Source organism: Halosimplex rubrum (assembly GCF_013415885.1).
Classification (GTDB): Archaea; Halobacteriota; Halobacteria; order Halobacteriales; family Haloarculaceae; genus Halosimplex; species Halosimplex rubrum.
In genome coordinates, this window is record NZ_CP058910.1 from 3,346,377 (window position 1) to 3,400,564 (window position 54,188).

Annotated in this window: 59 protein-coding genes (2 of these 59 cut by a window edge); 13 read left to right on the forward strand and 46 right to left on the reverse strand. The window is 70.6% G+C overall.

The genetic code is table 11. The annotated features are described in order from the left end of the window. Positions 1-942, reverse strand: partial view of a MutS-related protein gene (locus HZS55_RS16740; protein WP_179908714.1) — the 5' portion only. Its footprint begins 810 nt before the window's first position; the window shows 942 of its 1,752 coding nt (coding positions 1-942); its start codon is at positions 940-942; the stop codon falls past the left edge of the window. A 134-nt stretch (positions 943-1,076) separates the two neighbouring features. Here HZS55_RS16740 and HZS55_RS16745 point away from each other — a divergent pair, with 134 nt between their 5' ends. Further along, positions 1,077-1,781: a zinc ribbon domain-containing protein gene (locus HZS55_RS16745; RefSeq protein WP_179908715.1), complete on the forward strand. Its 705-nt coding sequence runs from the start codon at positions 1,077-1,079 to the stop codon at positions 1,779-1,781. 1 nt (position 1,782) lies between these two features. Here the strand turns inward: HZS55_RS16745 and HZS55_RS16750 are convergent, their stop codons facing one another. After that, positions 1,783-2,688, reverse strand: a complete 906-nt coding sequence (locus HZS55_RS16750; protein WP_179908716.1) for a PLP-dependent cysteine synthase family protein — start codon at positions 2,686-2,688, stop codon at positions 1,783-1,785. A gap of 216 nt (positions 2,689-2,904) precedes the next feature. Then, positions 2,905-3,999 carry a hypothetical protein gene (locus HZS55_RS16755; protein WP_179908717.1) on the reverse strand — a complete coding sequence of 365 codons (1,095 nt, stop codon included), beginning with the start codon at positions 3,997-3,999 and terminating at the stop codon, positions 2,905-2,907. A gap of 84 nt (positions 4,000-4,083) precedes the next feature. Here HZS55_RS16755 and HZS55_RS16760 point away from each other — a divergent pair, with 84 nt between their 5' ends. Then, positions 4,084-4,524 (forward strand): DUF488 family protein, N3 subclade, encoded by a 441-nt coding sequence (locus tag HZS55_RS16760; protein ID WP_179908718.1) that lies wholly within the window; start codon positions 4,084-4,086, stop codon positions 4,522-4,524. Positions 4,525-4,608: 84 nt separating this feature from the next. Beyond that, positions 4,609-4,995, forward strand: coding sequence for a TlpA family protein disulfide reductase (locus HZS55_RS16765; protein WP_179908719.1), 387 nt, complete (start codon positions 4,609-4,611; stop codon positions 4,993-4,995). Between the two features lie 33 nt (positions 4,996-5,028). Here HZS55_RS16765 and HZS55_RS16770 read toward each other — a convergent pair whose 3' ends face one another. Beyond that, entirely contained in the window at positions 5,029-7,314 is a 2,286-nt protein-coding gene (locus tag HZS55_RS16770) for a thioredoxin domain-containing protein (protein ID WP_179908720.1), read from the reverse strand. 95 nt (positions 7,315-7,409) lie between these two features. Continuing rightward, positions 7,410-8,771, reverse strand: a complete 1,362-nt coding sequence (locus HZS55_RS16775; RefSeq protein ID WP_179908721.1) for an NAD-dependent succinate-semialdehyde dehydrogenase — start codon at positions 8,769-8,771, stop codon at positions 7,410-7,412. Between the two features lie 127 nt (positions 8,772-8,898). Between HZS55_RS16775 and purD the strand changes: the two genes are divergently transcribed. Continuing rightward, the gene (purD, locus tag HZS55_RS16780; RefSeq protein ID WP_179908722.1) at positions 8,899-10,212 is read left to right on the forward strand and encodes a phosphoribosylamine--glycine ligase; all 1,314 of its coding nucleotides are present in this window, start codon (positions 8,899-8,901) and stop codon (positions 10,210-10,212) included. Positions 10,213-10,242: 30 nt separating this feature from the next. On the opposite strand, the gene HZS55_RS16785 is transcribed toward purD, so the two are convergent. The 3 genes from HZS55_RS16785 to HZS55_RS16795 form a co-directional block, all read right to left on the reverse strand. Then, positions 10,243-10,701 carry a plastocyanin/azurin family copper-binding protein gene (locus tag HZS55_RS16785; protein ID WP_179908723.1) on the reverse strand — a complete coding sequence of 153 codons (459 nt, stop codon included), beginning with the start codon at positions 10,699-10,701 and terminating at the stop codon, positions 10,243-10,245. Positions 10,702-10,887: 186 nt separating this feature from the next. Beyond that, positions 10,888-13,599 carry a heavy metal translocating P-type ATPase gene (locus tag HZS55_RS16790; protein ID WP_179908724.1) on the reverse strand — a complete coding sequence of 904 codons (2,712 nt, stop codon included), beginning with the start codon at positions 13,597-13,599 and terminating at the stop codon, positions 10,888-10,890. Positions 13,600-13,714: 115 nt separating this feature from the next. Beyond that, positions 13,715-14,179: a GNAT family N-acetyltransferase gene (locus HZS55_RS16795; RefSeq protein WP_179908725.1), complete on the reverse strand. Its 465-nt coding sequence runs from the start codon at positions 14,177-14,179 to the stop codon at positions 13,715-13,717. Between the two features lie 543 nt (positions 14,180-14,722). Between HZS55_RS16795 and HZS55_RS16800 the strand changes: the two genes are divergently transcribed. Next, entirely contained in the window at positions 14,723-15,871 is a 1,149-nt protein-coding gene (locus HZS55_RS16800; protein WP_179908726.1) for a methyltransferase, read from the forward strand. 24 nt (positions 15,872-15,895) lie between these two features. Here the strand turns inward: HZS55_RS16800 and HZS55_RS16805 are convergent, their stop codons facing one another. From HZS55_RS16805 to HZS55_RS16815, 3 genes are all read right to left on the reverse strand, one after another. Further along, the gene (locus HZS55_RS16805) at positions 15,896-16,492 is read right to left on the reverse strand and encodes an AsnC family transcriptional regulator (protein ID WP_179908727.1); all 597 of its coding nucleotides are present in this window, start codon (positions 16,490-16,492) and stop codon (positions 15,896-15,898) included. 75 nt (positions 16,493-16,567) lie between these two features. Then, entirely contained in the window at positions 16,568-17,263 is a 696-nt protein-coding gene (locus HZS55_RS16810; protein WP_179908728.1) for a metal-dependent transcriptional regulator, read from the reverse strand. 107 nt (positions 17,264-17,370) lie between these two features. Further along, positions 17,371-17,937, reverse strand: a complete 567-nt coding sequence (locus HZS55_RS16815; protein ID WP_218927240.1) for a peroxidase-related enzyme — start codon at positions 17,935-17,937, stop codon at positions 17,371-17,373. 95 nt (positions 17,938-18,032) lie between these two features. Between HZS55_RS16815 and HZS55_RS16820 the strand changes: the two genes are divergently transcribed. After that, positions 18,033-18,536: a metal-dependent hydrolase gene (locus tag HZS55_RS16820; protein ID WP_179908729.1), complete on the forward strand. Its 504-nt coding sequence runs from the start codon at positions 18,033-18,035 to the stop codon at positions 18,534-18,536. 20 nt (positions 18,537-18,556) lie between these two features. Here HZS55_RS16820 and HZS55_RS16825 read toward each other — a convergent pair whose 3' ends face one another. Then, entirely contained in the window at positions 18,557-18,808 is a 252-nt protein-coding gene (locus HZS55_RS16825; protein WP_179908730.1) for an MTH865 family protein, read from the reverse strand. A gap of 128 nt (positions 18,809-18,936) precedes the next feature. Here HZS55_RS16825 and HZS55_RS16830 point away from each other — a divergent pair, with 128 nt between their 5' ends. Then, positions 18,937-20,436, forward strand: a complete 1,500-nt coding sequence (locus HZS55_RS16830) for a PQQ-dependent sugar dehydrogenase (RefSeq protein WP_179908731.1) — start codon at positions 18,937-18,939, stop codon at positions 20,434-20,436. A 20-nt stretch (positions 20,437-20,456) separates the two neighbouring features. On the opposite strand, the gene HZS55_RS16835 is transcribed toward HZS55_RS16830, so the two are convergent. From HZS55_RS16835 to HZS55_RS16890, 12 genes are all read right to left on the reverse strand, one after another. Continuing rightward, a complete protein-coding gene (locus HZS55_RS16835; RefSeq protein ID WP_179908732.1) occupies positions 20,457-21,047 on the reverse strand; it encodes a DJ-1/PfpI family protein in 591 nt (196 codons plus the stop codon). A 122-nt stretch (positions 21,048-21,169) separates the two neighbouring features. Beyond that, complete coding sequence (locus HZS55_RS16840) at positions 21,170-21,982, reverse strand: HAD-IIA family hydrolase (protein WP_179908733.1); 813 nt, start codon at positions 21,980-21,982, stop codon at positions 21,170-21,172. 98 nt (positions 21,983-22,080) lie between these two features. Beyond that, positions 22,081-23,520, reverse strand: coding sequence for a hypothetical protein (locus tag HZS55_RS16845; RefSeq protein ID WP_246308286.1), 1,440 nt, complete (start codon positions 23,518-23,520; stop codon positions 22,081-22,083). Next, entirely contained in the window at positions 23,517-24,305 is a 789-nt protein-coding gene (locus tag HZS55_RS16850; protein WP_246308287.1) for an ABC transporter ATP-binding protein, read from the reverse strand. Before HZS55_RS16850 ends, HZS55_RS16845 begins: the two co-directional genes overlap by 4 nt. A 106-nt stretch (positions 24,306-24,411) precedes the next feature. Further along, complete coding sequence (locus HZS55_RS16855; protein ID WP_179908734.1) at positions 24,412-24,828, reverse strand: hypothetical protein; 417 nt, start codon at positions 24,826-24,828, stop codon at positions 24,412-24,414. A gap of 110 nt (positions 24,829-24,938) precedes the next feature. After that, positions 24,939-26,735 carry a PH domain-containing protein gene (locus HZS55_RS16860; RefSeq protein WP_179908735.1) on the reverse strand — a complete coding sequence of 599 codons (1,797 nt, stop codon included), beginning with the start codon at positions 26,733-26,735 and terminating at the stop codon, positions 24,939-24,941. Further along, positions 26,732-27,460, reverse strand: a complete 729-nt coding sequence (locus HZS55_RS22940; RefSeq protein ID WP_179908736.1) for a PH domain-containing protein — start codon at positions 27,458-27,460, stop codon at positions 26,732-26,734. The genes HZS55_RS16860 and HZS55_RS22940 overlap by 4 nt, the downstream gene beginning before the upstream one ends. Positions 27,461-27,518: 58 nt before the next feature. Next, positions 27,519-28,493: an aldo/keto reductase gene (locus tag HZS55_RS16870; protein ID WP_179908737.1), complete on the reverse strand. Its 975-nt coding sequence runs from the start codon at positions 28,491-28,493 to the stop codon at positions 27,519-27,521. Between the two features lie 92 nt (positions 28,494-28,585). Beyond that, positions 28,586-29,671, reverse strand: coding sequence for an ABC transporter permease (locus HZS55_RS16875; RefSeq protein WP_246308288.1), 1,086 nt, complete (start codon positions 29,669-29,671; stop codon positions 28,586-28,588). Positions 29,672-29,777: 106 nt separating this feature from the next. After that, positions 29,778-31,817 (reverse strand): ABC transporter permease, encoded by a 2,040-nt coding sequence (locus HZS55_RS16880; RefSeq protein ID WP_179908739.1) that lies wholly within the window; start codon positions 31,815-31,817, stop codon positions 29,778-29,780. Further along, entirely contained in the window at positions 31,814-32,713 is a 900-nt protein-coding gene (locus HZS55_RS16885; RefSeq protein ID WP_179908740.1) for an ABC transporter ATP-binding protein, read from the reverse strand. Before HZS55_RS16885 ends, HZS55_RS16880 begins: the two co-directional genes overlap by 4 nt. A gap of 458 nt (positions 32,714-33,171) precedes the next feature. After that, the gene (locus HZS55_RS16890; protein WP_179908741.1) at positions 33,172-33,594 is read right to left on the reverse strand and encodes a helix-turn-helix domain-containing protein; all 423 of its coding nucleotides are present in this window, start codon (positions 33,592-33,594) and stop codon (positions 33,172-33,174) included. Positions 33,595-33,729: 135 nt separating this feature from the next. On the opposite strand from HZS55_RS16890, the gene HZS55_RS16895 reads away from it, so the two are divergent. After that, positions 33,730-34,389 (forward strand): aminopeptidase, encoded by a 660-nt coding sequence (locus HZS55_RS16895; protein ID WP_179908742.1) that lies wholly within the window; start codon positions 33,730-33,732, stop codon positions 34,387-34,389. A gap of 79 nt (positions 34,390-34,468) precedes the next feature. Next, the gene (locus tag HZS55_RS16900) at positions 34,469-34,897 is read left to right on the forward strand and encodes an SRPBCC family protein (protein ID WP_179908743.1); all 429 of its coding nucleotides are present in this window, start codon (positions 34,469-34,471) and stop codon (positions 34,895-34,897) included. A gap of 33 nt (positions 34,898-34,930) precedes the next feature. On the opposite strand, the gene HZS55_RS16905 is transcribed toward HZS55_RS16900, so the two are convergent. The 9 genes from HZS55_RS16905 to HZS55_RS16945 all read right to left on the reverse strand — a co-directional run bounded on the left by HZS55_RS16905 (position 34,931) and on the right by HZS55_RS16945 (position 40,395). Then, the gene (locus tag HZS55_RS16905) at positions 34,931-35,170 is read right to left on the reverse strand and encodes an HVO_2901 family zinc finger protein (protein WP_179908744.1); all 240 of its coding nucleotides are present in this window, start codon (positions 35,168-35,170) and stop codon (positions 34,931-34,933) included. 234 nt (positions 35,171-35,404) lie between these two features. After that, on the reverse strand, positions 35,405-36,130 hold the full coding sequence (locus HZS55_RS16910) for a ribosome assembly factor SBDS (RefSeq protein ID WP_179908745.1): 726 nt from the start codon (positions 36,128-36,130) through the stop codon (positions 35,405-35,407). Between the two features lie 117 nt (positions 36,131-36,247). Continuing rightward, positions 36,248-37,015 carry an archaeal proteasome endopeptidase complex subunit alpha gene (gene psmA, locus HZS55_RS16915; protein WP_179908746.1) on the reverse strand — a complete coding sequence of 256 codons (768 nt, stop codon included), beginning with the start codon at positions 37,013-37,015 and terminating at the stop codon, positions 36,248-36,250. A 2-nt stretch (positions 37,016-37,017) separates the two neighbouring features. Then, on the reverse strand, positions 37,018-37,494 hold the full coding sequence (locus HZS55_RS16920) for an Rpp14/Pop5 family protein (protein ID WP_179908747.1): 477 nt from the start codon (positions 37,492-37,494) through the stop codon (positions 37,018-37,020). Then, complete coding sequence (locus tag HZS55_RS16925) at positions 37,491-38,165, reverse strand: methyltransferase domain-containing protein (protein WP_179908748.1); 675 nt, start codon at positions 38,163-38,165, stop codon at positions 37,491-37,493. The genes HZS55_RS16920 and HZS55_RS16925 overlap by 4 nt, the downstream gene beginning before the upstream one ends. Before the next feature lie 72 nt (positions 38,166-38,237). Then, positions 38,238-38,960: an RNase P subunit p30 family protein gene (locus tag HZS55_RS16930; protein WP_179908749.1), complete on the reverse strand. Its 723-nt coding sequence runs from the start codon at positions 38,958-38,960 to the stop codon at positions 38,238-38,240. A 16-nt stretch (positions 38,961-38,976) separates the two neighbouring features. After that, positions 38,977-39,402 carry an RNA-binding protein gene (locus HZS55_RS16935; RefSeq protein WP_179908750.1) on the reverse strand — a complete coding sequence of 142 codons (426 nt, stop codon included), beginning with the start codon at positions 39,400-39,402 and terminating at the stop codon, positions 38,977-38,979. Between the two features lie 10 nt (positions 39,403-39,412). Next, entirely contained in the window at positions 39,413-39,595 is a 183-nt protein-coding gene (locus HZS55_RS16940) for a DUF1918 domain-containing protein (RefSeq protein ID WP_179908751.1), read from the reverse strand. Positions 39,596-39,639: 44 nt separating this feature from the next. Next, on the reverse strand, positions 39,640-40,395 hold the full coding sequence (locus tag HZS55_RS16945) for a DUF7504 family protein (protein WP_179908752.1): 756 nt from the start codon (positions 40,393-40,395) through the stop codon (positions 39,640-39,642). Between the two features lie 244 nt (positions 40,396-40,639). Here HZS55_RS16945 and HZS55_RS16950 point away from each other — a divergent pair, with 244 nt between their 5' ends. Next, the gene (locus HZS55_RS16950) at positions 40,640-41,203 is read left to right on the forward strand and encodes an NUDIX hydrolase (RefSeq protein WP_179911911.1); all 564 of its coding nucleotides are present in this window, start codon (positions 40,640-40,642) and stop codon (positions 41,201-41,203) included. Positions 41,204-41,233: 30 nt separating this feature from the next. On the opposite strand, the gene HZS55_RS16955 is transcribed toward HZS55_RS16950, so the two are convergent. From HZS55_RS16955 to pyrB, 4 genes are all read right to left on the reverse strand, one after another. Continuing rightward, the gene (locus tag HZS55_RS16955; protein WP_179908753.1) at positions 41,234-42,061 is read right to left on the reverse strand and encodes a hypothetical protein; all 828 of its coding nucleotides are present in this window, start codon (positions 42,059-42,061) and stop codon (positions 41,234-41,236) included. Positions 42,062-42,360: 299 nt separating this feature from the next. Further along, the gene (locus HZS55_RS16960; protein ID WP_179908754.1) at positions 42,361-43,203 is read right to left on the reverse strand and encodes a manganese catalase family protein; all 843 of its coding nucleotides are present in this window, start codon (positions 43,201-43,203) and stop codon (positions 42,361-42,363) included. A gap of 104 nt (positions 43,204-43,307) precedes the next feature. Continuing rightward, on the reverse strand, positions 43,308-43,769 hold the full coding sequence (gene pyrI, locus HZS55_RS16965) for an aspartate carbamoyltransferase regulatory subunit (protein WP_179908755.1): 462 nt from the start codon (positions 43,767-43,769) through the stop codon (positions 43,308-43,310). Further along, entirely contained in the window at positions 43,766-44,680 is a 915-nt protein-coding gene (pyrB, locus tag HZS55_RS16970; protein WP_179908756.1) for an aspartate carbamoyltransferase, read from the reverse strand. The genes pyrI and pyrB overlap by 4 nt, the downstream gene beginning before the upstream one ends. Before the next feature lie 93 nt (positions 44,681-44,773). On the opposite strand from pyrB, the gene HZS55_RS16975 reads away from it, so the two are divergent. Then, positions 44,774-45,421: a MinD/ParA family ATP-binding protein gene (locus HZS55_RS16975; protein WP_179908757.1), complete on the forward strand. Its 648-nt coding sequence runs from the start codon at positions 44,774-44,776 to the stop codon at positions 45,419-45,421. Positions 45,422-45,449: 28 nt separating this feature from the next. Further along, a complete protein-coding gene (locus tag HZS55_RS16980) occupies positions 45,450-46,079 on the forward strand; it encodes an RAD55 family ATPase (RefSeq protein WP_179908758.1) in 630 nt (209 codons plus the stop codon). Positions 46,080-46,125: 46 nt separating this feature from the next. Here the strand turns inward: HZS55_RS16980 and HZS55_RS16985 are convergent, their stop codons facing one another. From HZS55_RS16985 to HZS55_RS17000, 4 genes are read right to left on the reverse strand one after another with little or no spacing between them, the layout of a single operon-like run. After that, complete coding sequence (locus tag HZS55_RS16985) at positions 46,126-46,860, reverse strand: DUF7519 family protein (protein ID WP_179908759.1); 735 nt, start codon at positions 46,858-46,860, stop codon at positions 46,126-46,128. A gap of 1 nt (position 46,861) precedes the next feature. Beyond that, a complete protein-coding gene (locus HZS55_RS16990; RefSeq protein ID WP_179908760.1) occupies positions 46,862-48,310 on the reverse strand; it encodes a DUF58 domain-containing protein in 1,449 nt (482 codons plus the stop codon). Further along, positions 48,307-48,906 carry a DUF7269 family protein gene (locus HZS55_RS16995; RefSeq protein WP_179908761.1) on the reverse strand — a complete coding sequence of 200 codons (600 nt, stop codon included), beginning with the start codon at positions 48,904-48,906 and terminating at the stop codon, positions 48,307-48,309. Before HZS55_RS16995 ends, HZS55_RS16990 begins: the two co-directional genes overlap by 4 nt. Beyond that, on the reverse strand, positions 48,903-49,613 hold the full coding sequence (locus HZS55_RS17000) for a DUF4129 domain-containing protein (RefSeq protein WP_179908762.1): 711 nt from the start codon (positions 49,611-49,613) through the stop codon (positions 48,903-48,905). The genes HZS55_RS16995 and HZS55_RS17000 overlap by 4 nt, the downstream gene beginning before the upstream one ends. Positions 49,614-49,773: 160 nt before the next feature. Between HZS55_RS17000 and HZS55_RS17005 the strand changes: the two genes are divergently transcribed. Further along, positions 49,774-50,169: a hypothetical protein gene (locus HZS55_RS17005; RefSeq protein ID WP_179908763.1), complete on the forward strand. Its 396-nt coding sequence runs from the start codon at positions 49,774-49,776 to the stop codon at positions 50,167-50,169. Positions 50,170-50,198: 29 nt separating this feature from the next. On the opposite strand, the gene HZS55_RS17010 is transcribed toward HZS55_RS17005, so the two are convergent. The 5 genes from HZS55_RS17010 to HZS55_RS17030 all read right to left on the reverse strand — a co-directional run. Further along, entirely contained in the window at positions 50,199-51,161 is a 963-nt protein-coding gene (locus tag HZS55_RS17010; RefSeq protein ID WP_179908764.1) for an FKBP-type peptidyl-prolyl cis-trans isomerase, read from the reverse strand. 94 nt (positions 51,162-51,255) lie between these two features. Beyond that, entirely contained in the window at positions 51,256-51,828 is a 573-nt protein-coding gene (locus HZS55_RS17015; protein WP_179908765.1) for a flavodoxin domain-containing protein, read from the reverse strand. A 121-nt stretch (positions 51,829-51,949) separates the two neighbouring features. Further along, positions 51,950-52,864: an SMP-30/gluconolactonase/LRE family protein gene (locus HZS55_RS17020; protein WP_179908766.1), complete on the reverse strand. Its 915-nt coding sequence runs from the start codon at positions 52,862-52,864 to the stop codon at positions 51,950-51,952. 1 nt (position 52,865) lies between these two features. Continuing rightward, the gene (locus HZS55_RS17025; protein ID WP_179908767.1) at positions 52,866-53,831 is read right to left on the reverse strand and encodes a mannonate dehydratase; all 966 of its coding nucleotides are present in this window, start codon (positions 53,829-53,831) and stop codon (positions 52,866-52,868) included. A 66-nt stretch (positions 53,832-53,897) separates the two neighbouring features. After that, a protein-coding gene (locus HZS55_RS17030; RefSeq protein ID WP_179908768.1) for a CAP domain-containing protein crosses the window boundary here: on the reverse strand, positions 53,898-54,188 show its final stretch. Its footprint extends 615 nt past the window's final position; the window shows 291 of its 906 coding nt (coding positions 616-906); its start codon lies off the right edge, out of view — the gene reads right to left on this strand; it ends in the stop codon at positions 53,898-53,900.

Below are 54,188 nucleotides of genomic sequence, written 5' to 3' on the forward strand. Positions count from 1 at the left end.
CGCCACGTCGTCGACGGCCGCGACCGCCGCGTCGACCTCCCCGCGGGCCGATTCGAGCGTGTCTTCGAGCCGGTCGGCCACCTCGGCCTCGCGCTCTTCGACGGCGGTCCGCAGGTCCCCCGCGAGCGCCCGCAACGTCTCGGCCACGAAGTCGCCCGCGTCGGTCGCCTCGCCCGGCATCGCCTCGCGGACGCGCGCCACGTCCACGTCCGTCTCGCTCGTCACGTGGCGCACGAGCGTCTCCCGGAAGTCGTCGGCACCGCGCGCGCCGGACTGGACTTCCTCGGCGACGCTCTCGGGCGTGGCGGCCATGTCCTCGACGCTCGCGAGCGTCGCCCGCAGCGAGTCGAGTCGGTCGTCGGCCCCCCCGCCGATGCGGCCGTCGTCGCCGCTGAGGCCCGCGAGTGCAGCCGCGGCGTCGTCCAGCACCGCGTCGTCCAGTTCGGCGACCGGTTCGAAGACGCCCTCGGAGACGCCCGCCTCGGCGAGCGCGAGCGCGGTCCTGACCGCCGCGAGTTCGCCGCCCGCGGCGCCCTCTTCGAAGGCCGCCTCGACAGTCGCCCGGGTCTCGTCGTCGAGGGCGGTCCAGGCCTCGCGGGCTTCGAGGATCCGGTCGATGCGCTCGGCCATCTCATCGCGGGAGCCCAGCGGTGTGAGGATACGGATCCGACTGGCGGCGTCCTCGGTCAGCGCGTACTCGCCGGCCAGGTCGAGGATCTCCTTGTACACCTCGCGGGTGTCCCGCGTGGCGAGGACGTCCATCGCCTCGCCGCCCTGGGCCCGCCGGAGGATGCGCGTCGCCCGTCCCTGCGAGAGCCCGGCCGCGACCAGCGCGCGAGTGTCGGCGGTCTCGATGGCCTCGACCGCCCGCTCGACGCCCAGTTCGTCGGCCAGGAGATCCCGGGTCTTCGGCCCGATCCCCCAGTAGTCCTCCAGTCGCATGCCCGGTGGGTGGCTCCCCGCCGGTAAAGTCGTTTCTCGTCCGCTCGCCCCGATCGCAGCCCGTCCGCCGACCCGTGACGGTCGACCGGCGACCGTGACCGGGATTCTTGACGGGCGAGCGCGTAGCCCGTGCCATGGTAGATCCGGGGGACCGCGACGGCGCCCGCGACGACGGTGAGTCGAACGGCGGCGGCGCGGACGCCGCGGAACCCGGTGTCGAGGCCGACGGCGAGGCGTTCCCCTGCCCCGACTGCGGCGACCCGCTGCCGGCGGACGCGCGCTTTTGCCCCCGCTGTGCGACGCCCATCGGCGAGGACGGCGAGGTCGTCGACCTCTCGGAACTCGACGGCCGCTTCGAGGAGGACCCGACGGAACTGCTGTCCGTCGAGGCCGGCGAGCGGCGGGCGTCGGGACGGGTCATGGTCGTCGCCGGCCTCGCGGTCGCGCTCCCGCTCGCGCCGCTGGCGCTCTTTCTCGTCAACACGGTTCGGGCGCTGTCGATATGGGGAGCGGTGCTGGTCTTCCTCGGCGGGTGGCTCGCGCCGGCCGCGTACCTCGCTCGGGCCCGCGTCCCCGCGGAGGCGTTCGCGCGGAGCTGCTACCTCGTCGCCGCCGGCACCGCGCTGATCCCGGCCGGCCTGCGCTTCGGCGGGAACGGCATCGCGGCGGGCGACCTCTCGGTGTCGGTCGCGCTCGTCACCGCCGTCGCCCTGCTCGTCGCGGGGCTGGCCGTCCTGCTGGGGACGTTCATGCGCCGCCAGGCGAGCCGGCGAGTCACCGGCGACCTGCGGGCGTTCGAGGAGGCCCGGCCCGACTCGGAGGACACCGGCGAGAACTGACTCAGTCGAACATCCCGGTCGACATGTAGCGCTCGCCGCTGTCCCAGTAGACGGTGACGACGAGCGGGTCCGCCACGCCCTCCTCGACCAGGCGCTCGGCCACGCGCTTCGCGGCGAGGTTCGTCCCGCCGGAGGACTGCCCGACGAAGATCCCTTCCTCGCGGGCGAGGCGCCGACACTCCGCCTCGGCGGCGTCGAGGTCGACCGTCTCCACGCCGTCGAGCAACTCGCGGTCGAGGTTGTCGCTGACGAACCCCGGCCCCATCCCCTGGAAGTCGTCGTCGCCGGCCTCGCCCGTCGAGAGGACGGCGTTGTCGGCGGGTTCGACGGCGACGACATCCATCTCGGGGAACGCCTCGCGCAAGCGACGGCCGATGCCGGAGATCGTGCCGCCGGTGCCGACGCCGGCGACGAACGCGTCGATCTCGCGGTCGCCCACCTGGTCGAGGATCTCGGGACCGGTCGACCGGTAGTGCGCCTCGGGGTTGGCGCGGTTGTCGAACTGGCGGAGCTGGACGTACTCCCCTTCAGATTCGAGTTCGTCGGCGCGGTCCTTGGCCGCGGAGATGTCGCCGTCGACGAGTTCGATCTCGGCGCCGTAGGCCCGCATGATCTGGCGCCGCTCGGGCGACTTCGAGGCGGGCATGACCAGCGTCACGTCGTAGCCCTTCGCGGCGCCCACCATGGCCAGCCCGATGCCGGTGTTGCCGCTCGTGGGCTCGACGATGGTGTCGCCCTCGGCGAGGGTACCGTCGCGCTCGGCGGCTTCGACCATCCCCTTCGCCGGTCGGTCCTTGGCCGACCCGCCCGGGTTGAACGATTCGACTTTCGCCGCGAGCGTCGCCCCCTCCGGGGCGTCGACCTCGACCAGCGGCGACCCGATGGTGTCCAGGATGCTCGAATTCACTATCTCGCCGTAGGACGCCCGCGCTTAAATGGCCCGTGACAGCGGCAGGGAGTGCGGCAGTCGGTGACGGTGCGAAATGGCGGTAGAGACGGGCCTAAATCGGCGTATTCCGGGGTTTCCTATGCAGGCCGAACGGACTTTCGGCTACCGGGTCAACGGCAGAGTGAGCCGTTCGACGGGCGACCGTCGACGGTGACAGCACTGCGGTCTACCAGTTCAACTATGGCTTACAACAACCCCAACGACCGACGACAGCGGAGCCAGCACGACCAGCAGCAGTCCGGCGGCCAGCAAGGTCGCTCGACCGGCGGCCAGCACTCGGCCCGCTCCCAGCAGCGCACCCAACAGGGTCAGTTCACCGGCCAGCAGGGCCAGCAGCAGGGCCACACACAGCAGCACCAGCAGGGTCAGCCCAACCGGCAGAGCCATCGGGGACAGCAGCACCGGCAGCAGGCCCAGCAGCAGAACTACCAGCAGCAGGGCCGACAGCAGCGACAGGGCCAACAGCACCAGCAACAGGGCCAGCACCAGCAGCGACGGCAAGGCCAGCAGCACCAGCAGCACCCGCAGCAAGGCCAACAGCAGAACTACCGGCAGCAGGGTCAACAGCGGCAAGGCGGCCAGCAGTTCGGCGGCCAGCAGAGCCGGTCGATGGGTGGCCAGCACTCGGCCCACTCCCAGCAGCGCGACGCCCAGAGCCAGTTCACCGGCCACGGCGGTCAGCAGACTCAGCACCAGCAGGGCGGACGACAGCAACAGCGCGGGCAGCAGCAGGGCGGGCAACAGCAGTTCGGTGGCCACCAGGGCCGGTCCATCGGCGGCCAGCACTCGGCTCACTCCCAGCAACGTGACACCCAGGGCCAGTTCAGCGGTCACGGCGGTCAGCAGCAGGGCCACACACAGCAGCGCCAGCAGAGCCAGCAGTACCGGGGCGGGCAACAACATCAGCAGGGCGGCCAGCAGTTCGGCGGCCAGCAGAACCGGTCCATCGGCGGCCAGCAGTCGGCTCACTCCCAGCAGCGCGGCTCCCACGGCCAGTTCACCGGTCACCAGCCCGGCCAGCAGTCGAACCAGCAGCGCCAGTCCGGCCAGCAGTCGAACCAGCAGCGCCAGTTCGGCCAGCAGCGCGGTAGCAGTCGGAGCGACAGCGACCAGAGCAGCGGCGGCCAGGGCAACACGCAGGGCCTGACGCAGGAGGCGCGCCGACGCGGCGGCGAGCGCTCCGCCCAGGGGCAGGAACGCAACGAGAGCGGCCAGTTCACCGGCGACAACAGCTAACGACCGTCGCGTCCGAACCGGCCGGAACCGCACCGTCGGGGTGCCCCTTCGCTCACCCCGTCCACACCGACCCGCGCGGGCGGTACCTTTTCCACCGTCTCGGACGAACGGCGACGCGTGTCCGGGGCCGTCACGGAGACCTACGCCGCGGCGCTCCAGCACGACATCGCCGACCTGTCCGAGGAGGCGACACGGGTCGGCGTCGTCCGCCGGCCGACCGGCTGGTTCGGGGCGCTCGTCGACGAGAACCGGCCCGAACTCGGGCCGCCGGAGTCGCTGCTCTCCGAGACGAAAGACCGCCAGGAAGCCCTCCGGCGCCAGGGGCTGTGCGACGAGGAAGCGCACAACGCCGCCTGGGCGGAGACGGACTTCGAGACGCGCTATCGCGACTACCTCGCGACGGACGAGGCCGCTGGCGACGCGCTCGCCGACCTCGCCGAGCGGGTGCGAGCGGGAGAATCCGTCGCGCTCGTCTGTTTCGAGGGTGACTCCAAGCGGTGTCACCGGCGGATCCTCGACGACGTGGTCCGCGAGCGGGCGGCGAGCCCCGCGGAGTGATACGATCGCGAGCGGAGCGGACGCACGGGAAGCGAGCGTGAACGGAGCGTTGTCGTTAAGCCACCTCGCGCGTAAGGATCTGGTATGTCACTGGAGACCATGGACCCGAACCCGGTGTGGACCGAGGAGGCATACGCCGAGACCGTCGACGTGCTCGCGGCGCTGGGCGACGAGGTCACCTACAAGGTCTGGGGGGGCGACTGGTGTATCGACTGCCGGTCGCAACTCCCGGATTTCGGCGCGGCGCTCGACGCCGCGGGCGTCCCCGACTACCGGATCGAGGAGTACGCCGTCGAGAAAGAAGACGACGGCACGAAGGTCGGCCCGAAGGTCGAGGAGTACGACATCGAGTACATCCCGACCGTCGTCGTCGAGCGCGACGGCGAGGAGGTCGCCCGCTTCGTCGAGGAGGAACCGGTCCCTATCGCCGTCTACCTCGGTCGCGAACTCGAACACCTGGCCTCCAGTTGAGTTTCCGACCTCCCTCGCTCCGTTCCTCCGCGGTCAGTCCTGAAACCAGTCCAGCGCCTCGCTCAGGTCGTGGGTCGGCGGCGAGCAGGTCCGCGACCGGCAGGCGTACACCGTCGGCTCGCCGTCGCGACCCGCTCGACTCGCCCAGACGGGCGGTGCGGCGGTCAGTTCGAGCGCGTCGAGCCACGCCGCGAGCGCGTCGTCCGTCGCCGGTCGCGGCGCGAGCAGCCGCCGCGGGACGTAGGTGTCGGCCAGCGTCTCGCGCCAGGACCGGGGCATCGACTCCGCGGCGAGGGTGAGCTCGTGGGCGCCCGAGCGGTAGGTATCGGCGGCGAGCGCGAGCGACGGGTGCTGCTGGGGGTTCGACTCGACTCGGCCGCCGTGGGTGGCCAGGACCCCGCTCGCGACCGACTCGAAGCGGTCGTGGTCGACGAACGGGTCCAGCGATAGCAGGAGTTCGGCCGCCACGCCCGCGCTCGACGGCGTCGACTGGTCGGCCAGTTCCTGCGGACGCGCGACCAGCGACTCGCCGCTCTGGGGGGTGAAATACAGCGTCTCCTCGGACTCGTCCCAGAACTCCGCCTCGATGGTCCGCGCGAGGTCGACGGCGAACGCGAGGTGCTCGACCTCGCCGGTCGCCCCGTAGGTGTCGAACGCGCCGCGGGCGAGGAACGCGTAGTCCTCCAGATACCCCCGGATGTCCACGTTTCCGTCCTTGAACCGCCGGGAGAGACGCCCCGAATCGGCGTCCCACAGGTGTTCGCGGGCGAAGGCGAGCGCGTCGACCGCCGGTTCGGCCCAGGCGTCGTCGTCGACGATGGCGGCCTCGGCGTACGCCGAGACCATCAGCCCGTTCCAGCCGGCCAGCACCTTCTCGTCGCGGGGCGGACGGGGGCGCGCTTCCCGTGCTTCGAAGACGGCGGCTTTCGCCGAGTCGAGCAGGCCCTCGGCGTCCTCGGTCGAGAGCTCGTAGTCGTCGGCGAGCGACTCGACGCTCGCGCTGCGAGTGAGGACCGTCGTCCCGTCCTCGAAGTTTCCGGTCGCGGTGACGCCGTAGCGCTCGCGGAAGATTTCGGCGGCCAGTCCGGTCTGCTCGCCGGGGATCCCGTGTTCGGGCCCGTACTCGGCGACCGCGTCGTCGACCCCGTCGGGCGTCCAGACGTAGAAGGCGCCCTCCTCGCGGTCCCCACTCTCGTCTTCGCTCGCGGGTCGCTCCGCTCCCCGCTCGCCCGTGTCGTGGTCGCTCCCGTCGGTCTGGTCCGCTGCTCGCGGGTCGCTTCGCTCCCCGCTCGCCGTTCCGAGGTCGCTCCCGTCGGTCGCGACCTCGCTCTCGGCGTCGAGCGTGCTGTAGAAGCCGCCGTCGGGATGGGTGAGCTCGCGCTCGACGAACTCCAGCGTCTCGCGCGCCGTCTCGCGGTAGCGCTCGCGGCCGGTGAACTGGTAGCCGGTCAGGAAGACGCGGGCGAGTTCGGCGTTGTCGTAGAGCATCTTCTCGAAGTGGGGGACGACCCACTCCCGGTCGGTGGTGTAGCGGTGAAACCCGCCGCCGACGTGGTCGTAGAGGCCGCCGTCGCCCATCGCGTCGAGCGTCTCCGCGACGACCTCGCGGTAGTCGTCCCGGCCGCCCGCGCGGTGGGCGCGCATCAGCACGCGCAGGCGGCCCGGCTGGGGGAACTTCTGGCCCTTGCCCCAGCCGCCGAACTCCCGGTCGGCGCCGCGGAGGGCGGCGCTCGCGGTCGCGTCGAGCACGTCCTCGTCGGGGGCGTCGCCGGGCCCGTCGGGCGTCGACTCCAGATCGTCGGCGATCGCTTCGGTCCACTGGCGGGCGCGGGACTCCATCTCCTCGCGCTGCTCGGGGTCGGCCCACGACTCGGAGATGTCTTCGAGCAGCTGGCGGAAGCCGGGCGTGCCGCGCTTGGGTTCGGGTGGGAAGTAGGTGCCGACGTAGAAGGGCTCGCCCTCGGGCGTGAGCCAGGCGTTGAGCGGCCAGCCGCCGCGGCCGCTGACCTGCTGGCAGATGCTCATGTAGATGGAGTCGATGTCCGGGCGCTCCTCGCGGTCGACCTTGATCGGGACGAACTGTTCGTTGAGCAGCTCGGCGATCCCCTCGTCCTCGAAGCTCTCCGCCTCCATGACGTGACACCAGTGGCAGGCGGCGTAGCCGATAGAGAGGAAGATGGGCTTGTCCTGCTCCTCGGCGGCCGCTAGGGCCGCCTCGTCCCAGGGCTGCCAGTCGACGGGGTTGTCGGCGTGCTGGCGGAGATAGGGGCTCTCCTCCTCGTCGAGGCGGTTGCGGGCGGTGGGGTCGGCGTCGGTCATAGGCGACCGTACGCCGTAGACACCGAAAAGCGACCGGGAACGCGACGCGGGCCACGGACGGTAGCGGGCCGACGGCGCCGGTCCCGGACTGGCGCTCACTCGATCCAGACGGTCTTGCGGTTGACGAACTCCGTCATCCCGGCTTCGGAGAGTTCGCGGCCGTAGCCGGACTGTTTGACGCCGCCGAAGGGGACTCGCGGGTCGGACTTGGTGAGCTGGTTGACGTAGACGCAGCCGGCGTCGATCCGGCGGGCGACGCGCTCGCCCCGTTCGCGGTCCTCGGTCCAGACGCTCGCGCCGAGCCCGAACTCGGTGTCGTTGGCCCGCTCGACCGCCGCCGCCTCGCCGTCGACCTCGTAGACCGCCGCGACCGGCCCGAACAGCTCCTCAGTGTCGGCGGGACACCCCGCCGGCACGTCCGTCAGGACCGTCGGCGGGTAGTAGGCCCCCTCGCGCTCGATGGGGTCGCCCCCGGTGACGACCGTCGCGCCCGCCTCGACGCTGGCCTCGACCTGCTCGTGGAGGGCTTCGAGGAGGTCCTGTCGGGCCTGCGGGCCGACCTCGGTGTCCTCGTCCATCGGGTCGCCGACGGCGAGCGACTCGACCTCGTCGACGAAGGCGTCGAGGAAGTCGTCGTAGACGGCGGTGTGGACGACGAAGCGCTTGGCGGCGATGCAGGACTGGCCGCCGTTGAGGTTGCGCGCCCACGCGCCGGTCTCGGCGGCGTCGGCGAGGTCGGCGTCGTCGAGGACGACGAACGGGTCGCTCCCGCCGAGTTCCAGCACCGTCTTCTTCAGCTGGTCGCCGGCCGCCGAGGCGACGGCGCGACCCGCCGGACCGCTCCCCGTCAACGTGGCAGCGCGGACGCGGTCGTCGGCGACGATGTCGTCGACCAGATCGGAGGGCGCGAGCAGCGACTGGAAGACGCCCTCGGGGTAGCCCGCCTGTCGGAGCACGTCCTCGATGGCCTCGGCGCAGCCGGGGACGTTCGAGGCGTGTTTCAACACGCCGACGTTCCCGGCGGTGAGATACGGCGCGAGGAAGCGGAACACCTGCCAGAACGGGAAGTTCCACGGCATCACCGCCAGCACGACCCCCAGCGGCTCGTGGACGGTCTTGACCGCGGTCCCCGGAGGGCTCGGGTGGTGGTCGGCTTCGAGGTACGCGTGGGCGTGTTCGGCGTAGTGGTCGCAGACCCACGCGCACTTCTCGACCTCCGACTCGGCCTGGGCGACCGGCTTGCCCATCTCCCGGGTCATCAGCTCGGCGTACTCGCGTTTGCCGTCGCGGAGCACCTCGGCGGCCGCCTCGATCAGCTCCTCGCGCTCGGCCAACGGTCGCTCGCGCCACGCCCCGAAGGCCGCGTGGGCGTCCGCCAGCGTCCGTTCGACGGCCTCGTCTCCGGCCTCCTCGTACGTGTCGATGCGCTCGCCGGTGGCGGGGTTGACGACCTCCATCGCTGGTCGCACATCGACCGCGACGCACTTATTTTGGCCCCCCGGTTCGGCCGCGTCCGCCCCGCTCGCGCGGACCGTATCGCTCGAAAGGCAACCTTTAGGCATCCACCGCGCCGGATATCCGGATATGACAGAGACAGTCCTGCTGGTGGGCGGCGGCGGTCGGGAGCACGCGGTCGCCCGCGCGCTCGGCGACTCGGACGCGGACCTCTACGCCTGCGCGGGCAACCGCAACCCGGGCATCGCCCGGCTCGCCGACGGCTTCGAATCGCTGGACACCACGAACCCCTCGGCGGTCACCGCCTACGCCCGCGAGGTTGACGCCACGCTCGCGGTCGTCGGCCCCGAGGCGCCGCTGGCCGCGGGCGTCGCCGACGCGCTGGACGACGCGGGCGTCTACGCTTTCGGCCCGCGGGAGGCCGAGGCCCGCATCGAGACGGACAAGGCCTTCCAGCGCCGCTTCATGGAGCGCCACGACATCCCCGGCTGCCCGGTCTTCGAGACCTTCGAGGACATGGACGCCGCCTGCGACTTTATCGACGAGTTCGACGGCGACCTCGCCGTCAAGCCCGCCGGCCTCACCGGCGGGAAGGGCGTCAGGGTCACCGGCGACCAGATCACCAAGGCGGAGGCCAAGGAGTACGTCCGCGACTCCTCCTACGAACGGATCGTCCTCGAAGAGCGGCTGGTCGGCGAGGAGTTCACCGTCCAGGCGCTCGTCGCCAACGGCGAGGTGCGCGTGACGCCGGCCGTCCAGGACCACAAGCGCGCTTACGAGGGCGACGAGGGGCCCAACACCGGCGGGATGGGCAGCTACTCCGATTCGACCCTCGAACTCCCGTTCATGGACGAGGACGACTACATGGAGGCCGTCGACGTGCTGGAGGCGGTCGTCGACGCGCTGGACGGCTACAAGGGCGTCCTCTACGGCCAGTTCATGCTCACCGCGGAGGGCATCAAGGTCGTCGAGTTCAACGCCCGCTTCGGCGACCCCGAGGCGATGAACACGCTTCCCGTCCTGAACACGGACTTCCTCGACGTGCTGACGGCAGCGCGCGACGGCGACGCGCTCCCCCAGCTATCGTTCGCCCCGCGGGCGACCGTCTGCAAGTACGCCGTCCCCGACGGGTACCCGACCGACCCCGACAGCGGTGCCCGTGTCACCGTCGACGAGGAGAGCGCCGCCGCCGCGGCCGAAGGGACCGACGGCGAGGCGCTGCTGTACTACGCTTCGGTCGACGAGCGCGACGACGGCATCTACACGACCACCTCGCGGTCGTTCGCGGTCGTCGGACTCGCGGACACGATCGAGGCCGCCGAAGCGATCGCCGAGGACGCGCTCGCGGCCGCCGGCGACGGCGTCCGCATCCGCCACGACATCGGCAAGCCCGACCTCGTTCAGCAGCGGGTCGACCACGTCGCCGAACTCCGCGGCGAGTGACGCCGGCAAGAAAACAGGCTCGAACGGCCGTTACTCGACGGATATGCCGCCTTTCATTCCGGTCCCCTGGTGCGGACCGCAGTAGTACGTGTAGACGCCGGTCGTCTCCAGCGTGACCGAGTACGTCTCGCCCTGGTCGACCGTATCCATCTCGCCGCCCTCCGTGCCGTCGAGAGAACCGCCGTCGGGCTGGCTCTCGGGCTTGACGTTGTGCGTGGGGGATTCGAACTCGAAGTTCACCGTCGTCCCCGAGTCGACGCGGAGGTGGACGGGATCGTACACGAAATTGCCGTCCGGCCCGACTGCGACCGTGACCTCGCTCTCTCCCCGTGCGTCCTGACTGGTGTCGCCCTGCGCGTCGTCGAGGTACGAGGGCCAGGAGGGCGTCCCCTCGCTGGCACCGTCACCGCCGTCACCGCCGTCACCGCCATCGCCTCCGTCGCCACTCGTCTCCGTCGAACACCCTGCGAAGGCGCCTACGGTCGCCATCGCTCCGATACCACCGAGCAGCCGTCGACGTCGGATTCCGTCGGTCATGTCGCAACTGGATACTCGGGGCGCCAGCGAAAAGAGGGTTCGCAATACAGACCGTGATAGACCGGATCGGCCGGACGAAAGCCGGCAGATCGCCCGGTTCGGGGCGAACGTATTCGGCGGCCGAACGACCTGCCCGGCTCAGCGCAGGAACCCGAGCAGTTCGTAGTCGTGGTCGGGCTCGTACCGGCGGAACAGCAGGCTGTTGGTCAGCACGGAGACGCTGGAGATAGCCATGGCGACCGCGGCCAGCACCGGTTGGAGCAGCCCCAGCGAGGCCAGCGGGATCATCGCCGTGTTGTAGCCCAGCGCCCAGAAGAGGTTCTGCTTGATCTTCGCGAGGGTCCCCTCCGAGACGCGGACGGCCTTGACCACGTCCAGCGGGTCCGACCGCATCAGCGTCACGTCGGCGGCCTCGATGGCCACGTCGGTGCCGCTCCCGATGGCACAGCCGACGAAGGCCGTCGCCAGCGCCGGCGCGTCGTTGACGCCGTCGCCGACCATCATCGCCCGGCGGCCCTCGGACTGGAGGTCGTCGACCGCGTCGGCCTTGTCCTCCGGCAGGACGCCGGCCATCACGTTGTCGGGGTCGATCCCGACTCGCTCCGCGACTGCAGTCGCCGTCCGCTCGTTGTCGCCGGTGATCAGCCACACGTCCGTGCCCCGGTCGCGGAGTTCGCTGACGGCCGTCTCCGCCGACTCCTTGACCGTGTCCGCGTCGGCGACGACGCCGAGCAGGCGGTACGCCTCGCTCGCCGCGTCGGCGCCCTCTCCGTCGGCCAGCGCGACCAGCATCGCGGTCTTGCCCTCGCGTTCGAGCCGGTCCATCGCCTCGTCAGCGGGCGCCACGTCGACCCCCGCATCGCGCAGGAGTTTGCGGTTGCCCACGAGCACGCGGCCGCGGCTCGTCGTCGCTTTCACGCCCTGGCCGGGGACGTTCTCGAACGCTTCAGCGTCCTCGACCTCGATACCGCGCTCGCGGGCGCCCTCGACGATGGCCTCGGCGAGCGGGTGTTCGCTGCCGGACTCGGCGCTCGCGGCGACTTCGAGGACGAACTCCTCGGTGACTTCGGGACCCACGAGAGCACCCCCGTCGGTCGCCGCGTCGCCGTCCGGGGACGCTTCGCCCTCGACGCTGCCGCCGTCGGTGGCGGGCAGCGCGACCACGTCGGTCAGTTCCATCTCGCCTTTCGTCAGGGTGCCGGTCTTGTCGAAGACGACGGTGTCCACGTCGCGGACCCGTTCAAGGATGTCCCCCCCCTCGAAGAGGACGCCGTTGCGCGCGCCGATGGTCGTCCCGACCATCGTCGCCGCCGGCGTCGCCAGCCCGAGCGCGCAGGGACAGGCGATCAGCACCGCCGACGCGAAGACGACGACCGCGAACTCGAAGACGCCCACCGCGGCGGGACCGCCCGCGGCGAGCCCCCACACCGGCAGCGACCCGACGAACCCGGCCAGCGCCTCGGGGAAGGCGTACCAGACCGCCCCCCAGAACAGCGCGTTGACGATGACCGCCGGGACGAAATACGAGGAGATGCGGTCGGCGACGTTCTGGATCTCCGGCTGGCGGCTCTGGGCGTCCTTGACGCGGGCGACGATTTGCTGGATCGCCGTCTCCTCGCCCACCTTGGTGGCCTCGACCACGAGGACACCGTTCCGGTTGACCGTCGAGCCGATCACCTCGTCGCCCGGCTCCTTCGAGACGGGCACCGACTCGCCGGTGACCATCGACTCGTCGACCGCGCTGTCGCCGTCGACGACCTCGGCGTCGGTGGGAATCTTCTCTCCGGGGCGGACCTTCAGGCGGTCGCCGACCTCGACCGCCGAGAGCGGAACCTCCTCTTCGACTACGGCGGCTTCGCCGCCTCCGTGAGGCGTCTCCGACGCCTCTCCGTCCTCGTGGACCAGCGTCGCCGTGTCGGCCTCCATCTCCAGCAGCGAGCGGATCGCCTCGGAGGCCTGGCCTTTCGAGCGGGCTTCGAGGAAGTTGCCCAGCGTGATGAACACCAAGATCAGCGCGGCGGTGTCGAAGTACAGCCCCTCGCCGGGGAACCCGAGCAGGCGCGCCACGGAGTAGAGATACGCCGTCGACGAGCCCAGGGCGATCAGCACGTCCATGTTCGCCGTCCGGTTCTTCACGAGCGCCGTGTAGGAGTTCTCGTAGAACTCCTTGCCCAGCGCGTACTGGACGGGCGTCGCGAGCGCGAAGGCGACCCAGCCCAGCGGGATCCCCTCGAAGGTGGCGTCCATCCACCCGGGCGCGAAGAGGTGCCCGGCCATCATCGCCAGCAGCGGCAGCGACAGCACCGCACCGAAGAGCGTCAGATTTCGCTGGCGCCGGATCTCCGCGTCGCGTGCGGCCTGCTGTGGATCGGTCGAGGAATCGCTGTCCTCTCCGCCAGCGCCGTCCTCGCCGTCGGCGCCACGTTCGCCCTCGCGGACGGGGGAGTAGCCGGCGCCCTCGATGGCGTCGTAGACGTCCGCCAGCGACGCCTCGGCGGGGTTGTACGTCACCGTCCCCTCGTCGGTCGCGTAGTTCACGTCCGCGTCGATCACTCCCGGCGTGTCCAGCAGCGCGGACTCGTTGGTCTCCGCGCAGTTCGCACAGGACATGTCCGTGATGCCCACGGAGACCGTCTCGCTGGCCGCCTCGTAGCCCGCGTCCTCGATGGCGTCGTAGATCTCGCGGAGGGTCGTCTCGTCGGGGTCGTACGTGACGCTCCCCTCGTCGGTCGCGTAGTTCGCGTCGACCGACGAGACGCCCGCCAGCGAGCCCACGCGCTCCTCGATCGTCCCCGAACAGTTCGCGCAGCTCATCCCGTGGAGCTGTAGTCTGGAAGTGCGCTCGGTCATCTTGTCTCTAGATAGGGGCTCCCTATTCATGCGGTTTGTCCCTGTGTTTCGAAATTCAAATCGCCGGTAAATTTTCGAATCGAAGTCAGAATAGGTGAGAAATTCGATTCTACCGCTAGTCGACCCGCCGCGTGAACGTCACCCGTTTCGGTTCGAACCCGTTGTCCCGGTAGAACCGGCGGGCACCGTCGTTGTGCCACTCGCAGGAGACCTCGACGTAGTCGACGCCGCGGTCGCGGGCGAGCTGTTCGACCGCGTCGAGTGCGGCGCTGCCGTATCCCTCGTTACGGTGGGCCTCGGCCACGAACAGGTCGACGATGTCGAGGGACTCCGAGTTGGTCCGCGAGGGGTGGGTACCGACGCTGAGGACCAGCGAGCCGACGATATCGTCGTCCACGGTGAGCAAGTAGGCGGTGGTGTCGTCGCTGTCGAGCCAGCCCTCGACTCCCGACTCGGCGGGTTCGGGGCCGTCGTATGCGATCTCGTTCAGTTCGTCGTACGGTTCCATCTCCGTGGCGAGTGCGTACCAGTGCTCGGCGAGCAACTCCACGTCCTTGCGCGTCGCTTCGACGAGTTCCATACGCGCCGCACAGGCGGGACTCGCTTACGACTTGTCCCGGTTCGGGGCGCGATCCCAGGTGAGAGGGGTTCGCACGGCACGGAAACGCATTTGTGGGGCGCTCGAATAGTCGGGGGTAGGATGGACAAGAGCCCGAGGTCGGGCCGCGCCCTCCGACTCGCGTAGACCGTCGACGGCAGCGGCGGTCGCGTGGGCAGGGCGGGTTCGACCGGCTCGCCGGCTGTGCGCCGTTCGGACGCGCGTTCGGGTCGCTGCCGAACGCGTCTCGTCCCCGGACGGTCGCGCTTTCGGCACCCGGCGCCGCGCTTCGCGGACAGCGGCGCCCGTCTTCTCGACGGCGTCTCCCCGTAGCGATAGCCCCGAGGCGCGGCTCTGAGTCGGTCGACGACCGCCAGCCCTGCCGACCATCCGAATGCTACGCCACACACGCCCGCGACCGCACAGCCTCGACGACCACCGAACCGCACACCGCCGGACCCCGGCTCGTCCGACACCGAACCGCTCGCCCGACCGGGGCCACCGCTCCGGGCCAGAGGGTCGACAATGACCCCTCGCCGCGAGCCGCTGGTCCTCGACGCCAGGACCGACGCCGGCCCCGACCGCTTCGAGTTCCACACGGCCGACGGCGTCGGCGCCGCCGACGCGTTCTGTCCCGGCGAACTGCTCGCGCTCGAACACCTGTGGGACCGCGACCTCGGACGGCTCCGGACGGTCGGCGCCCGCTACGGCGTCGGCGGCGTCGTCCTCGCCGACCGCGCCAGTCCCGTCACCATCACGACCCCGAGCGCTCGCGCGGCCGCGCTCTGCGAGCGCAACGCCGCCACCAACGGCGTCGACGCGACCGTCGAGGTCGCGACCGGCCTCGGGTCGGTCGACGGCCCGGTCGGCGAGCCCGTCGACACCGCCGTCTTCGTTCCCGAAGCGTACACTCCCATCGAGGTCGGGATCCGGCGTCTCCGATCGGCGCTCGACTCGCTCGCCGGCGACGGTGCGCTCTACGTCGCCGCGAAGCCCGAAACCGGACTGGGTCGATACGGGGACGCGCTCGCCGAGACCGCGTCGACGGTGTCGACCGTCCGCGAGCGAGACGGCTGGTCGCTCCTGCGTGCGACCGTCCCGCGATCCGCCGATGGCGCCCGGCGCGAGCCCGATCCCCCCTTCGACCGAACCGACGCGACCGTCGACGGCGTCGACCTGGACCTCGTGACCGCACCGGGACTGTTCGCGGCCGGCGGCCTCGACCACGGGACGCGACTACTCGCCGAGACCGCGACCATCGGCGACGGGGACAGGGTGTTGGACCTCTGTTGTGGCTACGGCTCGCTGGCGGCCTACGCCGGACGAGTCGCCGACTGCTCTGTCCGGGCCAGCGACGACGACGCGCTCGCGACGGCGGCCGCCCGGCGAACGCTCGCCGCCAACGACGTCGACGGCCGAGTCGTCACCGCGGACTGCACCCCAGAGGTCACCGACGCGACGTTCGACGCGATCCTCTGTAACCCGCCGACCCACGCCGGCGACGGCGTGCTCGCCGACCTGTTCCGCGGCGCGGCGGACGCCCTCCGAGGGGACGGCCGCTGCTGGGTCGTTCACCACCGCGCGCTCGACCTGGCGGACTCGCTCGCCGCGTTCGGAAGCGTCGAGACCGTCGTCAGCGGCGCCGAACACGTCGTTCGGCTCGCCCGACGCTGAGAGAGCAGCACGGACGAGTCGGATTCAGCCCTCGGCGCCCTCCCGCAACTCCTCGTACATCTCGACGAACGAGGCCTCGCAGGACGCACAGCAGAAGTGGTAGGTCTCGCCGTCGAACTCGCGGGTCTCGCCCTCGGCGCTGACGGTGTTGCCGCACTCGTCGCAGGTCAGCGCCAGCTCGGCCTCGGCGACGGAGGGATTCCACGACCGATCCGACAGCAGCGACACCTCGTAGTCGCGCACGTCCTCCATCGCGACGGCCGAGTCGAGCAGCGAGAGCACGTCGCCCTCGGGGACGGTCGCGGTGAAGACGACGCGCTCCTCGGCGGTGGTGAAGACGTGTTCGACGGCCTCGGCGTCTCCGAGCGAGTCCGCGACGGCCGAGGCGGCCCGCGGGGTGACGTTCAGGGTCACGAGCACGGGCGCGCCCTCGCGGAGCTTCGAGCGGTCGACGTCGAGGGTGAACCCGCGGATGACGCCCAGGTCTTCGAGGCGCTCGACGCGGTCGGCGACCGCGGGCGGCGAGAGGTCGACGACGTCGGCGATGTCGCGCCAGGAGCGGCGGGCGTCGTCGAGCAGGAGTCCGAGGATCGTCCGGTCGGTGTCGTCGAGGTCGCGCATACGACGGACGAGCGGCGCCCGGGGGAAACTGGTTTCGGCTGTCGGGGACCACCGAGAAGGGGAGAACGAGACGACTCAGGCGGCGCCGCTCGCGCTCTCGGCGGTCTCTTCGGGCGCGCCGACGAAGATGGTCCCGGCGACGCCGTCGGGGAGCGAGACGGTCTCGCCGGCCTCGACGAGCGCGACGGTCACCATCCCGATGGGTGCGACCTCCTCGACGACGAGCTCGGTGCCGGGCGTGATGCCGGCCTCGTCGAGGTAGGCCAGCTCCTCGGAGTCGCGGTCGCGGACGCGCCGGACGACGACGGTCTCGCCCTCGGCGCACTCGTCGAGGGTGTGGCCGGCGGTCTCGTCGACCGGGTCGAGCGCGTCGGTCGGGATCGGGTCCCCGTGGGGGTCGACGACGGGGTCGTCGAGCATCGCCGCGACCCGCCGCTCGAACTCCTCGCTGATGTGGTGTTCGAGCCGGTCGGCCTCGTCGTGGACCTCCGCCCAGTCGTACCCCAGCTCCTCGGTGAGATAGGTCTCCAGCAGCCGGTGGTGCCGGACGACCTCCAGCGCCACGGTCTCCCCCTCGGGCGTCAGCCGGACGCCCTTGTACTTCTCGCGCTCCACGAGCTCGCGCTCTTCGAGCTTCTCCATCATGCTGGTCGCCGTGGGCGCCGTCACGTCCAGCAACTCCGCGATGTGCGAGGTAGCGGCCGGCTCCTCGCCCTCCCGCTGGAGCTCGTAGATCGCCTTCAGGTAATCCTCCATCTTGGCGCTGAGCATCACCCGAGATTAGACCCATCTAATCCTTAAGGGTGTTGCACCGAACGGCCGCCGTTTCGATCGGATCGACAGCGCGACGGTTCGACGGCCGCTCGGCCCGGAGCGCGTCAGCGGCCCAGTTCGTAGAACTCGTCGTTCGGTCGCATGTCGGCGAGGTGGGCCATCCGGTTCGAGAGGTTGAAGAAGGCGGTCACGCTGCCGATGTCCCAGATCGCGCGCTCGGAGTAGCCGTGGTCCTGCAAGCGCTCGAAGTCCGTCTCGTCGACCTCGGCCTGGTTCTCGGTCAGCTTGACGGCGAAGTCGAGCATCGCGCGGCGGTCGTCGGAGACGTTCGCGGTGCGGTGGTTGCTCGCCAGTTGCTCGGCGATCTGCGGGTCGTCGGCGTAGATCCGCGCGAGCGCGCCGTGGGCGACGTTGCAGTACAGGCAGTCGTTGGCGCCGCTGACGGCGACGATAATCATCTCGATCTCGGCCCGGTCGAGTTCGGTGTGTTCAACCAGCGCGTCGTAGTACTGGAAGAACGCCCGGAAGTGCGAGGGCCGGTAGGCGTAGGCGAGGAAGACGTTGGGGACGAAGCCGGCGTCGGCTTCCTCCTCGGCGATACGCTCCTGGAGGTCGTCGGGCAGTTCGTCCACGTCCGGGACCGGGAACCGCGTCATCGCTGGGTCGCTCATACCGGATCCCCGTCCGGAGCGGGCTTCAGTGCTCGGGCGCCAGGCCGGCCACCCCGAGGGCGTAAGTACCGTGGCGGTCACAGCTACGAACGGCGATGTACAAGACGGGTCACTACGGGGCCGCGTTGCTCGTCTACGCGCCGGTCGGCGGCGCGCTGCTGGCCGCGGGGTTCGACGTCGCGGCGCTGGGCGGCGGCGCCGTCGTCGTCGGGCTCTCGGGGCTGCCCGACGTGGACCAGTGGATCCCGTTCGTCGAACACCGCGGTCCCACGCACACCGTTGGCTTCCTCGTTCTCGTCGCGCTCGCCGTCGGCGGGGCCGGCGTCGCGGTCGGGGACGCGGTCGGGACCGGCGAGATAGCTACGGTCGGGCGGACGGCGGCGCTGGGCGCGTTCGGCTTTCTCCTCGGGTCGCTCGCGATCGCCTCGCACCTGTTGGCCGACGCGCTGACGCCGATGGGGATCACGCCCTTTCGGCCGCTCTCGGACGCCCACTACACGATCTCGTTGACCCGGGCGGACAACGCGGCGGCGAACTACCTGCTGTTGGGCCTCGGCGTGGCGGTGACGGTCGCGACGGCGCTGGTCGCCGGCGGGTGAGGGCGGTTCGTCGCCCGCAGTTAGAACAGGTCCTGGTCGTCGAGCTGGTCCATGATGTCGTCGACGAACGCGTCGACGTTGTCGTAGGGGAAGTTCCCGCTCCCGAGCTTCGTGTTGAGCTCCATCGCGGTCATCGAGAAGTCGCCCGACTCGAACTTCGTGCCCGGACCGTTGGGCAGCGCCGGCACCAGGTCCATCGGACTGGAGATCGGATAGTCCGCGCCTTCGAACGCCTCGGTGAACTGTTCGCGGAGGTCTTGCCTGTCAACCATACCCGTACCATGTCGGCAGGGCAGTAAAAAAGGTTCGAGATTCACATCTCCAAACGAGTTGCTCGTTTATTCCGTCCGCCGACCGCCGCGGACCCAAGCTTCCTTTCACTGGAGCACGAAATCGACCTATGACCGACGAGGGACTGACGCGGCGGCGCGCGCTCGCGATGAGCGGACTGGCACTGACCGGCGGTCTCGCGGGTTGCGGGAGCGACTCGAACGGCGGCGGACCGGGGGGCGACCCGTCGAGTCCGGGCGGAACTGCGACCGGGGGGCCCGACGACGGCACCCCGACGAGCGGAGCGACGGCGGCGACCGACGGATCGACTGACGCGACCGACGGCGGGGGAGACGGGACGACCCCCGGCACGGCGGCGTTCGAGGACCTGACGGTCCGCGCCGAGCGCGTCGCCTCGGGGTTCACGTCGCCGCTGGCGCTCGCGATCCCCGAACCGGGTCGGCGGTTCGTCGTCGACCAGACGGGCCAGATCTACCTGCAGGCGGACGGGACGCTCCGGGAGGAGCCGTTCCTCGACGTGTCCGACCGGATGGTGGACGTGAGCGGCTACACCGAACAGGGACTGCTCGGGCTGGCCTTCCACCCCGAGTTCGCCGACAACGGCCGGTTTTTCGTCCGCTACAGCGCGCCCTCGCGCGAGTGGGTGCCCGACGACTACTCCCACACGTTCGTCCTCTCGGAGTTCCGCGCCGACCCGGGCGCGGCGACCGCCGACCCAGACTCCGAGCGGGTCGTCATGGAGATCGCCGAGCCCCAGTGGAACCACAACGCCGGCGCCATCGCGTTCGGCCCGGACGGCTACCTCTACGTCGCGACCGGCGACGGCGGTCAGGGCAACGACCAGGGCACCGGCCACGTCGACGACTGGTACGACGCCGTCGACGGCGGCAACGGCCAGGACCTCACCGGGAACCTGCTCGGGAGCATGCTGCGGATCGACGTGGACGGCGAGGGATCGACGGCCGGGACCGCGACGGGTAGCGGGAACGGCGGCGCCGGCTCGGACGGACCCGCCCGGAACTACGCGGTGCCCGAGGACAACCCGCTCGTGGGGAGCGACGGGCTCGACGAGCAGTACGCCTGGGGCTTCCGGAACCCGTGGCGGTTCTCCTTCGGGCCGGACGGCCGGCTGTTCGTCGGCGACGTGGGCCAGGGCGCCTGGGAGGAGGTGTCGGTGGTCGAGCGCGGCGGCAACTACGGCTGGAACGTCAAGGAGGGGACCCACTGCTTCCAAGCCGACGACTGCCCGGACCGGAGCCCGCGCGGTCGGCCGCTGCGCGACCCCGTGATCGAGTACCCCCACGGCGGCGAGGACGTGAGCGGCATCGCCGTCATCGGCGGGTATCTCTACGACGGCGACGCGATGCCCGCGATGCGGGGGCGGTACCTCTTCGCCGACTGGCGGGCGGGCGGACGGCTGTACGCCGCCCGCGAGACCGACGAGGGGCTGTGGCCGACGACGACCGTCTCCGTCGACTCGGAGGCGCAGTTCGGGCCGATGGTGCTCTCGTTCGGGCGGAATCCCGACGGCGAGCTGTTCGTCTGCACGACCGCGAGCGGGCAGGTCTCGGGCGAGAGCGGCGCTGTGTTCCGGCTGACGGGCGCGTAACCCTCGAAAAATACGGCGGCTCAGTCCGCGGTGACGGGCTGGCCGTGCTGTACGTCCGTGCCGAGCACGTCGAGGAACGCGGCGATCCACTCGGGGTGGTCGGGCCAGGCCTGCGCGGTGACGAGGTTCTCGTCGGTGACGACGCCCTCGGCCCACTCGCCGCCCACGGCGCGCACGTCGGCTTCGAGCGCGGGGTAGGCCGTGCAGGTCCGTCCCTCGACGGCGTCGGCGGCGACGAGGATCTGCATCGCGTGGCAGATGGCCGCGACCGGCTTCTCCTCGGCGAAGAAGTGCTCGACGGCGTCGATCACGTCGTCGTAGTTGCGGAGGTACTCCGGGGCGCGGCCGCCCGGGAGCACGAGTCCGTCGTAGTCGGCGGGGTCGATCTCGTCGAGCGTCGCCGTCAGCTCGAAGTCGTGGCCGCGTTCCTCGAGGTAGGTCTGGTCGCCCCGGAAGTCGTGGACCGCGGTCTTGACCGTCTCGCCCGCCTCTTTGTCCGGACAGACGGCGTCGACCTCGTGGCCGACCGCCCGGAGCGCCTGGAACGGTACCATTACCTCGTAGTCCTCCCCGAAGTCGCCGGTGATGAGCAGTAGCTTCTTGCCAGTCATGGTGTCTCTGAACCCCACTGGATTCACATATTAGTTGGCCGTGCGACAAGATAAAGCTATCTCCACCTGTCGGAATCGGGACCCGAGCGTCGTCGTTGGGGACGTGAGAGCGCATCTCTCCCTCAGTCCAGCAACGCGGGCAGGTCGGCCAGCGAGTCGAGGACAGCGTCGGGATCGACCTCGCTGTCGGCGGCGTCGGTTCGGCCCGAGACGCCGGTGAGCACGAGCGCGGTCGCCATCCCGTGGTCGGCGCCCATCCGCAGGTCCGTGTCGAGGCGATCGCCGACGACGAGACAGTCCTCGGCCGGGACGCCGAGTCGTGCCAGCGCGTCCTCGGCGGCCTCCGGCGAGGGCTTGCCGAGCACGCGGTCAGGCTCGCGTCCGATCGTGCGGGCGACGGCGCCGACGATAGCGCCCGATCCCGGGACGAACCCCTCGGCTGCGGGGATCGTCCGGTCGGGATCGGTCCCGAGGAAGGTCGTCTCGTCGTCGACGCCGGCGAGCGCGTCGCGCATGTCGCCGTAGTCGAAGCGCTCGTCCCACGAGGCGACGAACACCGAGGCCGCCCGCGGGTCGTCGACGAGCCGTTGCCCGGACTCCCGGAGGTACTCGCCCAGCGAGTCGGAGCCGAGGAGGTAGGTCGGATCGTCGGCGTGGTGGTCTCGGAGGTAGTCGCGGGTGACGGTCGACGCGGGGAGGATCGCCGATTCGTCGGCCTCGATCCCCATGCCCGCGAGGCGGTCGACGTACTCGGCGGGCGTCTTCGTCGGGTTGTTCGAGCAGAAGCAGACGGCGATCCCCCGGTCACGGAGGGTCGCGACGGCCTCGGCCGCGCCCGGGAGGACGCCGTCGCCGCGGTAGACCGTCCCGTCGAGGTCGAGGACGACGCCGCGGATCCCGGTCAGCGGACGCTCGGTGTCTGGCGTGGTGGACATTCGGTCGTCGTCCAGCGATACGGGCCGTCGCGGCAAAAGGAGGGCGGTCGGGGCAGGCCGACGGGCGGGCGGCGGGCGGGGCGGCGACCGGCGACCGCTCACCGCAGTTTCCGCTGCCAGCGCGGTCCCGCGCGCTCCGAGAGGACGACGCCGACCGCCGCGGCGACGAGTGAGACGCCCACGGAGACGCCGACCGCGACGGTCGGCGCCTCGGTGTAGGCCAGGGCCGCGACGACCAGCGGGACGGCGACGGCCGCCAGCGCCGCGCCGAAGGCGACGAACAGCGGCGTGTCGAACAGCAGTTCGTTCGGCGCGAAGCCGGTGACGTAGGCGGTCACGCCGAAGACGTAGACAGCGATGAAGGGGAACACGACCGCGCCGACCGCGACCTGAACTGGGGGGAGCCAGACCAGCGACCCGACGAGGTAGACCAGCCCGGCGGGCACGGACAGCAGGAGGAAGGCGGTTCGCTTGCCGGCGAACGCGTCCGAGAGCGACAGCGGCAGGCGGCGGTACTCCTCGGCCGAGTCGAACTGCGTCACCCAGCTGTAGGTGGTAAAGGAGCCGAGCCCGAGCAGGGTGCCCACGGCGATACCGTAGGAGGGGGCGAGCGTCGTCGCCCGCGCGACCTCCCGGACGAGCAGGACCGTGACGCCGAACAGCACGCCCATCGAGAACAGCACTTTCCACACCGACCCCGACGAGCGGGCGACCTCCAGCAGCGTCCGGGTGGCGACCCCGCCGTCGTCGCGGATCGCCGAGCGGACCCGCTCGTACCGCTGGGGCGCCGACCGCGCGCCCCCGCTCTCGACCGGCTGGAACGCCAGCGGGCCGGCAACCGCGAGCGCGAGCGCGGGACCGAACCCGAGGGCCGCCGACCGGAGCGTCGGGTCGAGGTAGAAGCCGTACGGCGAGAGCGCGACGGCGTCGAGCCGCCCCGTCGCGATCCCGGCGGCGACCGCGAGGACGAGCGCGAGCACGGCCGCCCGACTCCGGGTGCCGACGCCGGTGAGCGTGAGACTGGTCCCGACGCCGAGCGCGAACGCGCCGGTCGTCGTCACCCACAGCAGCGCGACGCGGCCGGGCGGGACCCCCGCCGAGAGCGCGACGGCGGCGTAGCCGACCGCCATCGGCACGAGGAACAGGCCGGAGTAGTACAGCAGATCCTTGACGACGAAGACCCCGAGGAGGCGCCGCCAGGTGACCGGGAGCGTCCGCGCCGAGAAGACCAGCAGCGTCACGTCGCCCAGCACGTCACGCAGCGCGTCCCGGCCCACGAGGCCGATAGTGCCGACCTGGAGCCCGAAGAAGAACACGAGGCCGTGCAGCCCCGCGGCCACCGCGTCGATGGAGGTCCCGGCCACGGTCAGCAGCCAGACGCCGAGGCCGGCGAAGACGGCGATCACGACCGGGAACGCGGCGAAGCGGTCGCCGAACAGCTCCGCCTGCAGGCGCCACTCCTCGCGGATCATCCGGACGAGCAGCCGCGTCGAGAGGCCGCCGCGGCGGTTCGGTGTCGCCGTGTCCCCGCCGCTCATGGTTCGCGCCCGTCGGCCCCGGCCGAAGTCGCCGCGGGTCCGGCAACGGCACCGCTCTCGGCTCCCGCCCCGCCCGCCCCGGGTTCGACCTCGCGTCGGAAGTAGTCGAGCAGTTGCTCGTCGGGGTCGAGGTCGCGGGGGTCGCGCTCGGCGACGAGGTCGCCGTCGCGGACGATCCCCACCGAGGTACACAGCTCCTCGGCGACCTCCAGGAAGTGCGTCGAGAGGAAGAGGGTGTTACCCCGCTCGCAGTAGTCGCGCATGTGGTCTTTGACCTCCGCCTGCATGATCGGGTCGAGGTTGACCAGCGGCTCGTCGATGAACACGAGGTCGGGCTCGTGGATGAACGTCTGGGCGAGCATCACGCGCTGGCGCTCGCCCTCCGACAGATCGGTCGAGATGGTGTCGAGCGTGTCGACGAAGCCCAGCCGGTCGGCCCACTCGTCGATGCGGTCCTCGACCCCCGTCAGGTCGCGCACGTCGCCGACGAACTGGAGGTACTCCCGCGGCGTGAGGAAGCTCGGCGGGTCCTCGCGCTCCGGGAGGATCCCGACCGCTTCGCGGACCGCGAGCGGGTCGCCCACCGGGTCGTGGCCCAGCACGCTCGCGCTGCCGGCCGTCGGGTCGAGCTGGCCGGTGAGTATCTCGATGGTCGTCGTCTTCCCGGAGCCGTTGGGGCCGAGCAGGCCGAACAGCTCACCCTCCGGGACGGACAGTGAGAGCGACGACAGCGCCGCCACGTCGCCGTACCGCTTCGTCAGGTCCTCGGTCTCGATAGCAGGCATGTGTGTCTCCGTCGGGCCCGCCGCGCCCGATAGCTGTCCGATATCGACCGCGGACCCGTATAGTGATTTGGACCTTCAGAACGACTGTCAGAAGAGGGGAGCGCCGCTACTCGTCGGCCGACTCGGTGTCGTCGCGGGTCTCGGCCGCGTCAGTGTCGGCGTCGTCCTCGGTTCCGATGTCGACGGTCACGTCGGCGGCGTCGCCGGCGTCGGTGTCGTCTTCGGGGGTGTCGATCCGGTCGATACCGTCGAAGTTCGCCCCCGTCGAGTCGTCGTCCTCGCTCGCGGACTCCGCGCGACTCTCGAGGAGCAGCGCGGTGCCGCCGGCGGCGAGCATGCCGACGCCGGTCGCCCGGACGGCGCGGACGTACCAGTCGGTCGGCTCGAGTTCGCCGGTGTTCTCGAAGCCCGGGAGCGACAGCGTCGCCGCGATCCGGGCGCTCAGTCGGGGCGCGACCGTCGCGAACAGTCCTTTGAGGGCGATCGACGCGTAGGCTACCTTTCGGAGTCCTGCGGGGATCATCCGCCGGAGCTACGGCTCGGTGATCCCTCAATGCACGAGAAGCGGCAATCCCCGTCGGCCGAAGGGCGGCGGGCTCGGACCGGCCCGGTCTCGCCATCCCGACGGCGGCGTCAGTCGCCGGGAGAGCCGGTCTCGCCGCCGGGTGATCCCGGTCGGGCGGTGTCGGAGACGTCGACGCCGGTGGGACCCGAGCGCTCGCGCCCCTGGCGCCGACGGGCGAGCGCCCCGTAGAGTTCGTCGGAGACTTCCTCGCGGAGCCGCTCGGCGGTCTCGGCGTCGATGTCGACGGCTTTGGCGTCCTGACCGGTGATGCTCTGGGAGCCGGCGGTGTCGACGGTGACCGTCGCCAGGTCGCGCCGGCGCTGGAAGACCGTCTGGGAGCTGAAGACTGTCTGGACGCGGTGGTAGGGGACGACCTTCTGCCGGCGGACCCAGAACCCGTTGCGGGTGACGACGTGTTCCTCGCCGAGCGCGTAGCCGCGATTTTTCCACTTGTAGTGGGCGGCGACGGGGACGAGCGGTACGGCGGCCAGCGGGACGTACCAGTACAGTTGGAAGGTCGAGAGGACCGTCCCGCCGTACAGCAGCGCGACGAGGATCGCCAGGCCGATGGCGTAGCGGAAGCCGTAGCGCAGGCGCGCCCGTTTCGGCGGCCGTTCGAGGTGGTCGTCCTCGAACGCCTCCAGCGACCGGGCCAGCGAGACGACCCGGTCGCGCTCGGCGACCGGGATCGCCGACTGGGACCCGTTCGACTCCCCGCCCGTCGGCGTGTACCCGGCCGTCTCGATAGTCAGCGCGGCGTAGCCCAGCGCCCGCGCGAGGACGTTCTCCTCAAGGGTGAGCGTCTGGACCTTCGAGAGGGGGATCGTCCCGCGGAACTTCTGGAGGAGCCCGCGCTCGTAGCGCAGTTCCTCTTCCCCGCGGTCGAGGCGGAACCCGTAGTAGCGGGCGGCGTTGAGCACGCCCGAGACGAGCGCGAGCGCCGCGATGGCACCCAGCGCGGCCAGCGGCCCCAGGAACGCGCCGACCAGGCTGTCCAAACCGAAGCCGTACTCCCACCAGCTGTCCGGCTGGGCCATCGAGGCGGCCGACGGCGCGAAGATCGACGCGCCGAAGAAGAGGAACGAGGCGATCCGGAGGTCAACGGAGATCAGCGCGAGGACCCCGAGTTCGCGCTCGGTGATCGAGAACACCGTCTCGAAGCGCTCCTCGTCGGTCGCGGTCGTCTCGCCGTCTTCGGCCTTCGCGACGCGGCTCAGGCGGCTTATCTCCGACTGGAGCGCCTCGGCGTCGTCGACGGTGACGTACCGGAGCTGGGCCTCCGTCCCGCCGCCGCCGGCCGTCTCCAGACCGACCTCGGCGATCCCGAGGGCGCGCTGGACGACGTTCTGGCTGATGTCGACGTTCTGGATGCGACGCAGCGGGATCTCCCGCGTGCGCCGCGAGAGCACGCCCGACCTGATGTCGAACGTGTCCGCGGTGAGCTCGTACTCGAAGCGACGGTAGCGGGCGACGAAGTAGCCGACGAACGCCACGATGCCGAGGACGATCGCGACGATCGCGCCGATCGCCAGCAGGCTCTGCCCCGAGCCGAACAGCGCCGACACGCCGCCCCCGCCGAACACGAAGATCGCGATGACGATGCTGATCCCCTGCTGGGCGATCTGGTAGGGGACCGTCAGCACGTTCAGTTGCTGTGGCCCCTCGATCCGCGGCGCCGCCGGCGAGGGGCCGGCCGCCTCGCTCTCCTCGGCGGCGGCCGCGCCGACCGTCTCGCGCTCCGTGCCGTCGGTCCGGGGATCGTCCGCTGGTGGGCCGTCCGCTGGTGGGCCGTCCGCTGGTGGGCCGTCGCCGGTCGGAGGGTCCTCGATCGGTGAGCCGTCGGTCGAGGGGTCGTCGTCGCTCATACGGCGTCTTCGTCCTCGGAGGCGATCGCGAGCCGTTCGAGCCGGGACTGGAGGTCATCGGCCGTGTCGGGCGTGAGTCCGGGGATCGTCACGTCGGCGCCTCTGGAGCCGGCGGTGTAGACGACCAGCGTCGAGAGGCCGAGCACGCGCTCGAAGGCCGACCGGCGCGTGTCGATGTGCTGGACGCGCACGTACGGGACCACGGTCTGAACCGTGGTGAGGACCCCGCGGGTGAGATACAGCGACTCGTCGCGGACGACGTAGCGCCACGACCGATAGAGGAAGACGGCCCGGACAGCGCCGTACACCGCGAACAGGACGAACAGGCCGGCGCCGACGGCGACCGCGCTCGGCAGCCGGTCGTAGGGGAGGTACTCGGCGGCGACCGCCCAGGTGATGAACCCGGCGACCAGCGCCGTCAGGAGGGCGCCGACGAGCGGGCCGACGATCCACTCGATGCGGACCGTCGGGTCGAGCGTCCGCGGTTCGCCGGGGGTCTCGACGGACTCGGCGACCGGACGGTCGTCGGTGTCGGACTCGGGCGCCGGGGCCTCGGCGGCCCCCGGAGCGTCGTCCGACGGCGACCGGTCGGCGCCGACCCGGGCGTCGTCGCCCGACTCCGCGCCGGCGGCGCCCTCGGCGGGATGGGCGGTGCCGTCGGCGGGCGGCGCGGCGTCGTCCGGGGACGGATCCGCCCCGTCGGCGTCGTCGCGGGGATCTGTCATCGCCTCAGTCGTGGGCCGGGCCCGGTTTAGTGGTATCGGCGTCGGATCGCGCGACCACTCACTCGTGGCCCGAGACGCGAACCGGCTCGTAGGGCTCTTCGAGGTACTCCGCGTCCGAATCGGACAGCGAGATGTTCAGCGCCTCGACGGCCTGTTCGAGGTGTTCGACGCTCGTCGTCCCCACGATGGGCGCGTCGACCCAGTCCTTGTCGAGCAGCCACGCCAGGCCGATCTGGGCCATCGTCGCGCCGTACTCGTCGGCCAGCTCCGCACAGCGCTCGTTGATCTCCCGCCCCCCGCCCTCGAAGTAGGGGTGTTCCCGGGCGTAGTCGTCGGTCTCGCCCCGGGTCGTCGCGTCGTACTCCTCGTGCGGACGGGTGAGATAGCCCCGCGCCAGCGGCGACCAGGGGATGACCCCCACGTCTTCCTGCTCACAGTACGGGAGCATCTCCCGCTCCTCCTCGCGGTAGAGGAGGTTGTAGTGGTTCTGCATCGTCTGGAACCGTTCGAGGCCCAGTCGGTCGCTGGCGTGCAGCGCGTCGGCGAACTGGCGGGTCCACATCGACGACGCGCCGATGTACCGGACCTTCTCCCGGCGGACCGCGTCGTCGAGCGCGCGAAGCGTCTCCTCGATGGGCGTGTCGTAGTCCCAGCGGTGGATCTGGTACAGATCGACGGTGTCCATGCCCAGCCGCTCCAGGGAGTCGTCGAGCGCCTGCTCGATGGCCTTCCGCGAGAGCCCGCCCGAGTTGGGGTCGTCGTCGTCCATCTGGAAGAAGCCCTTCGTCGCGACGACGCTCTCCTCGCGGTGGCCCTCCAGCGCCGTCCCGAGGACGCGTTCGGACTCGCCGAGCGAGTACATGTTCGCGGTGTCGAAGAAGTTGATACCGAGATCGCGGGCCCGCTCAACGAGTTCGATACCCTCCTCCTCGTCGAGGACCCACTCGCGCCAGTCCGACGAGCCGAAGCTCATGCAACCGAGACAGATGCGACTGACCTCGACGCCGGTCGATCCGAGTGTCGTGTACTCCATACGCTCCGGAGGGCTCCGCGGCGCAAAAAGGTGGGTTCCCCGGGCGCTGTCGCCGGCTCTCTGCGGAGGTCCTGAGAAGGGGCCGGCACGGCTCAGAGCCCTTCGGGGTCGGTCCGCGCGACGAGTCGACGGGCGCCGACGAACAGGACGGCCGCGGCGACGGCGTAGGCGGCGACGTGGACGGTCGTCACCGCGGTGGAGCTGTCGACGGCGAGTTTCGCGACCGTCGTCGCCGGGTGTTCGAGCGCGAATAGGCGTTCGGCGACGAAGGAGTTCCCGGACGCGGCCGTCAGCGCACCGAAGCCGAAGATCACGAGGACGGAGTACAGCAGCTGGGCCTGCCGGCGTTTGGCCGTGAGCACGCCCAGCGAGAGCCCGAGCGTGACGACGAGCGTCGTCATCGCGGTGACGACCAGTAGCAACTGCGGGACGTTCGCGACGGCGATGCCGTTGAATCCCAGCAGGCCGATCCACATCGCCGCCTGGACGGGCGCGATGAGGATCATCGCCAGGGCCTTCCCGTCGACGATGTCGACCAGCGACAGGGGCGCGACCCGCAGGAGTTCCAGCGTCCCGCGTTCGATCTCCTCGGTCAGCGCGTCGACGGCGACCGAGCCGCTGATGAACGGGGGGAGAAAGAGGAGCAGCGGGACGAGCACCGTGTAGGTGAACCCGAAGTAGGGGCTGGCGTCGACGTCGTCGGGGAGCGGGACCGTCGAGCGGTCCAGGGAGTCCGAGCGGGCGATCCGCTCGGTGCGCTCGAGCGACTCGAGGAGCGTGCGCACCTGGTCGACGATCAGCGTCGTCTCGATGCTCTCGGTCGGCGCGATCACCGTCACGTCGATCCGGTCGCCCGAATCGCCGGCCAACAGCGTGGCGTGGACGTTCCCGTCGTGGTAGGCGTCACGGGCGGCCCCGGGGTTCGGGTAGACGATCGCGCGGAGGCCCCGCTGGTCGTTGGCCGCCCGGACCAGCGCGTCGTCGTGCTCGCCGGCGACGCCGACGACTACCTCGCCGGCCGAGACCGACCCCGGACTGTACAGCGAGGTGAGCCCGACGACGAGGAACGACGAGAACGCCGCGACGAACAGCTGGATCAACAGCGCGAGGACGATCGTCTTCTCGCGGCTGAGCGACGCCAGGTCCCGCTTGGCGACGGTGAGTCGCGGGTCCGACAACAGCGACCGACCCGAGGACGCATCGTCGGCGCTCGGTCCGCCGCCGTCTCCCGGTCGTCCGTCGGACTCGGCCGCCGTCGACCCCGGCTGCGGGGCCGGCGAGGAGTCACCCGACAAGGCTACTCACCACCGTGAGGTTGTAGGCGACGTGAACCGCGACCGCGACCACCAGCGCGACCGCGTACGAGCGCCGGCCGCGCCTGGCGCCCAGCGCCGATATCGACGCCGTGACGACGTGCAGCGCCAGCGGCGCCAGCAACAGCGCGACCAGCAGTATCGGGAGCGGGACGCCGATCCCGACGGCCGCCTGCTCGCCCACGAGGGTCTGACCCACGGGGAGCGTCTGCAGGTCCGCGAGGCGGACGATCAGCGTGAGCTTCTCGGCGAGGAAAAAGCCCAGGCCGCTGAAGAAGCCGACGACCAGCGCCGTCCGCAGCCGGTCGTCGAACAGCGAGTGGGCGTAGCCGGCGTAGACGTGGAGGCTCTTGGCGAGTTCCTCGACGACGGCCAGGCCGATCAGCATCACGACGACGATGATCCCGACCGGAATCTCCGCCTGCCACAGCGGGTACGCGAACGCGGCGACGATCAGCTCGGCGACGAGGACGAACGGCAACAGGACGGCCGTCACGAGCGCGACGCTCCGTCGGCGCTCGATCGGTCCCGCCAGCGCGTCGAGCACCTTGTAGGGGATCGGCCGCTGGGTGAACATGTCCTCCTCGCGGTAGAGGCCGGCACCGAGACCGAAACAGACCAGCGCCGTCAGCGTCGGCGGCAGCGTCGAGAAGACGAACTGCCCGAGCCCGATCGCCTGGCCCTGGAGGTCCCTGACGACGAGCGTCAGCGGCGAGATGAGTGCGATCGGCGTCACGTCCGTGAAGATCGCCGGGACGAACGCGTAGGAGGTGAGCGAGACGGTGATCGTCACCGTGACGAAGGTCAGCTCCTTGAACGACCGCGCGAACATCGCGCCGAGGAAGGTCGCGGCGAGGAACAGCATCGCCAGGGGGACGACGGCGAGGACGGAGACGACCGACCCGCCGAGGCCGAGGCCGACCTGGAGGACGAGCGTGATCCCCGTCGCGACGCCGAGGGCGGCCGCGAAGTACGGCAGCGTCTTCCCGACGATGATGTCCCCGCGCGAGACGGGCGCGACCAGCAGGAGTTCGCCCCGGCGGTTGATCCGCTCGCTGAGGATCGTCGAGCCGTAGGCCTGGATGACGAAGTTCAGCGGCAGGACGAACACGAACGCGAGCACGAGCGACCGGAACGGGAACGGGGGCGTGATGTCCGACGGGGCACCGGTGGCGCTCCCGCCGGTCAGCCGCGCGCCGATGCTCGACCCGGCGACGTTGGACCCCTCGCCCGGTCTGGTCACGTCTCCGGACCCGTCACCGCCGTCGCTCGAACCGTCGCCGGACTCGTCGCTTGAACTCCCGTCCGCGCTCCCGTCGCTCCCGGTCCCGGAACCGGTTCCATTGCCGTCGTCCGACCCGCCGCCGTCCCCGCCGCCGGCGGAGCCGTCGCCGCTTCCGGCTTCGTCCTCGTCGGTCTGAATAGGGATCGTCCGCGTCTGCGAGACCGCGACCCGCGTCGACTCGCGGTCGACGTAGGTCAGGTTCACCACGACCGGGAACGCCGCCGACTGGTTGTCCTCCAGGTCCATGATCCCGTCGTTGTACCGCTTGACCGTCGACCGCAGCTCCGCGACCGCGGCCCGCCCCTTCGTCGAGTTGGCGTACTCGCGGACCTGTGGTCCGACGACCATGACCTCCTGGTAGCCCGCTTCGACCGCCGACTCGCTCGGGTCCTGCACCCGGAAGGTAGGGTCGAGGTACGCGGGGTCGTAGAGGGGGTCCTCCTCCACGACGCCGACCCGGTAGATCCCCTGGTCGAGCGCGACGCCCTGGCTCACCGCGACGGGCGCCATCGCGCCGAGTCCGAGGACCGCCAGCAGCGCGATGACGACCGTCCGCCGGTCGACGCCGCCGGCGTTTTTCGTCACCTCCCAGCGGGCGATCCGGGCGACGTTCTCGACGCGCGTGCGGAGCCAGCGGGCGAACCGCTGGGCGGCGGACGCGTCGCTTCCCGTCCCCGACTCCCCGCCGGAGCGGTCGTCGCCGCCGGCCGGCGGCGGGCCGCTCACGCTCGCGGCCCCGAGGTCCGCTCGGCCTCGGGGTCGGACTCGGCGACGTTGAGGAACACCTCTTCCAGGCTGGACTCCTCGGTCCGGATGTCGACGACCTCGCCGCCCGCGGCCTGGGCCGCCTCGCGCGTCTCGTCGACCGCGTCCATGCTCTCGACGGTACGCCGATGATAGCCGTTCTCGCGCGCGCTCTCGGGCACCTCGACGGTCGTGTAGACGTGGTACTCCGTCCGGCCGTACTCGGCCTGGAGTTCGTCCAGATCCCCTTTGGCGACGATGCGGCCCTCGTTCATGATGGCGACGCGGTCGCAGATGCTCTCGACGTGGTAGAGGTTGTGGGCGCTGAAGACGATGGTCTTGCCCTGCTCGCCGAGTTCCCGCGTGAAGTCGATGATGTAGTTCGTGGTCAGCGGGTCCAGCCCGCTGCCGGGTTCGTCGTAGATCAGCACGTCCGGGTCGTTGATGAGCGACCGCGCGATGGCGACCTTCCGTTTCATCCCCTTGGACATGTCGCCCAGGGGGCGGTCGCGGTGGTCGAGTTCGAGCCGTTCGAGCGTGTCGTGGATGCGCCGGTCCGCGACGCCCTCGGGCACGTCGTAGAGGTCCGCGAAGAAGTGCAGGTAGGAGACGGGCGTCATCTCCTCGTACAGCGGCGACTCCTCCGGGAGGAAGCCCAGCCGTCGGCGCATCTCCGTCTCGCCGGCGTCGAAGCCGGCGACCGAGACCTCGCCGTCGGTCGGTTCGACGAGGCCGGCGAGCATCTTCAGCGTCGTCGTCTTGCCGGCCCCGTTCGGGCCGATGATGCCGAAGACCTCGCCCTCCTCGACCGTGAACGTGCTCCCTTCCACCGCGACGAAGCCGCCGTACTCCTTTCGCAGGTCGCGGGCCGTGATCATTCGACCGTCGCTTACGGCCGGGGGGTTGTATAGGTTGGTCCCCCGTTATCGGATCTGGGTATCGGCTGCTGGGAGTGTCACGTTGCAAATAGCTACTGGATACAGCGAGTGGCGCGCGCTGTCGAGCGGTGCGAGGCGCGCGTGGCGCGACTAGTGCGGGACCGGAGGTCCCGCATACCATGCGTACGGCGCGAAACGCCGTGAGCAGACGAAGTGAGCGCCACGGCTGGCCGAACGGTGAGCGGAGCAAACCGTGAGTCGCGCTCGCGTGCAGTTCAGTCGCTGAGCGGGCTACTATCCGCGCGGGCGGTGCGGAGAGCGCGGATCTCTCGCTTCAGCGACCGCGAGAGCGAGGTCGACCGAAGGGAGACCTCGACACGCGAACGAGAGAGCGGAGCGACCCGTGAGCGAGCGGGTCAAGGGCTTTCAGCACCGATTCCCGACTGCGGTCGAATCACTCACGCCTCGGGACGGGGCATCGCTTCGAGTTCCTTGATCTCGGTGGTCTTCTCGACGCGGTCGTACTGTCGCTGCCACGCCTCGGCGGGGAACAGGCCGTTGCGGTCGAACAGCTCCCGGGCCTCGTCGGTCACCCGGTAGAACTTGTAGGGGTAGCCCCGCGTGCGCTGGCCCGCCGGGACCGTCAGCTCCTCGACGACGCCCGCGTCGGCGAGCACCTTCAGATGGTTGCGGATGGTGTCCGCTTCGAGGCTCGGATTCGTGTAGTCGAGTTCGTCGACACTGGGCGCGCCCTTCGGGTGGCCGACCACGTCCGCGACGATGTTCGCCCGCGTCGAGTCGGTGACCCGCTGGAGCGCGAGCCAGGAATCGAACCCCTCGCTCGCCTCGTCCCCCCTGGGTTCGGCCGTGTCGGGTCGCATATCTCGCTGTACGACCCCCGGCGTGATAAACACTTGGACGCTGAGTGCCAGTAGTTCTCGACTATTCGTCGAACGATCGTCGAACGATTCTCCGACAGACGGAAGACACTTGCCACGCCCGGGAGTCGGGCCGGCATGGTCGAAGACGGGAACGCGTCGGGGGACGCCAGCGACGAGGGACGAGGGGGCGACCGAACAGCGGGAACGGAGAGCGATCCGGACTACGTCGACGGCGTCGACGGCGCGGGACTCGTCGACGCGAGTCCGGATTCGCTGACGCTCACCCCACGGCAGCACGAGCGGCTGAAGACGCACCTCCACGGCGACCGGCTCAACGACATCCAGTACAGCGACCGCCGATATCTGGTCGTCGGCCGCGGCGGCGACGACGGTCCCGGCCAGCGCCGCCGCCGGGTTCGGGACCTGCTCGACGACCGCCGCGAGGCGACGGCGTTCATGCTGGAGGACTTCGGGCTCTCCGGCGACGAGATCGATCTGTGGGCGCCCGCCTTCGAGATCCTCTGCGAGCAGGCGACCCACGTCGTCGGCGTCCTCGAAGACTACGGCGGCGGCCACGTCTGGGAGCTCGGGTATCTCTATCACGAACAGAGCCGTGTTCGAGACGTGCTGTGGCTGCTGAAACGCGCCTACGAGAGCGACGAACGACGGCGCGAGCGCTACGACAACGGGATGGCCGCCGCCCACCTCGCGGCACTCGAACGCGCCGCGGACGAGCGCGTCGTCCACTGGCGCGGTGCGTCCGACCTCGACCGGGCGGTCGGCGAGATCCCCTGACGGGCGAGCGCAGACGGCGGACCGTCCGGAGTCGGCTCCTGCCCCGACACCCAAGTCCGAGCGGCTCCAACGGGCACACATGGCTTCGCTGCCGCGGATCGAGCGGACGCCGGACGGTCGGCGCCTCGTCGTAGACCGCGTCGTCGGCGCCGACGCCGACACCGTCTGGCGGACCCTGACCGACACGGAGCAGTGGCCCGAGTGGGGTCCGAGCGTCACCGCCGTCCGCTCGCGACACCGATACGTCGAACCCGGAGCGCGAGGTGAGGTGCAGGTCGCGGGCGGTCCGTGGATCCCCTTCGAGGTCGAGACCTGCGGGAACTACCGCTGGACGTGGCGCGTGGCGGAGATCCCGGCGACCGGCCACGCGGTCACGCCGCTGGGCGAGGACCGCTCGCGGGTCGCCTTCGAGATCCCGCTGCTCGCGGGCGGGTACGCCGTCGTCTGCCATCGAGCGCTCGACCGGATCGCGTCGATCGCCGAGAACGACGAGCTATCGACGGAATAGCACCGCTCGGTGAAAATCGGGGAGCCGCGGTCGTCAGACCGACTTCTCGATGCGTACGTCGCTGACGTTGTGGATGTCCTCGCCCATCCCCTCGCCGTCGCAGTCGTCGCTGGGGCATCGATAGTGCCAGCCGTCCTCCGTGGCCGTCCGCTCCGCGAACCGCTCGCCGCACTCGTCGCAGAAGAGATCCCCCTGCGAGCACGTGTCACGGTGGAGTTCGAGCTCGAGTTCCGTACTGAACGTGCGTTTGCAGTTACGGCAGACGTTGGTCATATTCGAAAGTTCGACATCGCCCCATATATCAACACCGGAACGTTCACGCCCCCGAGAACCGCTCACAGGAGGACCGTGACCGCCCGACGACGGTCAGTAATCTCACACAACCGCGGTGATCAACTCTCCAGAACCGCCGTGGTCCTGCGATCGTCGGAGCAGGTCGGCGAGCGGACCGACCGGTCCGTTCCGGCCGGCGGCGAGCGGCCGGGCGTCGATGTCGTGGCCCCGGGCCTACCGGGTGTCGATGTCGTCCTCGTCTTTGAGGATACGCGTCTCGGCCTCGCCGCTGGAGACCTCGTTGACGAGGTCGTAGAACTCGTTTTGCATCCCGGCGGGGAACTCGACGACGCCGACCCAGGAGCCGTCGGGCTGCCACTCCTCGCGTTCGAGGTCGCCGAACTCCCTCACTTGCGCCTGGCCGCTGCCGGCGTAGTCCGCGGGCAGCTGGGCGGCGACTTTCACGGTGTCGAAGCGGATGGGGATCACCGGCCGGAGCGCGTCCAGCGCGTCGTCGACCTGGTTCTCGACGGGCTCCATCGGATCGACCTTGAAGTCGGCCTGCTCCAGCGCGCTCTCGATGCGGTCGGGCGGGTGGGGCGCGTCGTCCATCTGGGGGTTGACCGCGTTGCGCGTGATGCGGTTGACCAGGTCCCGGTACTTGCGCTCCTGCATCTCCTTGCGCTGCTCGGCGGTGATCTGGATCTCGCCGCGTTCGACGACCTCGGGGATGATCGCTAGCGGGTCGGTCGTCCCGAACACCTCCTCGAGCGCGTTCTCCGGCGGGCGGTCCCCGCGGGAGGCGTTCTCGAAGACGTCCTCGGCGGCGATCACGTCCTCCAGTTCCCCGTCGAACTCGCCGCGCTTCATCGCGAGGGCGGCGTCGGGTTCGACGAGCACTTCGAAGCGCTCACCGTGGGACTCGAGACGCGCCGTCACGGCCTCGTCGAGCGATATCATACCCTGAGGTAACACCGTGTGGGTAAAAAGGTGTGTGGGCGCGGACCGCACGCCGGCGGCCGCCGACCCGTCTCGCGACGAGCCACCGAAAGCGACCGGGCGCCGCTCGGGGCGGCGTTACTCCTCGTCGCTCTCGTCTTCGTCGTCCTCTTCGACGGCGAGGAGGTCGAGCTCGTCGAGGTGGGACTCCTTCTCGGCGTCGCTCATCTCGGCGAACGCCTCGTCGTCGACGCTGATGGTGGCGATGCCGATGCCCTCGGGGGCGAGCTCGCCGTCGTTGACCGACGCGAGCGCCTCCAGGGCGAGGCCGACGCCGCCGTCGAGGTCCATCTCCTCGTCGTAGTTGTCCTCGAGGTACTCGCGGATGTCGCCGCGGTCGGCGCCGACGGCCAGGGCCTTCCACTCGTAGGGGGTGCCCGACGGGTCGGTCTCGTAGAGGCGGGGCTCGCCGTTGGCGATGCCGCCGATGATGAGCGCGACGCCGAACGGGCGGGCGCCGCCGACCTGGGTGTACTGCTGGATGTGGTCGGTGACCGACTTCGTGAGCGTCTCGACGCCGATGGGCTCGCCGTAGCGCAGCTGGTTGACCTGCGCCTGGCGGCGGGCGAAGTCGATGAGCTGGCGCGCGTCGGCGACGTGGCCGGCGCTGGCGATGCCGATGTGGTCGTCGGCCTTGTGGATCTTCTCGACGGACGAACGCTCCATCAGCGGCGAACGGATGCGCTTGTCCACCGCCAGCACGACTCCGTCAGCTGTTCGTACGCCGATACTCGCCGTGCCGCGCTTGACGGCTTCGCGGGCGTACTCGACCTGGTAGAGCCGGCCGTCCGGCGAGAAGATCGTGATCCCGCGGTCGTACGCCTGCTGTTGCGATTGTCCCTGCATATTTATAGATCGAGTTCGGTCGCCCCGACGAACGCGTCGTCGGCCCGCACGTCGATTCGGCCGTCGCGACCGACGGCACGCCGCTCGGCGTTCTCGAAGACGACGTTTCTCTGGTCAGAAGGTTCCGGTCGGCGTCGTATATACTTTTCTTCACAGGCACGCACCGTGCCGCTAACCCCCCGCACGCGGACGCCCACCTCCGCGCCGTCGACCCCGTCCAGACACGCCAGCACCGCCCGCGCGCGGTCGACCTCGCCCCGGCGCGCCCGCACGATGGCGTGGCCCGCGCCGTCGTCGAACGAGAAGCGAACCACCGACAGGTCCGCCTCCGCGCTCCCGGCGTCGCCGACCAGGTTCTGCGCCGCGAACCACAGCTCGCGCTGGAACGCCCGGCGGTCGACCTCCGCGTCGGGCCACGCCTCCAGCTCGACCGCGAGGTAGCGCCACCGCGGTCGCAGGTGTTTCGGGAGGTGTTTCACGAGCCGCCCTCCGCGTCGGCGGCGTCGGGCCCACCGACCGGTTCGGCCGGCTCCCCGACGGGAACCACGCGCTCGGCGACGAGGACGCCCACCTGGTCGTGGACTCGTTCGACCGCCGTCAGCGCGTAGCCCGCGGCGGTGAACGCGTCCGCGAGCGTCCCGACCGTCGCCGGGTCGTCGACCTCCGGGCTGTAGAAGGGGTCGTCGGGGTCGGGGCCGTCGAAGAACATCACGTCACCGAGCACGACTCGTCGCGGTTCGAGCCCGGCGATCGCGTCGAGCGTCTCGCGCTTCTCGGCGTCCGAGAGGTGGTGCATCGCGAAGTTCGTCGTCACCACGTCCACGTCGGCGTCGTCGGGGACGGCCGGCTCGCGGAACCGCCCCTCGCCGAACTCGACGTTCGAGAGTCCGCGGTCGGTCGCCTTCTCGCGGGCCTCCTCGAGCATCCCCTCGCTGATGTCCCGGCCGATCACGCGCTCGGCCTCCTCGGCCAGGGGGAGGGCGATGGCGCCCGTTCCGGTCCCCAGGTCGAGGACGGTGTCGCCGGGGCGGGGATCGGCGTGTTCGACGACCAGCGACGCGCAGGCGCGGTACTCGTCGCTCTCGTCGTCGTCGTAGTCGGCCGCCATCTCGTCGAAGCGGGCGGCGTGCTCGTCGAGCGAGCGTTTCATGGCACCGAGTTCGGCCCGGGGGGCAAAGAACGCCTCGCTCCCGGTCGGTAGCCCCGGCTCGCGCTCGGCGACCTACCGGTCGTCCACGTCGGCGCCGTCCTCGGCGGCGGCCTCGCGGTAGACGCCCGGCTCGACGAACGCGTCGCTCGCCAGCCGGCGGTTCCGGTCGACGAGCCGACCCCACTCGGCCAGCCCCGTCCGGATCTGGTCGGCGTCGAAGCCCAGCACCTCGCCGACGGCGACGAGTTCGCGGGGCGCCCGGAGCTGGAGGTGACTGCGCGGGTCGGCGCTGACGACGTAGGGCGCACCGGCGTCCTCGACGATCTCGCGGAGCTTCCGGAGACCGCGGATCGCCTGGACGCGCCGGCCGCCGTCGGCCCGGAGCACTCGCCGGAAGGAGAACTCGAAGCGGACGCCGTTCTCGGCGGCCGCGTTCGCCAGGACGTGGTTCACGTCGCCGTCGCCGGCCATCGGATGGGCGAGCACGTCGACGGCCGGCTGCTCGACGGCGAAGCGGTTGATCGCCGCCGACCCGCCGTGGACCGCCACGACCGTCTTCGACCGTCGGTGGTTGCCGACGAACCCGCTCGCTCGCGAGGGGTCTTCCGCCCGGATCTCGACGCCCTCGACGACTTCGACGTCGTACGTCTCGGCTATCTCCTCGGCGTCGAACTCGGCGAGGGCGTCGCCGTGGTTGCGGACGACGATCCCGTCGAAGCCGTACTCGGCGGCGGTCGTCGCCTGGCGGGCGACGGTCGCCTCGCCGTCGGGACGGGCGTGGACGGCTTCGTACATCGCGGTCACGCCACCGTCAGAGCGCCTCGAAGACCTCGCGGGCGTTCTCGACGGCCGCGGGCTTGTCGGCGGGGTAGGCCTCGACCTTCGAGCGGAAGGTGATGCCGTCGCCGCGCTCGATCTCGCCCCGGAACGCCGCCTGCTTGTCCAGCGTCAGGTAGAAGGCGCAGTTGTCGTCGACCCGCTCGTCGAGTTCGGAGACGACGGCGTCGACGTCGTCGAGTTCGCCCAGTCTGTCGAGGACGTGACGGATCTCATCGGCGCGCTCGACGCGCGCCGAGAGGACGACGATGCGGTCGCCGTGGTGCCCCTCCGAGGCCGCGCGTTCGATCTCGAAGTCCTCGGGGAGGAACGCGCGCAGCGCCGACTCGACGCGCTCCTCGTCCTCGGTGACGTAGCAGAACGCTCGCAGGTCGACGTAGTGCAGCGGGACGGAGGCCATCGACCGGGAGTTACTCCTCGGCGGCTTCGAGCTGGTCCTCGGAGACGCCGGCTTCCTGCCCGTCCTCGAAGGAGACGGTGTAGTTCTCGTCGCCGAACATCGTCTCGACGACCTGCGTGACCGTGCCCGCTTCGCCGTCGTACTCGCTGTGCTCGTCGCGGAGGATGACGCTGTCGTCCTCTTCGAATGCCATGGGCGGCGGTACTCGACGGCCCGTCAAAAAGGGATTGATCCGTCTCACTCGGTCCCGCTCGCCGCTCCGCTGGGGACCCCCGGATCGCCGCCGTCGGTGACGACGGCGCGACCCGTCGAATCGGCCGACGACTCCGAGGCGTCGGTCGGTGCGGCGGCCGTCGTGTCGCCGGCCCGCCGCTCGGTTCCGACCACGGCGTCGAACAGCGTCCGGAGCGTCGCCAGGGTCGCCCCGTCGTGTGCGCCCGGGTCGACCGAGACGTACGCGGTCGCGCCGGCCGAGCGGACCCGCGCGACCAGCGCGTGCAGGAACCGAAACGCGCGTTCGAGGTCGGCGTACTGCAGCAGCGTCGACAGCGAGTCGAGACAGACGACGGGTTGCTCGTCGGCGTCGCGGGCGCGCAGCCACTCGCCGACGGCGATGGCGACGCCGGTGAGGTCGGTCGGGTCCGAGACGTTGCGGACCGGGAGGCGGTCGCAGCTCCGGTCCGCGTCCGCCACGGGACCGACGGCGGCGACCGCGGCCGAGTCGACCCGGTCGCATCGCGTCCGAAGCGCCGTCGTCCACGCTTGTACGTCGTGGCGATACAACACTCCGAGGACGCTCCGCGCGCTCTCGCCGTTCAGCGCGCGGTCGAGCTGGCCCGCCGCGTCCGCGCGGAACGCCGGTTCGCACACCAGTGCGACCGAACCGGTCCCGACCTCGTCGGCGTCGCCGGTCCCGTCCTCGCCCGCGTCGGAGCCGTCACCGCGCTCGCTCGATCGCACACCCTCGTTCGCCCGCCTGACACCCTCGGTCATCGATATCTGGTCTCTCGACGCGATTCATAAATACCCGTCAGACGCCCGGCAGACACACGCTGGCGCCGGCTCGGGACGTACGGAAGCGGCTCCTAACGGCAGCGAACTGGCCCGGAGGTCGAAAACTTATGGCGGAGACTCGCGAACGTGAGGCCATGACCGAGCGAACGCGCGCTGACCGGCGGTGGCGTTTGCCGGGGGGACCGCGCCCGTCGAGCAGACCGCATCCGCCGACACCGGTTCGATGACCGCCGTCGACAACCTCTGGTACCTCGCCACCGAGGCCCGCCAGGAGGCCGAACAGGTGTACCACCGGTTCGCCGACGAGTACGACGACTTCGTCGAGTTCCGGACCGCCCGGACGGTCTCGCGCGACCGCTTCCGGACCGTCGCCGAACGCATCGAAGCGCAGGGCCTCCCCTACGGCGCCCACACGCTCGCCTATCGGCCCTCCGGCGAACTCCTGCTCGTCGAGCAGGCCGCCATCGACACCTGGGTGCTCCCCGGCGGCGAGGTCGAACCCGACGAGTCCGTCCGCGAGGGGGCACGACGCGAACTCGGCGAGGAGGCCGGGATCGACGTGACCTACGACGGCCTGGGCGTCCTCGGCGAGGTCCGCTTCCACAGCGACGGCCACGAGACCTGGGGCGTCCTCCCCATCTTCGAGGGCCAAGCGGAGTCGACCGATCTGGCGGTGTGTGACCCCGACGGCGAGATCACCGACGCTCGCTGGTTCGACGAACTGCCCGAGAACACCCGGGACCGGTCGGTCCTGCGGGAGTGGCGCCGCGACCGCTTCGGCGAGTGAGTGACCGCCCTGTCGCGTTGCCGGTCTCCGCTATTCGGGCCCGAACTGCTCGCCTTCGCGGGCGTCGGCCTCTAGCCGCCGGATCGTGGCCCGGGCGTTGCTGGCGTCGTAGCCGAACAGCACCGACTCGGCGTACTCGTCGGCGACCTCCGTCGCGTGGACGAGGTCGTCGATGTCGACCTCGACCGCGTAGAGTTCGATCGAGAAGGGGGAATCGAGCTCGTCGACGAACCCCTTGGCGAGGATCTCCAGCCAGTAGGTCGTCGAGTAGGCCATGTCGTACAGCGGGACGACGAACTCGTCGACGTACTCCGCCAGCGCGTCCACCTCCAGCCCCGCCCGGTCGTAGATGTGTCCCGGATAGGGGTCGGGGTAGAGCGTGAGATACAGGTCGCCCGGCACCCGCTCGCGGGCCTCGGCGACGAACTCGGTGATGACGCTCGCGCGCCAGGCGCGCCAGTCGTCGAACTCGCTGTCGTCGAAGGCGGCCTCACAGCGGTCGCAGTGGCAGTACTCCTCGCGGGGAAAGCCCACGTCGTCGAGGCGCACGTCCTCGTTCGCGTCGGCGGCGTCCTCGATTATCTCAAGCAGCCCCTCGCGGTAGCGCTCGTGGGTGGGGCAGACGTAGGCCCAGTCGAAGTAGGGCCGATCACGGGTGGCGGGCTCGCCCTCGGCGCTCTCGGGGACCAGGTCGGGGTTGTCGGCGGCGGCCTTGTTGTCCCCGAAACAGGAGACCATGTTGACGCCGTTGTCGACGGGTTCGGCCGCGCGCCCGGTCACGTCCTTGACCTCGTAGAAGGCGCGGTCGAACTCCGCCCACTCCAGTTCGGGCTCGTTGCGCGTGACGACGCCGTACATACCCGTGGATTGGGGGCGGGCGGTGTAAGTCGTTCGAAAAGGCGGTCGGAGAGCGATGCCTCGCCGGCGCTGGTGCGCCTGAGATCCCCCTTACTCGGCGAGCGCCGTCTTGTAGACGACGGCGACCGCGACCAGGGCGACCAGCACGACCAGTGATTTCTTCGACATCGCTCGTACGTTCGTGGCAACCGGTTAAAGTGTTTCTGGTGCGAAACGACCGAGCGACCGATCGGATCGCGGGCGACCGCTCGTTCGCCGGGCGACCGCTCGGTCGGCGACGGACGCGCCGTCGACCGCGCTCAGTCGTCGTCGCTCGCCACCTCGTTGTGCGTGTCGGGGTCGGCCGCGGAGATGTCCCGCATCGCGCCCTCCATGTCGCCCTCCCAGACGAACGAGAAGTCCTCCGTCCCGTCGACGGACGGGCCCTGCGTCCACGGGGCCTCGTACTCCTCGCCGTCGCGGGTGGTCGACATAAAGGAGTAGTCGAACTCGTCGGGCATCTCCTCTTCGGGGAAGGTGTTGGGGATGGGGAGGTGGTCGAAGGGGTCCTCGGGGTCGCCCAGCGTGTGCAGCGCCTTCAGCCACTGGTTCTGGTGCATCGCGTCGCGAGCGACCAGGTACGACAGCATGTCCTTCATCCCCGGGTCGTCGGTCATCTCCCAGAGCCGCGCCGCCAGCAGGCGACCGGTCGACTCGGCCATGACGTTGGCGTACATGTCCGCCGCGAGGTTGCCGCTGGCGACCACGTAGCTGGCGTCGAAGGGGTTGCCGTTCGCGTCGATCGGCATCGCGTTCATGCCCGCCGAGAGGTACTGCCGTGGCAGCATTCCGGACATCGCCGCGTTGACGGCCCCGTCCGAACTCATCTCTTCGCGCAACTCCGTGGGAGCGCCCTCGAGGTTCTTCGCGACGGCCGTCGCGAGCATCTCGATGTGGCCGATCTCCTCGACGGCAGTCTCCATGAGGAGCTTGCGGTACTCGGCGTGTTCGTCCGGGACGCCGAACGCCTGGAACATGTACTGCAGGCAGACGCGCATCTCGCCTTCGACGCCGCCGATGGCCTCCTGCAGCATCTTCGCGAACGCCGGGTCGGGTTCCTCTACTTCGACCGGGTACTGGAGTTTGTCGTCGTGGTAGAACACTGGAAGCCCTCCACCGGCCACTCGAAGGGTCTGTCAATAGGCGACTCCCTTTCGCCCGCAAGCCGCCGAAACCGCGCTCAGATGCCGCCTAGCAGCGAAAGCGATCAGGCCACGTCGATCTGCTCGGGGATGGAGTCGCGGACGATGGTGTCGCAGTAGGTGCAGCGGATGCCGTCGTCGAGCACGTCGAAGCGGGACTCGACGGGCTCGTCCTCGGTCGTGATGCAGTGGCGGTTCGGACAGGAGAGGACGCCGACGACTTCCGAGGGGCGCTCGACGCGGTGTTTCTTCACCACGTCGAAGTCCTGGACGATGTTGATCGTCGCGGCGGGGGCGATCAGCGACAGCACGTCCACCTCGTCCTGACTCAGCTCGCGGCCCTCGACCTTGACGATGTCCTTGCTGCCGAGGCGGTCGCTGGGGACGCGCATGCCGACGCTGACGGTCTCGCCGCTGTCGGCGTCGATGCCGAGGATGGCCAGCACGTTCAGCGCCTGGCCGGCGGTGATGTGGTCGACGACGGTGCCGTTGCGGATCTTGGAGACGCGGAGTTCGCGGTCGCTCATTCGTCACCTCCGAGGACGAGGTCCAGCAGCGCCATCCTGACGGGGACGCCGTTGTGGGCCTGCTGGAAGTAGTGGGCGTAGTCGGTGTCGTCGATCTCGTGGGCGATCTCGTCGACGCGCGGGAGCGGGTGCATGACCGTCAGGTCGTCGCGGGCCGCATCCAGCGTCTCGGTGTCGATCTGGTACTCGCCGGCGATCGCCCGGTACTCGCTCTCGTCGGGGAACCGCTCGGCCTGGATCCGGGTGACGTACAGCACGTCCAGCTCCGGCAGCACCGGGTCCAGCTCCGTGTGCTCGCGGATCGACGCGCCCTCCTCGTGGAGGTCGTAGCGGACGCTCCGGGGGAGCTTGAGGCTCTCCGGGCTGATGAAGTGCTGGTCGGCGTCGAAGTTCGTCAGCGCGTGGGCCAGCGAGTGGACCGTCCGCCCGTACTTCAGGTCGCCCATGATCCCGATCGTCAGGTCGTCGAAGCCCGCCGACTCGCGGATCGTGTACAGATCCAGCAGGGTCTGGGTGGGGTGTTGGCCCGCGCCGTCGCCGGCGTTGATCAGCGGCACGTCGACGAACTCGCTGGCCATCTGTGCCGACCCCTCGCTGGGGTGGCGAAGGACGAGCGCGTCGGCGTAGCCCTCGACCACCCGGACCGTGTCGGCGAGGCTCTCGCCCTTCTTGACGCTGGAGGACTCGACGGTGCCCATGTCCACGACGTCGCCGCCCAGCCGCTTTATCGCCGCGGTGAAGCTCATCTTCGTCCGCGTGCTCGGTTCGAAGAAACAGAGCCCGAGCAGGGCGTTCTCGTGGCGGTCGGCGAACGACTCCGGGTCGGCGGCCACCTCCGCCGCCCGGTCGAGCACCGCCTCGATGTCCGCCCGCGAGAGTTGTTTCGCACTGATAATGTGGTCGTGACGCATCGAGTAGAGTCGCGCCCTCGATTGTCTTGAAACTCCCGACACGGGGTCACCCGCGCCGAAGGTTCAAGTACGAGAGCCCGACCACGCCGACCCATGCTCGCGATCGCCGGCGGCAAGGGTGGCTGCGGGAAGACGACCACGGCGCTGGGGCTGGCGGCCGCGCTCGCGCGGGACGGCGGCCGACCGCTCGTCGTCGACGCCGACTGCGACATGCCGAACCTGCACACGATGGCCGATACGGACCGCTCGCCGGGCGTCGACGCCGTCGCCGACGGCGACTCGATCGCCGCGGTGACCCACCGGAGCACCGTCGTTCCCGGCGTCGACGTGCTCCCGTCCGGGAACGCCTCCGGACCGCTCGACCGGACGGCGCTCCGCCGGCTCGGGCGCGCTCGTCAGCGGGTGATCCTCGACTGCCCGGCGGGCGCGACGGACGCGGCTGCCGCGCCGCTGCGTCACGCCGACGCGGCGCTGGTCGTCTCGACCGGCGAGCCGGCGAGCCTCGACGACGCCGCCAAGACCGCGCGGATGGCCGAGACGCTGGACGCCCGAGTCGCGGGGAGCGTCCTCACCCGGACCGACGACCCGCCGTCGGCCGTCTCGGCTTCGGCGGACCTCGCTCGCGCGGTCGAGCCGGTACTGGCGACGGTTCCGGAGATCGCGGGTGACGTGCTGGGCGACCGGGTCGGACGCACGTCGTACGATCGGCTCGCAACGGCGCTCGTGAGGCGGAATGTTTAATCTGGTGGGATCGTAATGACTCGATAGCATGGTCAACCGGCTGAACACGGGCATCGATGTCCTCGATCGGAAGCTCGGGGGTGGAATCCCGGAGGGGAGCATCGTCGCTCTCAGCGCCCAGCCGGCCAGCCAGGCGGAGCTGTTCCTCTACGAACTCACCGCGACCCGCGGCACGCTGTACCTCTCGCTCGACCGCACCGCCCAGTCGGTCACGGCAAGCATCGAGCAGTCGCCCACCGACACCGGCGACCCCACGGTCCGCCACATCTCGGGCGAGGCGCCGCTGGACAACGCGAGCAAGCTCGTCAGCGCGCTCCCCGAGACCTCGAATCTCATCGTCGACCCGCTCGACGTGCTCGAGGCACAGGAGCCGCCGTCGCGGTACCGCTCCTTCATGAACGACCTGCAGAACCACATCGTCAACACGGGCAGCCTCGCCATCGTCCACTGCCTCGACGGGCGCAGCGTGCCGCCGCTGCGCGACACCACCGAACACTTCGCGGACGTGATCTTCGAGCTGAAGACCACGACCGACTCCGACGAGGTCGAGAACCGCCTCGCGATCCCCAAGTTCCGCGGCGGCCGCGCTCCGACCGACATCATCAAGCTCGACCTCGTCGAGCAGGTCTCGATCGACACGAGCCGGGACATTGCCTAGCCGTCTCGGGTCTGCTCTTTCTCCGGCAGTTCGCACGTCGAGGATTTCAGCGCTTCAGGTCCGCGCCGTCACCGGACGGAACGTGCCCGAGCGCGAGCGCCGCGAGCAGGACGACGACGGCGACGAACAGGGAGACGACGGAGACGAGCGGCACCGACGAGGGGCCGACGCCGTACAGGCCGGTCGCGGCGACGACGGCGACGACTCCGACTGCGAGGGACCCGACGAGGTGCGCCGCCGACGCTCCGACGGTCGCCCCCGCGCGGCCCACGTCGGCGCCGAGGCCGACCGCGTGGTCGGCGGCGTCCCACGCCAGGATCGTCGCGGCGAGGGCGACGAGCAGCGAGATCCGGCCGGTCGCGGCCAGGAACCCCCGTACGACCACGGCGGCGACCGAGAGCGCGGTCGCGAGGGCGACCAGTCGGCCGGCCCACGAGCGACGCAGCGGGACGAGGCCGACGGCGAGCACGCCCGGTCCGAGCGTCCCGAGGACGAGCGCCGCCTTCGTGACTAAACCGGCGGGGTAGACGACCGCGAGCCCGACCGCGACGAGGACGGTCACGAGTCCGACCGACAGCGCGAGCGGGGCGACCAGCCGACGGCCGCGGAATCGCAGATAGCCGCCGGCGAGGAGACACCCGGTTCCGACCGCGTCGACGGCCACGACGGCGAACTCAGACGGGTCGGTCGCGAGCAGTGCCGCCGCGCTCAGTGCGGCGACCACCGCGACCGCACTACCCGGGAACGCCGGGCCTCTATCGGGCGAGCGGTCGACACCCATCTCAGCGGTCACCTCCGCCGGCCCGAGACCACCGCACGGGGTCGCCGGGTCGCCAGTCGCCGACCGGGACGCCCGTGGACCGCAACGCCTCGATCCGGTTGCGGCGCTCGACGCCGACGACCTCGGCCCCCAGCGATCCGTCGCCCGTCACGTCCGGGCTGAGCGTCGCGACGCCCCGTCCCCGTTCGGCGGCGCGGCGCGCGACGTCGACGCCGAACTCGTCGAGCAGCGGCGTCACCAGCACGAACTCTACGGCGCCGCCGGTCCGTTCCAGCACCTCGTCGACCTGCCCCCGGAACTCGTCGGCCGAACCCGACGGGACCGCCGGTCCGCCGGCGCCGTCGGTCGCTGCAGCGGGGTCCGCAGCCGCGTTCCCACCGTCGGACGCGGCGCTCGGGCCGTCGGTCGAGTCGGTCAGCAGCGTCGTGATTCGTTCGCGGTGGTGGCGACCGCCGCCGGGGCCGACCAGTTCGAACCGGGGGCCGAGGCGGGCGACGCCGACCCGGGCCCCGCGGTCGAGCAGCGTCGTCGCGAGGGCGGCCGCCGCGGCCCCGCCGGCGGTCACGGCGTCCGCGTCGCCGTCACCGGCTCGGCGGACCGACCGCGGCCGCGCATCGAGACAGACGACGACCGACCGCCGGCGGTCCGGTCGGTACTCGACGGTCGTCAGGTCGCCGGTGCGGGCGTAGCGCCGCCAGTCGATCCGGTCGGCGGGGTCGCCCGGTCGATACTCCCGAGTGCGGTCGAACTCGACGCCCGACCCGCTCGCGTCGACGACCGTCCGTCCCGTCGCCCGCGCCGTCCGCCGGGGCGGCGGGACCCCTTCGACCGGGACCGAACACTCCAGGGTCGACACGGCTTCGGTATCGTCCGTCTCACCGTCTCCGTCGGCTTCGCCGGTCTCGTTCGCCTCGTCGGCGCGACCGGACCCGGTTCCGACCCCGAGCTCGGTCTCGACGCGGACGCCGCCGCTACGGTCGTAGCAGGTCACCGTCGCCGGTTCGAACCGATGGGTTCCGAGTTCGGCCTCGACGACGTAGCGGACGGTCGCGGACTCGCCAGGCCCGAGCGCGACGGCGCGGCGGGGCGTCCCGCCCCTGACCGCCAGCCTCGGCGGGACGCCGTCGACGAACCGAACGTCCGGCAGGGTCCGCGACCCCGTGTTCGTCAGCGTCGCTGTGACGGTCACCGCGTCGCCGTACGCGGGCGAGGCGTCGTCGACGGCCCGCGTGAGCGCGAGGGTGGCCGTCGGCCCGGCCGTCACGAGCGGATAGGCCGTGTAGGCGAGACCGACGACGGCCGCGAGGAGCAGCGCCGGGCGTCCGAAGTAGACTCCGGCCGACCCGACCACGAGCGCGACCGCCACGGCGGTCAGCCACCGTCCAGTCCGTTCGCCCCCGGAGAGCCCGTCGCCGGAGTCGTTCGAGGTCCCGTCGCCGCCGTCGGTCACGGCTCGTCCCTCCCATCGGCCGCGACGACGGCGCGAGCGGCCCGGCGCGCCTGGTACCGGGACGCGAGCCGCGTCGAGATCCGCCGCCGTAGGCGGACGCGACGCGGTTCGATCGAGTCGCCGAGGAACGCGGCGGCCGCGTCGTCGTCGGTCCAGTCGCCGTTCTCGACGAGGCGCTCGGCTCGCTCCCGAGAGACCGACCGCCGACGCGCGACCGTCCGAACCGCGGTCTCCCGGAGCCGGTCGCGCAGCCGCTGGCGCGCCGCTTCCGTGCGGTGACCCGACGGGAACACGCCCCCGAGCGCCTCGTCGAAGTCGGCGCCGGTCCGGGGGACGGTTGTCGCGGACTCCGGCGTCTCCGCCGACACGGTCGACGAGCGGCCGAGCAGCCATTGGTGGTTCACGACGAGCGCGAGCGCGCAAACGGCCACCGTCGCGAACCCCGCGACCACGGCCGAATCACCCCACGGGGGGCGCACCCACTCGGACGGAACGACGCCCGCGGTCACCGCCCAGTCGAGGGCGAGTGCGAACGCGAGCGCCACGGCGCCGACGGCGGTCGTCGCTCGCCGGATCCGGGTTCTCCACCCCGTCATCCGGCCTCGTCCCCCTCGTCGTCGGCCAGCGCCCGCCGGGCCCGACGGACGGCGGTCCGCCGGGGTTCGGCGGGCGGCTCCCCACCGTACCTGCTCGCTCGGAACGCCTCCGTGAGGGTCTCGACCGCCTCGGGGTCCAGCCCCGATTCGACCGCGGTTCGGCTGACCTCCGCGGGCGTGCGAGCGGCCGGGTCGGCGATGTCTGCGCGCTCGACGAGATCGACCCAGGCCCGTGCGACCGTCTCGTCGGGGTCACCCCGCGGCCACGCCGCCGGGGTGCGACCTCCGTCGTCGCCGGCCGACGGACCGCCCGTTCGCCGACGACGGGCCAGGCTACCGAGACCGCCGCCCCGCCGAGAGACGAGGGTCGCCAGGGTCAGGACCGTGACCGCGCCGACCAGCGCGAGTCGGTGCCGGTAGACCGCGCCCACCGCGGCGAGCAGCGCCCGGAACGTGGACCCGCCACCGATCCCGCCGCCGGTCATCTCGAAGGGGATCCCGAACACCGAGAGCAACGCCTCGACGAGTGCGAACAGCAGCGCGAACAGGGACGTCCCGCCGGCGGTCGAGCCTCCCGGGTCGGGCGCGACCGGCGTCGAGAGCGACCCGTCGAGCGCCGTCGCCGCGCTCGCGAGCGCGACCGCACAGAGCGCGGCGGCTGTCGCTGCGAGCGCGCGCTTCCGGCCGGTCGGTCCTCGGTGCTGCATGTACTGGAGGGAGTTGGGGTTCGAGACGGAGTTCTCCGGGGACGAGCGGTCGAGTGGCGTCGTGAGTGTGCTGTCGACGGGCAGTCTGATAAACGTCGGGTCCGACGGCGCGGCGGGTCCGGCCCACAGATTGAAACCGCTCTGTCACGTTGGGCCGGCTATGGCCGACGAACGATACCAGCCGCTCCTCCAGTTGGTTCACAGCAGAGCCGGCGACGCCTTCCGCGGGGCGGTCCGGTACGACGCCGACGGCTGGGACGCGCTGTATCTCCGCGACGACGTAGCGACCGAGGACCTGAAAAACGCGCTTCCGACCATCACGGACCGGGCGCGCGCCAACGAGTCGATCGTCCCTCCCGAGCAGTACGACCGGCTCGGCGAGCGGCAGGCGACCGTCGAACTGCACGACCGCGCCGCGGTCCTCCACTTCCGTGAGTCCGCGGACAGCGGTATCGTCGTCTCGCTCGACCGGGAGGTCGCCCAGGGGCTCGGACAGTTCGTCAACAGCTGTAACGCGGTGCTGGACGGGGGACAGCCGCGCGGCGCCGACGGCTGAGACCGGGGGAAAACGCGGCGTCGGCGCGCTTACTCCTCGGCGCCTTCGAGTTCGTCGACGATCTCCTCGGCGTCGATGTCCTCGTCTTCGAGCGCCTCTTCGAGTTCGGCGCCCTCCGCGCCGCCCATACCGCCCATCATGCCGCCCATGCCGCCCATCATGCCCATGCCGCCGCCGAGCTCCTCCTGGACGATGATGCGGTCGATGTCGAGCAGGTTCGTGAGCTGCTGGGCGATCTGCTGTTTGCCCATCATCCACTGCTGGTTCATCGTCAGCTGCGGCGTCGCCTCGATGTACAGCGTCTCCTTCTCGACCTCGACGGTCTCGTACTCGGGCTCGCTCTCCTCGTCCTCCTCGTCGTCATCGTCCTCGACGAGTTGCTCCTCCTCGACGGTGTCCGTCTCGAACCACACGTCGAGGTCCATGTCGAGGAACACGTCGAGCAGCGCGCTCGCGCGCTGTTCGCGGTCCTCGACCTCCGAGAGGACCTCCCAGTCGTACTCGATGTCCTCGCCGGCGAGCGGGTGGTTGAAGTCGACGCGGGCGCGGCCGCCGATGATCGTGTTGATGTGGCCGTGCTCGCCGTCGATGTCGACGTGCGCACCGGGGTAGCGGTCGTCCTCGGGGATGCGGTCGGCGCTGATGGTGCGGACCTCCTCGTCGTCGAACTCGCCGAACGCGTCGACGGCCGGGACGGTCACGGTACCGGTGTCGCCGACCTCGCTACCGACGATGTCCTCCTCGACGGCGTCGAAGACGTGGCCCTCGCCGAGGACGATCGTGCGGGGACCGAACTCCTGGTCCTCGCCGACGCCCTCCTCCTCGGCGACCTCGGGGTCGGTCGTGTCGACCAGGTCGCCGCCCTCGACCGTGCGGGCGGTGTAGTCCAGTTCGATGAAGTCGCCGTGCTGGAGTCCCTCGGCTTCGGCCTGTTCCTCGGTCTCCTCGGCTGCGTCCTGCGCTGTCTCCTCGGACTCGGACTCGTTGCTCATACCGACACGACTCGCGTTGCACTCTTAAGAACAACGTTTCGGGGCTATCGCACCGGAGCCGGGACGCCGCCGGGCGTGCGGGCGGGACCGGGCGTCACGCGACCTCGGACGGTCCGGTGGCGAGCCGTCCCTCGACGAAGGCGGCGAAGTCGTCGGTGAACGACTCGACCTCGGCCCAGTCGGTGTACTCGTAGTCACGCGAGGTATCGGTGTCGCCGGTCGCCTCGCGGGCGATCCGTTTCATCAGCAGCCGCTTGAGGAAGCCGTACTTCGAGTAGCGGAGCGCGCCGCCGAACCGGGCGATCCGGTCGGGGTGAAAGCCGGTGTCTTCGAGGAACTCCTCGACGTATCGGGCGGCCTCGGCGCGGCGTTCGGGGTCGTCGCCGACCGAGGACAGCGAGACCTGGAAGAACGCGGTCGGCAGCGCCGCGAGCGCGTCGGCGTTCGCGTCGACGAACGAGCGGATCGACGCCTGGTGTTTCCCGACGTGGATCGAGGATCCGACCACGACCGCGTCGAAGTCGGCCAGCGAGTAGTCGGTCTCCAGCGCGCCCGCGTCGACGGCCGTCGCGTCGTGGCTCCGGTTGCGCAGGCGCGCGGCGATCCGGTCGGCGATCTTCGCGGTCTGTCCCTCGCTCGATCCGTAGCAGACCAGAAACGAGCCCATGGCAACCCGACGCCGGGCGGAGTGAAAAACACCGCGTCGCTTCGCCCGGTAAGGCCGGATTTGTCGCAGGTAAGGTCCGCCGACGGTCGCGAGCGGGCGACCGAACCGGCGGTAGGCTCCCTCAGTACTCGACGCGTGACCGGAACTCGGGGACGCCTTCGACGCCGAGGTCGACTTCGAACAGCGCGCCCGCGCCGTCGCCCTCCTCCTCGCGGGTGCCGGCCGGGCCCTCGCCGGGGCCGAGCGCGGTCGTCACGTAGGCGGTCCCGTAGTCGGGGTCGCCGAAGGTGACCGCCGACACCTTCTTCGCCGGGAACTCGACCCGCGCCAGTTCCGTTCCGTCGGGGTCGTAGCGGGCGATCCGGCCGCCGTCCCAGAAGGCCGCCCAGACGCAGCCCTCCGCGTCGACGGTCATCCCGTCGGGATGGCCGTCCAGGTCGCTCGCGTCGAGGAACGGCTCCCGGTCGGAGAGCTCGCCCGTCGCCCGGTCGTAGCGGTACCGCGAGATCCGACCGGCCTCGGTCTCCGTGAAGTAGAGCTCCTGGCGGTCCGGGGTGAACCCGAGCCCGTTCGAGAGCTGGGCGTCTTCGACGGCGACCGACAGCGAGCCGTCGGTGTCGAGCCGGTAGAGCGTCCCGGGCTCGCCGTCCGGGGTCGGCATCGTCCCGCAGAACACGCGGCCCTCCGGATCGGCGATCACGTCGTTGAACCGCGATTCGCTCTCCCCGTCGATGGATTCGACGAGGGGGTCGCCGAGCCCCGATTCGGGGGACCACGGCTGGATCCGGCCCTCGTCGCAGAACAGGAGCAACTCGCCTGACTCCTGGATCGTGAACCCGCCGATGGCCCCCTCGGAATCGAGGACGCGCTCGTGGGACTCCTCGGCGGGGTCGTAGCGGTAGAGGTCGGCCGAGGGGATGTCGAGGAAGTAGACGACCGCCTCGTCGGGATGGTAGAGCGGCCCCTCGCCGGTGTGACAGCGCGTGTCGGCGACCCGTCGGGGGTCCGGCGCGTCGTCGGCGCCGTCGGTCGCCATCTCAGGCACCCCCCTCTGCGGATTCGAGCAGACCGCGCATGTAGCCGATCGCGAAGAGCCGTCCCTTGGTGTGATAGCCCGGGTTCGAGTTGTCCTCGCCGGCCATCGTCGGGACGTGGTCGGGACGCATCGGGCCGTCGAAGCCGACATCGACGAACGCGTCCATCGCGGCCTGCATGTCCGTCGGGCCGTCGTCGTGCCAGGTCTCGACGAAGCGGTCGGCGTCGCCCGCCACGTCGCGGAAGTGCGCGAAGTTGATCCTCTCGCCGAAGTGTCGGATCGTCTCGGGGATGTCGACGCCCATCGCGGCGAAGTTGCCCTGGCAGAACGTGACGCCGTTGTACTCGCTGTCGACGATGTCCAGCACGCGGTCGTAGTTCTCGACGCTGTTGGCGATCCGCGGGATCTCACCCACGGACTCGCGCGGCGGGTCGTCGGGGTGGAGCCCGAGCTTGACACCGGCCTCCTCGGCGACCGGGACGACCGCCTCCAGGAAGTACTCGATGGCCTCCCACACCTGCTCGCGAGTCACGTCCGCCGCGTCGGCCCCGGGGCCGGTCCGCATCTTCGCGTTGTCGTAGCCGGTGGTGTACGACCCGCCCCGGGACTGGAGGTGGGCCTCGGTGCGCGCCCAGCGGACGCCGGCCATCCAGTCGTAGCAGACGACGGGGATATCCAGGTCACCGCAGTCCCGGAGGAACTGTTTGAACTCCGTGATGTCCTCGTCGCGCCCCTCCAGGCCGAGTCGGATGCGGTCGCTGATGGGGACGCTGCCCTCCAGCACGCCGAACGCCAGGCCGGCGTCTTCGAGCCAGTTCTTCGTCCCCAGCAGGTCGTCGTACGACCAGTGTGTCTTGTCGTCGCCCACCTCCAGCGGGTGGACGACCGCCTGTTCGACGCCCATCTGCTTCGCGAGCTGCCAGCGTTCGTCGGGCTGGCGGGGTAAAACGAGCGATAGCTGGACCATACTCGCCGTTGGACGCCTCTCCGTTATCGGCGTTCCGGTCGCGGAAGGGGGCGCGGGAGGGGCAACCTACTCGTTTTTCTTGCCGCCCTCGCAGATGTTCCCGGTGGCCCACACCTCGTTGTCTTCGGTGAGCTCGATCCCGATCCCGAGGCGGTTAATCTCGGGGTAGTCGAGCACGTCACGGTAGACCGGGTTCGACTTCCACTCCTGGAAGATGTCGCGCGCGACCGCGGTCTCGTTTTCGTGGTAGACCGTCTCGCCACCCTCCTCGTAGTTGCGGCCGGCGTAGGTCTTGTGGAGCACCTCGAACTGGTAGGCGTCGTTCTCGGGGTCGACGATGTACTGGGCGTCCTGCTT

Bases quoted from the DNA above. Each gene is read 5' to 3' on its own strand.
- HZS55_RS16745 (WP_179908715.1), top strand. From the start codon at position 1,077: ATGGTAGATCCGGGGGACCGCGACGGCGCCCGCGACGACGGTGAGTCG.
- HZS55_RS16765 (WP_179908719.1), top strand. From the start codon at position 4,609: ATGTCACTGGAGACCATGGACCCGAACCCGGTGTGGACCGAGGAGGCA.
- HZS55_RS16770 (WP_179908720.1), bottom strand. From the start codon at position 7,314: ATGACCGACGCCGACCCCACCGCCCGCAACCGCCTCGACGAGGAGGAG.
- HZS55_RS16775 (WP_179908721.1), bottom strand. From the start codon at position 8,771: ATGGAGGTCGTCAACCCCGCCACCGGCGAGCGCATCGACACGTACGAG.
- purD (WP_179908722.1), top strand. From the start codon at position 8,899: ATGACAGAGACAGTCCTGCTGGTGGGCGGCGGCGGTCGGGAGCACGCG.
- HZS55_RS16785 (WP_179908723.1), bottom strand. From the start codon at position 10,701: ATGGCGACCGTAGGCGCCTTCGCAGGGTGTTCGACGGAGACGAGTGGC.
- HZS55_RS16790 (WP_179908724.1), bottom strand. From the start codon at position 13,599: ATGACCGAGCGCACTTCCAGACTACAGCTCCACGGGATGAGCTGCGCG.
- HZS55_RS16795 (WP_179908725.1), bottom strand. From the start codon at position 14,179: ATGGAACTCGTCGAAGCGACGCGCAAGGACGTGGAGTTGCTCGCCGAG.
- HZS55_RS16800 (WP_179908726.1), top strand. From the start codon at position 14,723: ATGACCCCTCGCCGCGAGCCGCTGGTCCTCGACGCCAGGACCGACGCC.
- HZS55_RS16805 (WP_179908727.1), bottom strand. From the start codon at position 16,492: ATGCGCGACCTCGACGACACCGACCGGACGATCCTCGGACTCCTGCTC.
- HZS55_RS16810 (WP_179908728.1), bottom strand. From the start codon at position 17,263: ATGCTCAGCGCCAAGATGGAGGATTACCTGAAGGCGATCTACGAGCTC.
- HZS55_RS16815 (WP_218927240.1), bottom strand. From the start codon at position 17,937: ATGAGCGACCCAGCGATGACGCGGTTCCCGGTCCCGGACGTGGACGAA.
- HZS55_RS16820 (WP_179908729.1), top strand. From the start codon at position 18,033: ATGTACAAGACGGGTCACTACGGGGCCGCGTTGCTCGTCTACGCGCCG.
- HZS55_RS16825 (WP_179908730.1), bottom strand. From the start codon at position 18,808: ATGGTTGACAGGCAAGACCTCCGCGAACAGTTCACCGAGGCGTTCGAA.
- HZS55_RS16830 (WP_179908731.1), top strand. From the start codon at position 18,937: ATGACCGACGAGGGACTGACGCGGCGGCGCGCGCTCGCGATGAGCGGA.
- HZS55_RS16835 (WP_179908732.1), bottom strand. From the start codon at position 21,047: ATGACTGGCAAGAAGCTACTGCTCATCACCGGCGACTTCGGGGAGGAC.
- HZS55_RS16840 (WP_179908733.1), bottom strand. From the start codon at position 21,982: ATGTCCACCACGCCAGACACCGAGCGTCCGCTGACCGGGATCCGCGGC.
- HZS55_RS16845 (WP_246308286.1), bottom strand. From the start codon at position 23,520: ATGAGCGGCGGGGACACGGCGACACCGAACCGCCGCGGCGGCCTCTCG.
- HZS55_RS16850 (WP_246308287.1), bottom strand. From the start codon at position 24,305: ATGCCTGCTATCGAGACCGAGGACCTGACGAAGCGGTACGGCGACGTG.
- HZS55_RS16855 (WP_179908734.1), bottom strand. From the start codon at position 24,828: ATGATCCCCGCAGGACTCCGAAAGGTAGCCTACGCGTCGATCGCCCTC.
- HZS55_RS16860 (WP_179908735.1), bottom strand. From the start codon at position 26,735: ATGAGCGACGACGACCCCTCGACCGACGGCTCACCGATCGAGGACCCT.
- HZS55_RS22940 (WP_179908736.1), bottom strand. From the start codon at position 27,460: ATGACAGATCCCCGCGACGACGCCGACGGGGCGGATCCGTCCCCGGAC.
- HZS55_RS16870 (WP_179908737.1), bottom strand. From the start codon at position 28,493: ATGGAGTACACGACACTCGGATCGACCGGCGTCGAGGTCAGTCGCATC.
- HZS55_RS16885 (WP_179908740.1), bottom strand. From the start codon at position 32,713: ATGATCACGGCCCGCGACCTGCGAAAGGAGTACGGCGGCTTCGTCGCG.
- HZS55_RS16890 (WP_179908741.1), bottom strand. From the start codon at position 33,594: ATGCGACCCGACACGGCCGAACCCAGGGGGGACGAGGCGAGCGAGGGG.
- HZS55_RS16895 (WP_179908742.1), top strand. From the start codon at position 33,730: ATGGTCGAAGACGGGAACGCGTCGGGGGACGCCAGCGACGAGGGACGA.
- HZS55_RS16900 (WP_179908743.1), top strand. From the start codon at position 34,469: ATGGCTTCGCTGCCGCGGATCGAGCGGACGCCGGACGGTCGGCGCCTC.
- HZS55_RS16905 (WP_179908744.1), bottom strand. From the start codon at position 35,170: ATGACCAACGTCTGCCGTAACTGCAAACGCACGTTCAGTACGGAACTC.
- HZS55_RS16910 (WP_179908745.1), bottom strand. From the start codon at position 36,130: ATGATATCGCTCGACGAGGCCGTGACGGCGCGTCTCGAGTCCCACGGT.
- psmA (WP_179908746.1), bottom strand. From the start codon at position 37,015: ATGCAGGGACAATCGCAACAGCAGGCGTACGACCGCGGGATCACGATC.
- HZS55_RS16925 (WP_179908748.1), bottom strand. From the start codon at position 38,165: ATGAAACGCTCGCTCGACGAGCACGCCGCCCGCTTCGACGAGATGGCG.
- HZS55_RS16930 (WP_179908749.1), bottom strand. From the start codon at position 38,960: ATGTACGAAGCCGTCCACGCCCGTCCCGACGGCGAGGCGACCGTCGCC.
- HZS55_RS16935 (WP_179908750.1), bottom strand. From the start codon at position 39,402: ATGGCCTCCGTCCCGCTGCACTACGTCGACCTGCGAGCGTTCTGCTAC.
- HZS55_RS16940 (WP_179908751.1), bottom strand. From the start codon at position 39,595: ATGGCATTCGAAGAGGACGACAGCGTCATCCTCCGCGACGAGCACAGC.
- HZS55_RS16945 (WP_179908752.1), bottom strand. From the start codon at position 40,395: ATGACCGAGGGTGTCAGGCGGGCGAACGAGGGTGTGCGATCGAGCGAG.
- HZS55_RS16950 (WP_179911911.1), top strand. From the start codon at position 40,640: ATGACCGCCGTCGACAACCTCTGGTACCTCGCCACCGAGGCCCGCCAG.
- HZS55_RS16955 (WP_179908753.1), bottom strand. From the start codon at position 42,061: ATGTACGGCGTCGTCACGCGCAACGAGCCCGAACTGGAGTGGGCGGAG.
- pyrI (WP_179908755.1), bottom strand. From the start codon at position 43,769: ATGAGCGACCGCGAACTCCGCGTCTCCAAGATCCGCAACGGCACCGTC.
- pyrB (WP_179908756.1), bottom strand. From the start codon at position 44,680: ATGCGTCACGACCACATTATCAGTGCGAAACAACTCTCGCGGGCGGAC.
- HZS55_RS16975 (WP_179908757.1), top strand. From the start codon at position 44,774: ATGCTCGCGATCGCCGGCGGCAAGGGTGGCTGCGGGAAGACGACCACG.
- HZS55_RS16980 (WP_179908758.1), top strand. From the start codon at position 45,450: ATGGTCAACCGGCTGAACACGGGCATCGATGTCCTCGATCGGAAGCTC.
- HZS55_RS16985 (WP_179908759.1), bottom strand. From the start codon at position 46,860: ATGGGTGTCGACCGCTCGCCCGATAGAGGCCCGGCGTTCCCGGGTAGT.
- HZS55_RS16995 (WP_179908761.1), bottom strand. From the start codon at position 48,906: ATGACGGGGTGGAGAACCCGGATCCGGCGAGCGACGACCGCCGTCGGC.
- HZS55_RS17000 (WP_179908762.1), bottom strand. From the start codon at position 49,613: ATGCAGCACCGAGGACCGACCGGCCGGAAGCGCGCGCTCGCAGCGACA.
- HZS55_RS17005 (WP_179908763.1), top strand. From the start codon at position 49,774: ATGGCCGACGAACGATACCAGCCGCTCCTCCAGTTGGTTCACAGCAGA.
- HZS55_RS17010 (WP_179908764.1), bottom strand. From the start codon at position 51,161: ATGAGCAACGAGTCCGAGTCCGAGGAGACAGCGCAGGACGCAGCCGAG.
- HZS55_RS17015 (WP_179908765.1), bottom strand. From the start codon at position 51,828: ATGGGCTCGTTTCTGGTCTGCTACGGATCGAGCGAGGGACAGACCGCG.
- HZS55_RS17020 (WP_179908766.1), bottom strand. From the start codon at position 52,864: ATGGCGACCGACGGCGCCGACGACGCGCCGGACCCCCGACGGGTCGCC.
- HZS55_RS17025 (WP_179908767.1), bottom strand. From the start codon at position 53,831: ATGGTCCAGCTATCGCTCGTTTTACCCCGCCAGCCCGACGAACGCTGG.